Source organism: Leeia speluncae, from assembly GCF_020564625.1.
GTDB lineage: Bacteria > Pseudomonadota > Gammaproteobacteria > Burkholderiales > Leeiaceae > Leeia > Leeia speluncae.
The window spans coordinates 1-41,103 of sequence record NZ_JAJBZT010000016.1; the positions used below are offsets into that span (position 1 = coordinate 1).

Genomic DNA, 41,103 nt, shown 5'->3' on the forward strand with positions numbered 1-41,103 from the left:
GGAACGTCCTAGATCAAACTCGAGTGGGTTCGATAATGGTAGCTCTACCGGACGACCAATCCACCAGTTGCGGCCAGAGGCGGCGCTGAGTGCATCTTGTCCATAACGGTCATCTGCGAGGATACCTACTTTGCCTGCTAAACCCAGTTCGGCTTCGACTTCGCCAACCGCTTGCACAAACAGTTGTTTCAGTTTTGGTAGACGGCTAATGTCTGCACCGGTCTTCTGTACGACATCGAAGAATTGGTTACGGTGGTCAAATGCGAAAACTAAGACTTCGTCACGGCTAACACGCGGGACAGTCACGCGATGTAGACGGTTTAAGGTCGCGTCTTCTGCGGGTTTGGCGGGTTGATTCTTTAAGAAGTAATCCAGTTCCACCGGTGTTGGCATCGCTGGTGCACAACCATGACGACTGACCACTAGCGCGCCACATCCGTTAGCGTAACGGCAGCAGGCATCATAGTCTTCACCACGAATCCAGCCAGAGAGGAAACCAGAGATAAATGCATCCCCTGCGCCGAGTACGTTTAGCACTTCGACTTGCACGCCTTTAATGGTAAAGGCATCGTCGATCTTGGCTGGAATCGCTCCTTCGATCACACAACAACCGAGTGGACCACGCTTTACCACTAGTACAGCGGTTGGGTTCAGTTGGCGGATGGTGTTAAGAGACGTAATAACGTCCTCTGAACCACCGGCAATATTGATCTCTTCTTCGGTACCAACAATCAGGTCAAAGTACGGCAAGATGCCTTGCAAGTGTTTGCTGACTTGGTCGTTGGCGATAAAACGGGTTTCGCCATCACCTTTGCCGGTTAAGCCCCACAACACTGGACGATAGTCGATGTCGATTACCGTACGGACGTTGCTATTGCGAGCTGCTTTAAGGGCTTTGACGGACGCTGCATGTACCGTTGGGGTAGAGAAATGCGTACCGGTAATGAGTAGCGCTTTGCTCTTGGCGATAAACGCTTCGTCGATATCCGCTTCGGTCAGTGCCATGTCGGCACAGTGATCCCGATAGAACAGCAAAGGGAAGGTGTCGCGGTCTTTCAGACCTAGCATCACCAATCCGGTGAGATGTTCTGAATCCTTCTCTAGATGAGAGACATCGCAACCTTCTGCGCTAAGGGTATCAATCAGGAACTGACCCATTTGTTCGTCGCCCACCCGGGACAACATCGCTGACTTTAGACCCAGACGGGCGGTGCCAAAAGCGATGTTGCCGGAAGAGCCGCCCAGGTATTTGGCGAAACTTGCTGCGTCTTCCAGTGGCGAACCCACTTGGTGCGCGTACAAGTCTACCGCTACCCGGCCGATGCTGATCAGATCGAGTGTGCGATCTGCGGCAAATACGGTGTTATTCTTCATGGTGATTTTCTCTTATATCCCTAGGGCATCAATCAGATATGTACGCCGTCTAATTCGGCCATCATTTTCTGCATTTCTGCACCACCCGCCATCATGTCGAGTACTTCTTCCTTAGTGATGTTGTCTTTGGTGTAAGTACCCATCGACTGACCACGGTTTAGCAAGGTGAAGCTATCGCCAATTGGATAGGCGTGGTGAACGTTGTGGGTAATGAAAATCACGGAAATACCACGTTCACGTGCTTTGTGAATTAACTTCAATACGTTAAATGACTGTTTAACACCCAATGCTGCGGTTGGCTCATCTAGAATCAACACTCGTGCGCCGAAGTGAATTGCACGGGCAATCGCCAAACACTGCTTTTCACCACCAGACATGGTACCGATTGGCTGGTCTGCGTCGCGGATACGGATACCCATTTCACCTAGTTTTTCACGAGCGGTGTTTGCCATCAAATCGTGATCTAGTACTGGAAAGATGCCAAAACGCTTGATGATTGGCTCACGACCCATGTAGAAGTTACGTGCGACGCTCATCAATGGCACTAGTGCCAAATCTTGGTAAACCGTTGCAATCCCTTTATCTAGCGCCTGGCTAGGAGATTCAAAACGAACTGCCTTGCCATCTACTCGGTATTCACCCTTACTTGGCTTATGCACACCAGCCAAGGTTTTGATCAAGGTTGATTTACCTGCACCGTTATCACCTAATAAGCAGTGAACTTCACCCTGTTTCAGTTTTAGGTTCACGCCATTTAACGCAATCACGCTACCGAAAATTTTACTTACATTATCTAGTTCTAAGATGTATTCAGACATGATGCTTACCTCGATTCAGTTGCACGACGGCGTACGTAGTTATTGAAGATCACTGCGACTAGTAACATCAGACCAACAAACACGCGGAACCAATCCGAGTTGATGTCTGTGTAACCTAGACCAATCTGAACCACACCGAAAATTAGCGCACCGAAACACGCACCCAACACTGAACCATAACCACCAGTTAACAACGTACCGCCAATCACAGCTGCAATCGTTGCTTCAAACTCTTTCTGTAAACCACGGTCAGCGGCTGCTGAACCAATATCACATACTTGCAACACAGCAAACAAGCAAGCACATAGCGCAGTTAACACGAATAGAATAATTTTAACTTTCTTGACTGGCACACCAACGTTCTTGGCTGCATTCGCATCGCCACCAACCGCCTGAATCCAGTTACCAGCACGTGTTTTTGCTAGTACGTAAGCGGCGATTAAACCAATCACTGCCCACCAAATAATCACTTTAGGAATGCCATTCACTAGCGGTACACCTGGTTCAGATACGTCGATCCAACCTTTGTTACCCATCCAGACAAAGAAGTCATGACCAACCACACCTTGGAATAAGGCGCTAACAAGCGGATCTTTGGCTGCTGCATCACCCACACCAGACACGATGGTTTGGTTAGTGAACATCACCGCTAGTGCTAGTGTCAGACCACGCAAGATGAACAAGAATGCCAAGGTCACAATAAAGGAAGGCAGTCTGGTTTTAATCACTAAATAACCATTTAGCCAACCTACCGCGCCACTAACAACAAAGGCAAAGATGACGGAAGCCCAAACTGGCCAGCCGAAATACAGAGGAGGAATTGCAACCATCATGCCAGCGAAACCGATCATCGAACCAATCGACAAATCGAACTCACCAGCAATCATTAATAGACATGCACCAACGGAGATAATCCCCAAGTAAGCTGCCACTTGGCCCCAGTTAATCACACCGTCTAGGTTGAACATGCCAGAACCACCAGCAGAAATACCAAATACGCTGAAAACCAACAACGCACCGGCTGCTGAGGCAAACCATGGCTTATTCATTAATTTTTTGAATGGCGTTAATTCTTTAACGCGCTCATCTTTGGCTGGTGTTGGCACCGCCTGTGATGCTGAGTTATCCATCTTGGATGTCTCCTTCATTTCCTTCTTTCCTCTTTCGAGATTTAGGTAGTTTTGTTGTTTACTACCTTCTGAATATGCTGCTGTTAGCACTAGTTCTAACAGCAGTTTTTATAAATTTTTACTGACAACATCCCGTCGTCAGACACACCACCCCTTTCAGGGTGGCGTGCTTCACTTAAAACAATTTAAAGCGATGTTTGAAACAACTTCAGATTAACGGTACTGACCAGCGTACTTTTCAACTTTGGCGATGTTATCTTTTGTAACAAAGCCTGGGCCAGAACCGATATGACGAGGACCGTAAGCTGGTGCTAGACCGTACTCAGCTAAACGATATTGGAACTTCTTGTCTGCTTTTAGCGCTGCCTGAACTTTTGCAAGATCAGTCGTTTTGTCGCGCTTCATAATTGCCATCACAGCGATAGGGATATAACCCTGTAGGTATGGCTGTTGGTCAATCGCGAATTGGATACCACCTTGTTTGATGCCTTTACCGATTTCAGCAGACAAGTCAAAAGTAGCGAACCATAATTTGCCGAATTTACCCATTTTTTGTAGGGCTTTGATCGTTGGCTCAGCTGAAGTTGGGCCAAGTGTCAAAACAGCCTGTGTATCTGGGTTGTTACGCAAGTAAGCAGATACTTTACTTTCGATGGTGGTTGGATCATCACCAGAGTCGATGGTAGATTTTTTGTAATCTGCGCCAATTGCATCTGCGAAACCACGGCAACGCTCGAATGATGCTGGGTTAGTTGCATAGTGGTTTACGCAAAGGAATGACTTAATGCCAGACGCTTTTGCTTTTTCACCAGCACCCTTACCTGCTTCGTATTCTGGCTGACCGACGTGCATGATTGCACCTAGTTGCTCAGACTGTGCTGCAGTACCAGAGTTAATAGTGATCAATGGGATTTTTTTAGCAGTTACTTTACCCATTGAACCTTTAAGTGCGTTGAAGTCAGCAATAGAAGCAACAACACCGTCGTAGTTTTTCGCTGCAGATTGCTCAATTAAACGAGCCATGTCTGCCAAGTCACCGTTAGGTGGGTTGCGGTAATCTACTTGTACACCAAAATCTTGACCAGCTTCTTTAATTGCGTTCTTGATGGTATTCCACCAAGCATCAGAATCCGGCGCATGGCTAACTAATACAAATTTAGCCCCTGCTGCTTGCGCTCCTAAAGACATCACCATTAAAGCACCAGCAACACCACGCACCAGCTTCTTCTTGAATACAGATTGCATGTCATCCTCCTTTGGTTTGTATGTGGCGGGTCAGAGCCCACCTTTTTTGCTAACGAAGATTATTTGTTATTTCCAAACAATCCTAACCTGTCAGCTTGAGTTGAAGCATAAGCGAAAAGAATTTTTTTTGCAAACATTTTTCTTTTAGAATTTTTTTTCGGAATTTTTTTTCCATTTTTAGAAAAAGCTGCTTATAATCCACCTTACTGATGCACATACAGTAGTTAGCAACCTAAAAACAATTGCTATCTAAAACTAAAAATAGAAAATGCATTCTCAAAACATAAAAATGAATAGCGTTTTCAGAGGGAGGCCCACATGTCTGATGTTTCTGCTGCAGAGCAGTTGATGAGTAGGATTGCCAATGAGTTTGATACGCTCAGTAAGCAATTGAAGGTCATCGCAAAATATATAGAACAAAACAGGCAAGAACTCGTACTTGCAAAAATTAGCGATATTGCGAATGCCTGTGATGTACAACCATCAGCGATTGTTCGTTTTTCACAGCGCTTTGGTTTTACCGGTTTTTCTGAAATGCAGGCAGTTTTTAGAACAGATTTTGCAGCTAGCCAAAAATCTGTCCCTGCAACTAATTACCGGCAAAGGATTCGTCAATTAATTGCGACCCAACCTCAAGAACTTGGGGTGGGCGACATGACCAGAGAATTTGTGGCCGCCTGCCAAGCAGGTTTAGATGATCTATCAAGCGGCTTAAACGACAAAGAGCTGGAAAAGGCAGTTGAATTACTCGCCAAGGCAGAAAATATTTATGTACTAGGGGTAAGAAGAAATTTCTCTATCGCAAGCTACATTGCCTATGCCCTTCAGCACACCAATAAGCGGGTGCATTTAATTAATGGTTTAGGCGGCATGTATAGAGAACAAATTCGCTCAATCCGTGAGGGCGATGTGCTTATTGCCATTAGTTTTACCCCGTATGCAAAAGAAACTCGTTATTGCGTGCGTGCTGCACACCAACACAAAGCGAAAGCACTAGTCATTACCGATAGCCAGCTAAGCCCCTTGTCTCGTTATGCACATGCACTCTTAACCGTTAAGGAAGGTACAGCGTTTGCCTTCCGATCACTCACCAGCACCATCTGTCTATGCCAAGCATTATTTATTGCATTGGCTTACCGGTTGGAACTGGATATTGAAGAAACCAAGGATGTTGGAGGATACGATGATTGAAGTTGCACTGTTTGGCGCCGGTAGAATCGGTAAAATTCACGCCGCAAACCTGGTCAAGCAACCTGGTGTTAAGTTGAAGTATGTTGTTGATGTCCACGCCCCTAGCGCAGAAGCCCTAGCCGCTGAGCATGGCGCAACAGTAACAAGCGTAGAAGCCGCTTTTGCAGATCCATCGATTGGTGCGGTTGTGATTGGCTCTTCAACCGATACACACGCAGATTTAATTTTGCGTGCCGCACAAGCCGGCAAACATATTTTTTGCGAAAAACCAGTGGATCTAGATGTTGCACGTGCAAAAGCTTGCGCAGAAGCAGTAGCTAAAGCAGGTGTCACTGCACTGATTGGTTTCCAACGCCGTTACGACCCAACTTTTGCAGCAGTAAAAGCTCGTATCGAATCAGGCGAAATTGGCACGCCAGAAGTATTGGTAGTGACTAGCCGTGATCCTGGCGCACCGCCAGTCAATTACATTAAGAGCTCTGGTGGCATCTTTAAAGACATGCTAATCCATGACTTTGATATCTTCCGTTGGATTTTGGATGACGAAGCCGTCAGCGTTTACGCACAAGGCTCTTGCCTAGTTGATCCAGCGATTGCTGAAGCCGGTGATGTGGATACCACTGCCGTTACCATCCGCACAAAATCTGGCCGTTTATGCCAGATTAACACTAGCCGCCGTGCAGCATATGGTTACGACCAACGCTTTGAAGTAATGGGCAGCAAAGGTATGTTGCAAGCGGGTAATCACCGCCCTACCGAAGTAACTGCTTACACCGCTGAAAAAGTCACTTCAGATCTTCCTGAACACTTCTTCCTAGAGCGTTATCGCAATGCATATGCGATTGAAATGGCGCATTTTGTAGAAGCAATCACCAACGGTACACCAGTAAAAACAACCGTTGCAGATGGTTTGAAAGCGCTAGAACTAGCAGAAGCGGCAACCCTTTCTTGGAAAGAAGGCCGCATCGTTAATCTGTAATTCAGAAAAACGATAGAAAACAAAGGCCTCTTTGAAAGAGGCCTTTGTTAAATAAAGAGGAAGATCATGAAAACATCAGTCAACATTGGTATTGTTGGTTTAGGCCGTTTAGGCAAACGCCATGCAGAAAATTTAGCTAGCCGTGTACCAGGCGCTAAATTAGTTGCCGCTGTAAGCCCTGTACCCTCAGAACGTGAATGGGCACAAACAAATCTTGGCTTAACCAGCATTTATGATTCATTAGAAGCATTGCTGAGCCACCCAGACCTAGATGCAGTTTGGTTAGTTACCCCGACATCCTTACATGCAGAACAAATTGAAATCGTGCTAAAAGCTGGTAAGCACGTTTTCTGCGAAAAACCATTATCGTTAGATTTAAACACTTGCGATCGTGTACTGTCATTAGCGCAAGATCATCCAAACCAAGTCGCGATGATCGGCTTTATGCGCCGCTTTGATGCGGGTTATGCTGCAGCTAAATCTCGCCTTAGCGAAGGGAAATTAGGTACGCTATACCGTATTCATTGCGAATCCCATGACCCAATCGATCCAGATGGTTTCTTTGTGAAATTCGCCCCAACTTCTGGCGGCATTTTCTTAGATTGTTGCATTCACGATATCGACTTAGTCCGTTGGATGGTTGATGGCAGCAAGCCAGTACGTGTATTTGCAAATGGCACTCGTACCCAATACCCAGGCTTAGCCGCGTGTAATGATGTAGATACCGCAAATGCAACCGTTGAGTTTGAAAATGGCGTTTTAGCAAGCTTCTTTGTTTCTCGTACCTCTTACCGTGGCTACGAAGCAACGATGGATCTAACCGGTACAGAGGGTGCATTACGCGTAGGTCGCAACCTTCAAGCCGTTCCATTGATTGAAGAAAACAATCAGCAACAACACGTTAGTGGTTTACCTGATTTCTTTGCCCGTTTTAACGATGCGTTCTTAATTGAAGCAAAAGCTTTTGTTGATACGATTTTGACTGGCAAGAAATCGCCATTGACACTAGAAGATGCACGTGAAGCGGCAAAAATTGCAATTGCCATGCGTGATGCCTTGGAAAGTGGGCAAGTCATCAACTTGAACTGATGACTGAATTGTTTTGACTCTCTTACTGACAAGGATGGGCTAGCCCCATCCTTTTTTTTGGCATTTAGTCGCTAATATCAGGTCACCAATCATGAATAGCTAACCAAGCTACAGATATTTTCACAAAAAAATCTACATTTACCCTAGCCATTATACCAATCAGTTGCCACAATCTGACCATTCGATCAGTCAAATGGAGATTGCAGCATGCTTGCTCGGAAAGCCGGTTTATCATTCACCATTAGCACCCTCCTCTGCAGCCCTCTCATTAGCCAAGCCAGCCCGCTGCCTAATCAGACATATCACCTGACCATCCTTCATACCAATGATAATCATGGCCGATTCTGGCGAAACAATGATGGCGAATACGGCATGGCTGCGCGCAAAACGGTGATTGACCAAATCCGTGCAGAAGTAAAAGCTGCGGGTGGATATTCTCTATTACTTGATGGGGGCGATGTAAACACCGGTGTTCCAGAATCTGACATGCAAGATGCGGAACCTGATTTTAAAGGGATGAATCTACTTGGCTACGATGCCATGGCAGTGGGCAACCACGAGTTTGATAAATCCCCAACCGTCTTAGCCAAACAAAGAAAATGGGCAAAGTTTCCCATGTTATCTGCCAATATTTTAAGAAATGGTAAACCCTTCTTTAAGCCCTACCAAATTTTTAGCTTTGGCAAACTGAAAGTCGCTGTTGTTGGGTTTACCACAGACGATACGGTCAAACTAAGTAATCCTGAAAACACGGCTGGGCTAACCTTTAAAAAACCAGCAGACATCGCCAAACAACTGATTCCACAGCTACGTAAAAAAGCAGATATTGTCATCGCCGCTACCCATATGGGGCATTACACCAATGGAAATCATGGCATCAATGCAGAAGGCGATGTGGAAATGGCGCGCCAAGTCACTGGCTTAGATCTAATTGTTGGGGGGCATAGCCAAAACCCGGTATGCATGCTTTCTGAAACAGAACGTAACGATGCCTACATTCCTGGAACCGCTTGTGCGCCAGACAAACAAAATGGCGCATGGATTGTGCAAGCACATGAATGGGGCAAATACGTTGGACGTGCAGATTTTGAATACCGTAATGGTGTATTTAGTTTAGTGAAATACCAACTCATCCCCATTAACTTAAAGAAAACAGTAAAAGGAGATGATGGAAAAGACCAGAAAGTACTCTATACAGAAGCGATTCCAGAAAATGCAGATTTACTCGCATTTCTGACACCCTATCAAGAAAAAGGCCAAGCAGCACTCTCAGAAGAAGTCGCAATGAGCGATGGTAAGCTAATAGGTGATCGTGCGGTCGTACGCAGCACCCCCACCAATCTTGGTAATATGATTGCAACGGCAATGAAAGAGAAAGCCAAAGCAGACTTTGCCCTAATGAATGCAGGCGGTATTCGTGATTCCATCTCTGCAGGCAAAATTACCTACAAAGATATTCTGAAAGTCCAACCGTTTGGTAATACCTTGGTGTATATCGATCTATCTGGCAAAGAGGCGTTAGACTATCTGAAAGCAGCAGCAAAAATGACCGCTGGCTCCGGTGCATTTCCTCAGTTAGCAGGCGTTAGCCTACAGATGAAGCAAGGCGAATTGGTAGAAGCGAAGATCAATGGTCAAGTAATTGATCCCAACAAAACCTATCGGCTAGCATTAAATAACTTTACTGCTGCTGGCGGTGATGGTTATCCAAAACTTAATCAGCACCCTGGCTATGTGAACACTGGTTTTGTTGATGCAGATGTATTAAAGCAATTCTTGGCAGCAAGAAAACAGATTACCATTGCAGAGTTTGAGGCTAGCAATCCAATTAGCAACGAGTAATTCACACACGATACTATGTGGTCTGACGGGGTAATAATTGCCCTGTCAGACTGACAGACTGCTGCGGTTTTCTACCTTTTATCATCTCGACCAACTCTACAACCATCTCTTCTAATGGTTGGGCATAGCTAGTGATGTCATAAGCGGCCAGTGCGGCAATTTCAGTGCCATCAAATCCGGTTACCGCCATTTGTTCTGGTACTCGCAAGTGAAACTCATCCCTTAGTACATCCATCGCCCCAATTGCAAGCACATCATTCTCGCAAATCAACACATCAGGCCAACTCTCTCTTGGCAATATCATCAAATGCTGTTTAATGACTTCTTTTGCCGAGTTGACTGAGTAATCTGTAGACTGGATTCGATGAACCGTTGTTTGGCAGGTTGACGCCCAATACGACTGAACAAATTGATAACGACCCAGCCCTGTCGATACTACATCTGGCCCGGAAAGATACAAGGGATGCCGATACCCTTTTTGCTGTAAATGCTCACAAATAGCCTGCATCGCACTTATTGGATCACAATCAACATAGGGAACATCATCAAGCTTAGATTGGCGAGCAAACACAAATAATGGCGGTGCACCGGCAGCAGTTTTTCTATTTTGGATCATTTCTGGACGAAATCCCGTCCCTACCAAGACCATCGCATCTACTTGGCGCTGTGCTGCATTTAACATGGCAGCCAGGTGATCAAACTCATCATTGATATTAATTAATACGGATGCCATGCCTTCTAATTGCAATTTTTTGGTCAATGCTTCAAGCGCTGGTAATTTGTGTGGATTAGCAAAATCGTCAACCAAAATTGCAATTAAGTTGGTCTGGTTAGTAGCCAAACTTCTTGCGAGTAAATTAGGTGCATAACCTAACTTTGCTGCTTCAATTAAGATTTTCTCCCGGCTACGCTCAGAAATAGATGCCCCTGGGGTAAATGCCCGGATCACTGTCCATTTCGAAACACCAGCAGCTTTCGCTACATCTGCAGCAGTCGGTTTTGACATGTAATTTCCAAAAAAATAGCAAACAATTAGTAACGACAATCACTTATTCTGCATTTACTGCTCGCAATCGTTACTATCAACATCAATTTCACCTCATGATTATCGGCTACTCTACTTACCATTTGCAACCGGTAGCATTTCATTTTACTCTGCAATCTACCGCTAATTGGTTACGAACCAACCCTCAAATGCTACCGGTAGCAAATTAATCATGATTAACAAATGGCAAGTCTGGAGACACAAATGAACCACCAAAGTTTTTGCCCATTTAATCTTGCGGTTTCTTCAGAGATGGTTTTTCTCAAGCTCCCCGTTTTAGAGCGGGTAAAGCGTATACATGAAGCCGGTTTTTGCGTAGAAATCTGGGATTGGACCAAACACGACATCAAAGCACTCGCCGCCACTGGCGCCACCTTTACTTCAATGACAGGCTATGTCACCGGCACGTTAAGCGACGATGATGGCGCGGAAGAACTACTTAAAACAGCCAAGCAATCTATCCCTGTAGCAAAAGAGCTTGGTATTCCTAGTTTAAATTTGCATGGGACAGGGTTAGATAACAAAGGTTTACCTGTAAAGCCGATCACAAATGTCACGGGAGCAATGTGGATTAAGGCGTATGACACACTACACCGATTAGCAGATCTAGGAGCAAAAGAAGGTGTAACCTTTGTGCTAGAAAACCTCAACACGGCAGTTGATCATCCCGGTGTGCCATTTGCAAAAGCTGAAGATTGTTTAGCCTTAGTCTCTGCAGTAAACAAGCCAAGTATGAAAATGATGCTTGATCTCTACCATGCGCAGATTGGTGAAGGAAATCTAATCGACTTGCTTATTCGAGCCTTACCTCATATAGGGGAAATTCAGGTTGCCGATGTTCCAGGTCGATGCGAACCCGGAACTGGCGAAATCAATTATCCAGTCATTGCAGAAGCACTTTATACAATGGGATACAAAGGGACGATAGGAATGGAAGGTTGGGCATCTGGAGATGACGAACTTGCGCTAAAACGGTTTAAACAAGCATTTACCCTACAACGCTAGCAGAATGAACCCAGAAAAAAGCCTACTGCATGTTATATACAGTAGGCTTTTTCGGCTTCCTAAACAACAGCTTAGCTATTTAATGCCTTCGTCACAATTTCATACACATCCGAAGATAAACCCGGGTGTGCAGCAACGCGTGACAAGGCTGCCTTCATCAAACCTTGTCTTGCTGAATCGTACTTCTTCCAACGATTAAACGCACTGGCCACACGAGAGGCAACTTGCGGGTTGATATCATTTAGCGCAATTACCTGATCCGCGATAAATGCATAGCCTTCACCACTTGCTGCATGGAAGTGAACAGGATTAGCAGCAGAGAAGCTCCGGATTAGCGAATACACCTTGTTCGGGTTGGTTAGCGTGAACGCTGGGTGGGTCAACAATGAGCGTACTTTTTCCAATGTATTTGGTTTGCAACTAGTCGATTGCAACGCAAACCACTTATCCATCACCAACGGATAACCTTTATAACGCTCATAGAATACCGCCAAGGCTTCTTCCGCTAGCGGATGATCATACTGTACCAATACAGCCAATGAGGCTTGCTGGTCGGTCATGTTATCTGCTGTATCAAATTGCGTTTTTGCTAGTTGTAGCCCTGCTTCACCCAATGTTTCCACTAAATAAGCTAAGCACACATTTCGTAGGGCACGCTTGGCAGAAGCCTCTCCGTTCCAAACGTATTTAGTTTGCGTCAATTCTTGATAACGCTCAGATAGTAGCGGTTGCAACTCTGCAGCTAAAGCACGGCGTACAAACTGTCTTGCTTGGTGAATCGCATCTGGATTTGCAACGTCCATTACTTCTGCTAACCACGTTTCAGATGGTAAGGTTAGAATTTGCGCAGCCAAGGCAGGGTCTAGTTCACGATCTGCCAACACTTTACCAAATGCATTGACTAAGGCAGCGTCTAGTACCAACGGTTGCCCTGCGGCAATTGAATCCACCAACCCTAACAGTACCTTTTCCGCCAATTGCTGACCAGCATCCCAACGGTTGAACGCATCTACATCATTCGCTAACAAGAAAGCTAGTTCAGATGGCTGATACGCATATTGCAACTTCACTGGTGCGGAATAACCACGTAGTAACGATGGAATCGGTTTAGCTGCTAATCCGGTAAACACAAAAGATTGGCTTGCTTCAGTGATGGATAACACTAGTTCATCCGTTGCCTCAGATGAACTTCCTTTCAACTGAAGTGGTAATACTTGGCCTGCCGCATCCAATAAACCCATTTTCACAGGGATATGGAAGGGTTGTTTTTCTGTTTGTCCAGGGGTTGCAGGGCAAGTTTGGGTGAAGGTTAGTGTATATTCCCCAGCAGTCGCATTATATGCATCGTTCACTTGCAATACTGGTGTACCCGCTTGGCTATACCAGTGTTTAAATTGGCTAAGATCCACTCCATTTGCATCTTGCATGGCAGCGACAAAATCTTCGGTCGTCACCGCTTGGCCATCATGGCGATGGAAGTACAAGTCCATCCCTTTTTGAAAGCCTTCTTCCCCTAGCAAGGTGTGCTGCATGCGGATCACTTCCGCACCTTTTTCATACACAGTCACGGTATAGAAGTTATTAATTTCAATATAGCTATCCGGGCGAATCGGATGCGCCATTGGGCCCGCATCTTCAGGAAACTGATGGGTACGCAAGGTACGCACTTGATCAATTCGCTCGACGGCACGAGACCCTAAATCCATACTGAATTCTTGATCACGGAATACGGTCAGCCCCTCTTTTAGGCTTAATTGGAACCAATCGCGGCAAGTAACTCGGTTGCCTGTCCAGTTATGGAAATACTCGTGTCCGATCACAGACTCAATACCAGCAAAATCCACGTCAGTAGCGGTTTCTTGCTTCGCCAACACATATTTCGTATTGAAGATGTTGAGGCCTTTGTTTTCCATAGCGCCCATGGTGAAATCGCTCACCGCAACGATCATATAAATATCGAGATCGTATTCCAAACCAAAGCGCTCCTCATCCCAGCGCATTGCATTTTTGAGCGATTGCATCGCGTGTGGACACTGGTCTAAATTGCCTGCTTCAACCCATATTTGTAAGGTAACCGCACGACCAGAACGGGTAACAAAACGATCTTCCAGCTTCACTAATCGACCAGCAACTAATGCAAATAGATAAGCAGGCTTACGGAATGGATCTACCCATTTCACCCAATGACGACCTTTACCAGAATCGCCCTGCCCCACTTGGTTACCATTCGATAACAACACCGGGTATAGCTGTTTATCTGCAATGATGGTGGTAGAAAAACGCGCCATCACATCTGGGCGATCTAGGTAATACATAATCCGGCGAAAGCCTTCTGCTTCGCACTGGGTATAGTAGTTATGGCCAGACTTATACAAACCTGATAACGCCGTATTCTTATGCGGCTCGATTCGAGTTTCTAGGTCCAAGAAAAATGACTCTGGGACATCATGGATGGTGAGGTGATCAGCAGAGCTTTCTACTTTATCTTCTGGCCAAGTATCTCCATCAATCTTGACAGACACCAATGTCAGTCCATCCCCCACTAACTGTAACGCACCTTGTTTGTCGGCACTTACAGAGTTACGAGACATCATCATACGAGCAGATACGATAGTATGGTCGTCTTGAAGATCAAACTTTAGATCCACACGGTCGATCAAAAATGGAGATGGCAGATAATCTTTTAAATAAATGGTTTTTGGTGCTTCGTTATGTCTCATGCTTTGCACTCTACTCTATGGTGTATTGATCGGCACAACTCATCTGATTGCACCGAGTTCAGTTCGTTCATTTTGCAAACAACCAAGCTTTTCTGTCTGCGTGTTCTTCTTGATTTACTTTTAACCCGACCGTGTCAGCCGCTGGGCAGCGCAATTGCAAGTTAAATGTTTTTAATTTTTCTTTTCTAAATGCGTGGATAGTCACAGGCTTATCTAATGGTAATCTTGTGAGTACATTTTCTAGCTGGCTATGAACCGCTTTCACCCCATCAATAGCAATCATTATATCGCCAACATGGAACCCTGCCGCTTCGCCTGCCCCACCATTTACAACACCTTGCACTTTAATCCCTAATGCATCTGCCCCAAGGCGCATGCCAATTGCGGGAAGAGGTTTCTTCACCGCATCTACCCACTTACCACCTTTATCTGCCAGACTTTCAACCGGACGCAACTGAGTAGTAAGGCCCATAAAAGCCAAACCATCTAATAATGGCGTGATTAAGTCGCTTGGTGTGCGCAAATGGGTATCAAAGAAAGATTGATAAGCGTCACCAATCACGTCTAATGCGATCGACTCCCACTCAGACTCTTGCAAACCCTTGCCGGACTCATCAAAAAATTTACCTACCCGATGCCAAAGCGCCAGCATGATATCGTCTAAAGACTTACCCTCTTGTCGCAAAGTTAAGTCTAATAAACATGCGAACAACCCACCTTTAACATAGTAGCTAGCCAGTGCATTTGGACTGTTTTCATCTTGGCGATAATACTTAATCCAAGCATCAAAACTCGCATCCTCTAACGACTGCTTACGCGCACCAGGGCTACGTAAAGTGGCCGTCATGTTCTTGGCGAGCGTTTCTATATATAGCTGTTCAGAAATAACACCAGATCTAGCCAACATTAAATCATCGTAATAACTGGTGATCCCCTCAAACGCCCACAATAATCTTGAATAAGCTTCATTAGCCAAATCATAAGGGGCATAAGCAGCTGGTTTTAGGCGTTTTACATTCCAATTGTGGAAATATTCGTGACTAATCAAACCTAGTAATTGCTGGTATCCTGCATTCGGTTGCTCTTCAGCGTCAAAGGCAGGCATATCCCCTCTGCTAGCAATCAAGGCTGTCGAGTTACGATGCTCTAATCCACCATATCCATCATGGGTTAAATACAATAAAAACAGATATCGTGAATACGGTGCGCGTGGAGAGTCTTTAGCATCAGCAAAGAAACGAATCTGGGTTTCACAAATCTTTTTTGTATCTTGAATAAGCCGATTAGCATCCCCGTAATGCCCACCACTAATCACCATATAGTGCGGGGTGCCGCAAGCATCAAAACTCAGAATGTCTAATTGACCACATTCAATGGGGCAATCCACTAGCTGATCATAGTTTTTAGCCGCTAAGGTTGCAAAGCTCCACTCTGCTGCCTGATTATCTAAATAATCCAAGCCAGTTGCTAATTGCCAGTTCTCAAAAAACGAGGTGTGATCTGGTGTAACGGTTAATGCAATCGGTTGATCCTCTTGCCCGACAACCGCCAAACAGACCGCCGCCGGGTTGATAAATGCACGATCACGGTCAAAATACGCAGTCCGCACAGATTCATCAAACGCGTACACTTGGTATCGAATGGTTAAAGCACCAGCAACTGGCGCGACTTGCCAAGTCGATTTCTCTAGCTTTTGAATATCGACTAACTCACCTGCAGCATTGACCGCCTCAATAGAAACAATTTGCCGAGAAAATTCACGTATCAAATAAGATCCAGGTATCCAAGTCGGCAAAAACAACTGTTGCCCAGTAGGATTTGGCTCATTCACCACTAATTCCACATCGAGTAAATGGGCATCTGGCTGACGAAGGAAGATCTTATAATTGATAGCTAAACTCATGCATACTTCCTGAATAAAGAAGGCCGAAAACCAAATTTTAACGCAATGACAAAATCAGTGCAGTATTACTGCAGCAAGACTATCTTGCCTTGATACCCAAACCACCTGTATCAAACACCATTACTCATAAAAAAACCCGCCTTCTTACGAAGACGGGCTTTCAATCACGACAGTTCTTTTTCAGGGAGTAAAAAACTGACGCGCAATAAAGTCAGCCAACAAGCGTCCTGACTCGGTTAACCATAATGTACGCTGACGCTTTTCCATCATTCCCGCATGAATCAACGGTTGAAGGCGTTTTAATTCATTTGCAAAATAGACATCAAACTGAATGAAATAGGCCAATTCAAAGGTCAAGAAATCTAAGTAGCCTAAACAAAGCAACTGCTCTACAACGGCGCGTCTGACTAACATATCTAGCGGCAATTTGCGCGCGGTCACCAAAGGTAGCTTTTCTTCAGCTAGAAAATCGACGTATTTGCCTTCGTCTGCATTAAACGATTGCACCGTTCCAATCACAGATGCTGTACTTGGCCCAACCACCACCCAATCAGTGGTAGCAGTTTCCCAGTTGCCCGCAGAATTCAAAATTAAACGACTAATACGCTGGGCACCCAACCAAGGATCACCCTGTTTCACAAACCAACCGCCAGCTAAGTGACCATAGCCTTTGTCTTCTAAGAGCTGAATCACATGATATAGCGTATCTTTTTGCTGACCCAATTTACTAGAAGCCAAGGTCGTTGTTTGAGGTAGGCGTAAACAAATTCTATCTGGCGCCAAATCCATTAAACTTTTGACATACTCAGCGGCCGGTATACCAACAGCATCACCCGCACCAATCAGTACATCTACCGCTAAGTGGCTAACGGCCTGACTTTTCAATCGCCAAAGTGCAGATAACTGACTGGCATGAAAATAAATATCTAAAGGATTAATTGCCTGCAAATAAACATTTGAATATTCAGGAATAAATGCCGGCAATACGTTATTTTCACCTTGCAAACGCAATTTAAAATTAACCGTTCCACCTGTTTCAATTGCACCTTTTCCAACCTTACCCCACCAATTTTGGATAATTTCATCTACAGAAAGTCCATTTAATGGTAATTGTAATGTTGCAGAATTAATTCTCTTACCTTCATAATTGCACAAGCGAATTTCCCATTCACTTGCAATCGCTTTTGAAAGCTGAGTTTCATCACTCACTTTGTCAGGCCAGATTTCTGTCAAGCTAACTGGTAACGACATCCGGCCAACGACAGGTTTCTGCCAAGCGCGATGCAAAGCAGCATCGTTTAATCTTGGCTGACGATATTGTTTAGTGGTAGGAAAGACCGCAATATCTTCTAGCATCAGCGATAGCGGATGATTCCAAGCTCTCGGTACCACTACCGATGGGAATTCTACGTTACTGCAATCGTACTGATCGAGTTTTAAAGGGGTCATGGCATGTGTCTAATGTAATCATGTTATGGCTCAACTATGCCGTTTTACAAAACGCCTCGTCTTGATTTTCATCAAGTTCGCGATATGCCTCTTTGCTAGAGAACGCTCTTCATGCGGTAAAATTTGTTCTATATCAATAGATTGTCGACACCCAATGATTCTTAACATGGATTAACACACTTATTTTCCAATAAAACTTTATTACGAAAACAAATGTGATTAATCAGAAAAAACAATACACAATTACCTTTCATTTTTAATTACCGTTAACGGCGAAACAACAGAAATCACGCAAAACCACTATTTTCTTTGTTAAACCCTCATCGTAATTCATAAATTAGGGTAAAATGCATTCACAGTTTATTTGGCAGCCAACGCAATGACTACTTCAAGCACAATCTCTATTCAAGAAGTTTCTTTAAAGCACCTACGGGTTGCTTGCTCTAGTTGTAGCCTGAAAGAACTTTGCCTTCCCCTAGGTTTATCTGGCGAAGAAATGACCCAGCTAGACTCGCTCATCAGCCAACGCATGCGCATCAAAAAAGGTGAGCATCTGTACAGTGCTGGTGATCCAATGGCTTCTTTATATGCAGTTCGTCTTGGATTCTTTAAGATGAGCGTGGTTTCTGAAGATGGCAGAGAACAAGTAACCGGCTTCCAAATGGCTGGCGAACTACTCGGCATGGATGCCATTAGTAACGATACACATACTTGTAGCGCCATCGCGCTAGAAGACAGTGAAGTTTGCGAAATTCCATTTGCGGAACTAGAGCAATTAAGCCGTTCTATTCCATCTTTGCAGCACAACTTCTACAAAGTCCTATCGCGTGAGATCGTCCGTGATCACGGTGTGATGATGCTGCTTGGCAATATGAAAGCAGAAGAACGTCTTGCTGCGTTCTTAATCAATCTATCTCAACGCTTTGCCTTACGTGGTTACTCTTCTAAAAACTTTATTTTGAGAATGACCCGTGAAGAAATTGGCAGCTACCTTGGTTTAAAATTAGAAACCATTAGCCGTAGCTTCTCCAAGTTCCAAGACCAAGGTTTTATCCGTGTCTCTAATAAAGAAGTGGAAATCCTTGATCTAGAAGCCTTGAAAGCCCTACTTGCTGGATGCCCAGAGAAGTAAAACCGTTCATTCAATCACTTCGTTAGTGGTATGCCACTAACGAAGTGATCTCTCCTCAGCATCTCTCGTTTAATTTGGTAACTAATAAATTCTTCTCGGTTACCCGTCTATCTAGTATTCTTCTCTTCAAGCCAAATAATTAGGATCGACTCCATGCTTAGATTGAGTTTGGAAGCATTGCAGGTACTAGATGCAATTGACAGGGAAGGTAGTTTTTCTGCAGCAGCAGAAGCACTTCACCGAGTACCCTCTGCCATTACCTATATTGTACAAAAACTCGAACAAGACTTAGGCGTTCAGATTTTTGATCGCAGTGGACACCGAGCCAAGTTAACGCAAGCAGGTATCGAATTACTGATTGAAGGTAGACACCTTCTAAAAGCCGCAACGGCTTTAGAGTCCCGCATCAAACGAGCTGCATCTGGTTGGGAAACAGAGCTCACTATTGCCCTAGACACAGTAGTTCCAACGCCTGTTATTTTCCCCTTGCTCGAGCAATTTTATCAGCAAGTAAATGGCACAAAGATTCGGCTAACGCACGAAGTATTTGGTGGTTCTTGGGATGCGCTCGTCGAAGGCCGTGCACAGCTTGTCATCGGCGCCCCCGGAGAATCCCCATCAGAAAATGATCTTGCATGTCACCAAATTGGGCAAATTGATTTTATTTTTTGCGTAGCCCCCACACATGCGCTTGCCAAAGTACCAGAACCATTATTAGCGAGTGACATTATGTGGCACCGCTCCGTTGCCGTGGCAGATAGTTCAAGGCAATTAGCCCCGCGCTCTTCAGGCATTCTCCCTGGCCAAGAAACCTTGCTCGTACCTGATATGCGCACCAAGCTAACGGCTCAATTAGCAGGCATCGCCTGTGGCTACTTGCCAAGAACACTAGCAGAACCCTACTTACAAAGCGGGCGGCTCATTCGCAAAGAAATTAATGAAAAACGAGCGAATGCCCATTTTAATTTAGCGTGGAAAAGCAAAGAAGAAGGCAAAGCACTTCAGTGGTGGATTGAGCAACTATCTACACCCTATTGGTGTAATAAAATTATGGAAAGCTGCGCGCTACTCAATCAGCCGTATTAAACAGCGGCAACCTTATTGTACCGACAATGGCAGTATAATTCTTGCTTCACAGCCGCTCTGATCATGGCGGTTTTGAAGCGCAATTTCACCGCCGTGTAGTTCCACCATATTTTTCACAATGGCTAGCCCTAAGCCTGTTCCTTCATGCCTTGTGGTAAAGAATGGCGTAAAAACTTTATCAGCAATATCTGTAGAAATGCCCGGCCCTTGATCGATCACTTTGATTTGCAATGATCCAGCCTGTAACTGCACAATCACTAGAATCTCACCGCCAGCAGGCGTAAATGATAGTGCGTTTTCTAATAAGTTCAGCAAGGCACCCTGAAGTCCTTTTTTATGCCCCATGACCGCAGCTTGTAAGCCAGCATCGCCAGTTAAACGAATCGCTACTTGCTTTTCTTCTGCCACCGGCAAAATAGATTGAATCGCTTCACCAACCCATTCATGAATGTGAAAAGCAGTTTTCTCCCCGGCATCACCTCGCACAAAAGAGAGCATGTCGGCAATTAGACCCTCCAGGTAAATGAGTCTGCTTTTGGCTTTATCGGCAAACTTTAAGCGCTGCACATCTGGTAGAACCGGCTTATTTAGATGCCCGACATATAAAAGTGCGGTGGCTAATGGTGTTCGAAGCTGGTGGGCAAGTCCTGCAGCCATTTCGCCCATTGCAGCCAGTTTCTTATGCTGAGCAAGTTGTTGCTGCAATCTAAAATGGGAAGACAAATCAGTTAGAAGAATTAATGAACCACGTGCTTCAGGTAATGGCGTATGTTGAATAGATAGTCTTGCACGCCCAGAACTCATCCCTGCGTTTTTTTGCAATTCATACTCACCGGGAATATTGGTTGGCACCAACATCGTCTTTTCAAGTGATTGCCAAGTTTTACCTGGTAAGTCTGGCTGCAAAAACTGCTCAGCGGCCCAATTTGCGGCAGTAATTACCCCATGCGCATCTAGTTCAAGCACACCAGCGGGTAGCACCGCTAACAATAAGGCAACCCGCTGAGCTAGTGTTTCTTTCTCTCTTAATTGTGCTTGTAAGGCCGCATTACTTGCAGCCAACTCGCTAGACAAATGCACCACCTGCGCTTGCAAGCTATTAAACTGCTCTGACAATTGCTGAGACGCCAAATTGAACTGCTGAAATGCTTCCTGCAGCTCTTTTGGCGATAACTGACTAGCATCAGTCATAGAGAGTTGACTTTCATTGTGTCAAATACAAAGCGATAGCAAACCACTAAAGCAGGAAGATTAAGCCAAATCAGCCCATTTAAGCACTGCCAATACTTCATGCTCTTCTAGCTCAGTCCATGTGCCACGCTTTAGTCTTGGAGGTAATGCTAGCGGGCCAAAGCGCACACGCATTAAGCGACTAACCGTAAGTTCAAAGTGCTCAAACATACGACGCACTTCACGGTTTCTACCTTCTTTTAGAATGACACGATACCAGTGGTTAAAACCTTCTCCGCCTTGATCAACTAATTTATCAAAGTGCGCAGGTCCATCTTCTAGTTCAATCCCTTTGGTTAAGGCTCGTGCTTGTTCATCAGTCAGAGAACCCATGATACGCACCGCATATTCACGTTCCACTTCAAAGCGTGGGTGAGTTAAGCGGTTAGCTAAGTCACCAGAGGTAGTGAATAAAAGTAGGCCACTTGTATTAAAATCTAGTCGACCAACCACCGTCCAATAGCTACCTTGCACACGTGGTAAACGATCAAACACGGTTGTGCGACCTTGAGGATCATCACGCGTTACCAACTCGCCTTCTTGCTTGTGATACATCAAGATACGTGGCAAGCGGTTTTGTACGCGTAAACGGATTGGCTTGCCATCCACACGCACTAAATCATTTGGGGTTACTTTTGTACCAGGTGTTGCTGCTTCACCATTCACAGTCACACGACCAGATTCAATCAGCGCATCCATCTCACGGCGAGAACCTACCCCACTTTGAGCAAGTAGTTTTTGCAAACGCTGAGGCTCTTCACTTACCTCAAACTTAACTTTTGGCGTATTGCGGTCACGGTCTTCACGCTTGACCAAAGTAACACGTCTAGCTTTTCCTGACGGGGCAGTCTTACCCGCGCCAACCGGCCTTGCACCAACTGGAAGTTTTTTTCCTAAGATTTCAATATCAGGTGCTTTTGGTGGTCGCTTTCCTGTACTACTTGCAGTTGTTCTTGGCTTTTCTGCCGAACTACTATTGCTGCCAAATACTTCATTGTCACGTTTTGACTTATTGTTAGTCCGCGTCTCTGTTGGACGTTTTCTTTGCTGTCCAAACTCCCCTTCTTTACCGCCAAATGATTGCGGTGATTGTTGGCGCTGCTGAGACCTAGACCCTACTCGGGACACAGGCTGACGCGCACCGGAAGACGAATTTCTTTTAGACATTTGGCAAACTTTCCTGACTTAATACTTGAACGAGCTCCGTTAATGGCGGTAACTCATTCAAACTTCTTAAATTCAGGTCATCCAAGAACTTTTTAGTAGTTGCTAACAATGCAGGACGACCTGGTACATCTCTATGCCCTACGGTTTCTATCCAACCGCGAGCCATCAAAGTATGTATGATACTACCGGATACCCCTACTCCGCGAATTTCTTCTATCTCACTACGTGTAACTGGTTGCCGATACACAATAATGGCAAGAGTTTCTAAGGTCGCGCGCGAGTATTTTGCGGGCGTTTCTCTGTTTAAGCGATTTAACCAAGGCTGAAACTCCGCTTTAGTTTTAAAACGCCAGCCTGATGCCAATTGCACTAACTCGACAGATCTGCCCGCCCAATCTTGCTGTAACTGGATAAGCAAGACTCTAATCTGCTCATTCGTCCACTCGTCGCCTAGTAGCTTTTTCATTTCCCCAAAAGACAACGGCTCTACCGCTGTGAGTAGAGCCGCTTCCAGAACGAGAGTTAATTGATCTGGTGTTTGTTCTGTCATTATGAAGAACGGCGACGCATAAAGACAAAACCAATAATCAACACAAGCAATACACCCACACCAATTGCAATTAATTTAATTGGGAATGCGCTTGATTCGACTACGTAGCTTGTTTTACCTGCAGGCAAACCAAGTAAGTCTAGTTTAATCGGATCAGAACCAGATGCAGACTGACCATCCACCATTTTGATGGATCCTGGCATTTTCAGTTCCATTTCCATGACCATGCCCATTGCTTTCATTTGCTGAGCTTCTGGGCCATTTGGTAACGCTTTTGGTGCATTACCAGGGCCGGCTTTACCGCCCTTACCTGCAATTTCATTAAATAGCGCAACTGCATCTACTTTCACAGTAGAACCATCAACAGTCACACCATTTGCATTTTCTTTTGCTAATTTACCGCTTAGCTCTACTTTGTTTGGCGACAAATCTTTACAAGTGATGTCTGACGACAACTCTTTTTGCATTTCTGCACAATTCATTTCTTTAGGTGTCTTTGGATCTGCACCACCCATACCCTTCATCATTTCCATCATTTTGCTGAAATCGTATGAAGTTGCGTACTCAACCGAACCATCACCAGCCACTGTCGCCTTGGTTTTCACCTCAACGCAACCAGTCAACCCCACGGCAAGTAAACCAGCAGCAGCTAGACGAAGAACCTTTGATGAAAAAAATGTTTGCATGAATAAATCCCTGAAATAAATGATATTGTTTGCTGCTATTTCGATGCTAAATGAATCTCGACAAAACCCTAACATCATACACGATGAAATGCAATTAGCATTCAATATTGTAAATATATGTTAAGAATTTTTTAGGCATTGATTAGCAGCATCAATCTACGAGACTCAAGGTGGATTGGGGGCAACTACATAAATAGTGCCATTCGGTTCTGTCTGAATCATTCTCACTAAGCCTTCTTTCGCTAGCTCTAATATCGCAATGAAATTTAGCACCAATTGCATCTTATTCTTCACGTCTTCAAAGAATTGATCAAAATCTAATGGGCCTGTTTGTCGCTTAAGCAGCTTTAGAATATGGGCCATTTGATGACGAATAGAAACCACCTCTGGCGCAACATGATGATGCGTCTGCAATTTATTTCTTTTTAGAATACGCTGCCAAGCTTCTATTAATTGAGCGACATCGACTTCTGGTGGCAAGATTTCATGCGAGCTATCAACTAACACCTGTGCCCATTCAAAAGCATCACCAGCGATTGGCAACTGATCAATCACGAGTGCGGCCGCTTTCATTTGCTCATACACCAACAAACGTTCGACTAAGGCGGCACGCGGGTCAATGTACTCATCTTGATCATCTAAGGATGGCGGAACCGGCAGTAATAACCGAGACTTAATCTCGATTAACATAGCAGCCATTAATAAATACTCACTCGCCAACTCAAACCGATGGTTTTCCATCATCGCAACATACGCCATGTATTGCTCAGTTAATTGCGCCATTGGAATATTTAATACATCTAGGTTTTGCTTGCGAATGAGATAAAGCAGCAAATCTAACGGGCCTTCAAATGTTTCTAAAAAGACTTGTAGGGCATCTGGTGGGATATATAGGTCGGCAGGGAATTCGCGTACAGCCTCTCCATTCACTTGCGCAATGGGAGGTTCAGGTAAATCAATCTGAGGTAAGGTAAGATCACTTTGCTTCATGCGAAAGTCTGCTGCAAATGACAAGAAAAAACCGCCAAACCTAGATCAATTAACACTTGATGAAAGTTGGCGGCTTTTTGATATTGCATCAGCTAAATTCCCGTCACTTAACTAGTGAAGTGAGAATACTTGCAAGTAAATAGTTGCTTAACGGTAGGCTAACCCCATTGCTTCACGCACATCTTTCATGGTTTCGCGCGCAACTTCACGTGCCTTCTCGCAACCTTCTGCAATAATATTACGCACCAAGGTCGGATCATCCATATACATTTGTGCACGTTCTTGCATTGGTTTTTGTTCGGCCAGCACACCTTCAATGACAGGTTGTTTGCATTCAATACAGCCAATGCCTGCGCTAGTACAGCCCGCTTTCACCCATGTTTTAACATCGTCAGAACTATAAACTTCATGTAGTTTCCAAACAGGGCATTTGTCTGGGTTACCCGCATCGGTACGGCGTACACGCGCAGGATCAGTTGGCATTTGCTTCACTTTTTTCGCGACAGAATCGGCATCTTCACGAAGCGTAATCGTATTTTGGTAGCTCTTAGACATTTTCTGCCCATCAAGCCCTGGCATACGAGACGCTTCTGTTAACAATGGCTGAGACTCTGGCAGAATCATCTTGCCTCCGCCTTCAAGGTAACCATATAGACGCTCACGGTCACCAATACTCAGGTTTTGAGCGTCTTCCAATAACGCACGGCCAGCTTCTAGCGCTTCCGCATCGCCATCTTGCTGGTAACGGGTACGTAATTCGTCGTACAACTTACCCTTTTTGCCACCCAGCTTTTTGATTGCTGCTTCTGCCTTCTCTTGGTAGCCAGGTTCTTTACCATACAGGTGGTTAAAACGACGAGCAATTTCACGAGTGAACTCAATATGAGGAACCTGATCTTCCCCTACTGGCACCATATTGCCACGGTAAACCAAAATGTCCGCACTCTGCAGTAATGGATAGCCCAAGAAACCATAGGTATTTAAATCTTTGTGAGATAATTTTTCCATTTGGTCTTTGTAGGTTGGCATACGCTCCAACCAACCATTTGGGGTAATCATTGATAGCAGCAAATGAAGTTCTGCATGCTCTGGCACTCGGCTTTGGATAAAAACGGTCGCCTGAGAAGGATCAACACCCGCAGCTAGCCAGTCAATGACCATATCCCAAACACTATTCTCAATAATCTGTACGTTATCGTAGTTTGTGGTCAAGGCGTGCCAATCTGCCACCATAAAGAAGCACTCGTGCTCACTTTGAAGTTTGACCCAGTTTTTCAATACGCCATGATAGTGCCCAAGATGAAGACTACCTGTCGGGCGCATTCCCGATAGTACGCGATCAGCGAACATGTTTTTTTATCCCTGTTTAACGGCAAAAATGCTTTTAAAAACTTACTTTATTATTGGGGTAACTTCCCCAGTTTTCTGCTACTTCAGACTAAATAATCAGATGCTGCAATGCACCTACCACACTGTAGATAGGCCCTAAGACGAAATTCAACATCCCTGTTGCCATTAGGGCAATCAGAATGAAAAAACCAAAACGCTCGATGCTGCCGAACTTTACATCCCACGGATAAGGCAGCAAAGAAGTGACAATTCGTCCGCCATCTAGTGGTGGCAATGGAATTAAGTTAAAAGCGGCCAAGATCGTATTGAATAACACACCCATTGTCGCCATTGCACGTAATGGCTCGGTGTAATCACCCAAGTCTGAATAAATGGTTAATTTAATGAATAGCAACCAAGCTAGCATCATTAAAATATTTGCGAGAGGTCCGGCTGCGGCTACGAGCAGCATGTCTCGACGAATATTTTTAAAATTGCGGGTATTGACTGGCACAGGCTTTGCCCAGCCAAATAAGAATCCACCAGGCAAGATAATACAGACTAGCGGTAGAATAATCGTGCCGACTAAATCAATGTGCTTAAGTGGGTTTGCAGTAATACGCCCCATCATATAGGCCGTACGATCCCCTAATTTATATGCAACCCAACCATGTGCTGCTTCATGCAGCGTAATGGCTAATATAATTGGTAATGCATATAAGGTAATTGCGCGAATAAAATCCTGATCCATATCCACCTAACGCTTTATTCTTCTGAGAGACCTAATTTAGCTAACTCACCTTTACCAGCTCGGACTAGTTCTGGTGCACCTTGGGACAAATCCACGACCGTGGTTGGCTCCATACCGCAAAAGCCGCCATCAATCACTAAATCCACTTGATGTTCTAACAATGAACGAATCTCATATGGATCATACGGTGGTAATTCTTCCCCTGGCAGTAGGAGTGTGACAGATAGAATCGGTTCCCCCAACTCTTCTAGTAGCGCCAACGTAACCGGGTGTTCTGGTACACGCAATCCAATGGTGCTTTTCTTCGGATGCATAAGGCGCTTCGGCACTTCCTTAGTTGCCTCGAGAATAATGGTATAGCTACCCGGCAAAACTGACTTCAACAAACGATATTGCTGATTATCTACTTTTGCATAGGTGGCAATGGCAGATAGATCTGGGCACACCAAAGTAAAATGGTGTTTTTCATCAATCTGTCTAATCCTGCGGATTTTTTCTAACGCTTCTTTATCCCCAATCATACAGCCTAGGGCATAACAAGAATCTGTTGGGTATACAACCACCCCACCATTTTTAATTATTTCAACGGCTTGCTTAATAAGGCGGGCTTGTGGGTTTTCTGGATGAATCTGGAAAAACTGTGACATGAGATTTTTTCGTTCCGGTTGGCCGGTGCCTGATAATCCAGTCATTTCAATGAAATAACTAGATTTCGAAGTCATTAAAACAGTAAGTGTACCAAATCTTAACTATTGCCAATAGCATCACACGCTGGTGATTCGGGCAAAGAAATGCCTAACTTTTCCCAAATTGGCTTGCAATAACTAGGTAATGGCGGATACGTCCCTAAATCACCATAATGCCCTGTTCCGTGAAAATCAGACCCGACAGATGCCCATAAACCAAAATCATCGGCAATACGGGCAAATCTCGCCACTAGATCAGGTGTGTGGTTTCCAGTCGCCACTTCTACGCCATCGCCACCAAAGCGGGTAAAAATTTCGACGAGTTCTAGCATTTGCTTTTTACCCATCTCGTACCGGCCTGGGTGGGCAATCACCGCTAAGCCACCTGCTGCATGAATCCAATCAATGGATTCTTGTAACGTTGCCCATAGGTGTGGCACATAACCAGGTTTTCCAGGAACTAAAAATTTTTTAAACACCGCTTGTAAATTTCTTGCATGGCCGTTTTCTACTAAAAAGCGCGCAAAATGTGCTCTACCAATCATTTCAGGATTATCGGCGTAAGGTAAAGCACCTTCGAAAGCACCTTGAATACCGGCTTTGGCTAGGCCTGCTGCCATCATTTTTGCGCGCTCTGTTCTACCACTACGAATGCGCGCCAGCCCTTCTTGCAGGACATTGTTTTTAGGATCAACCCCTAAGCCAACAATGTGCAGCGTATGCTTTCCCCAGTTAACCGAGATTTCAACACCGTTCACTAGCACCATACCGAGACGCGCGGCGGTTTCTTGCGCCTCGGTTAACCCGCCCACTTCATCATGGTCTGTTAAAGCTAATGCACGAATACCTCTTTCAAAGGCGCGCTCCACCACAGCTGCTGGGGTTAATAAGCCATCAGATACATTCGAGTGGCAGTGAAAATCATAAATATTCATATTAAATTAATCCGATCCAATGCAGGATGGGGCCTGTTAACCATGCGGTAAGGGCACCATTTACCCCCATCGCTAACCCTGCATATGCGCCTCTTTCTAGATTTTCTTGCAAAGCTTTTGCCGTTGCAAAACCATGTGAGGCAGTCCCCATCGCTAGGCCAGTACCTTGATCTTCATCTAACCCTAAACTTTTAAAAAATGGTCTCGCAGCCAATGCACCAAAAGTACCGGTTAACAGCACCATGGCTGCAGCTAAAGAACCAGAACCACCGAGTTGTTCTGCTAATGCCATCGCAATCGGGGTTGTAGATGACTTTGGCACCATCGACATTAATGTTTCTCTAGATAAACCTAACCATTGCCCCAAATATACAACCGATAAAATTGCCACCACACTACCCGCAAAAATACTACCAATGACTGGCAACCAATATTTTTTTAAATGGGTAATTTGTGCATATAAAGGCATGGCCAATGCCACCGTTGCTGGCCCTAACAAAAAGCTAAGATACTTGGTTCCCTCAAAGTAATCTTCGTACTTTGTTTGCGTAACACTCAAAATAGTGACTAAAACTGCGACGGAAATAATGATGGGGTAACTCCACATTACCCGATTCATTTTTAAATGAAACTGCATCGCAAATACGTACACAATCAAGGTGATGGTCGTGCTGATTAAATAAGGTGATAAGTTAGGAATCCATTGATAGATGCCACTAGTCATGATGATTTCCTGTTGATGCAGTATTAGCCTTCACGACTTTTTTTGAGAGATACCGGTAAGTTAGCAAGGTTGCCAACATCGTTAATAAGGTACTCACAATCAGTACAATGACAATCCGGATGCCTTCAGATTTTAACCGGTCACCATGCGCCATGATTCCGACACCAGCAGGCACGAAAAGCAGCGCCATATTCTGTAACAAGCCATTCACCGTCCCCGCGACTTCTTTGTCTGGACCGTCAACAGAGACTAGCCAAATAAACATATACAACATGCCGACCACTGGGCCTGGCACAGGAATATGTAATAGCCGAACAGTAACTTCGCCTAGTAGTTGCATTAGCAGCAACACTGCCATTGCTTTAGGCATGACAACCTCGCAATATATCTAGCATGCGTCTAGGATCATTGACGTGTACTTTATCCCAGACTAAGAAAGAATAAGTAGAAAATTCGCGTCGACATCATTTTTTGTCAATGCATATACTGTATTGTAACAGTTAGCGCGGATGTAAAAAGATGAATAGCCAATCAAATTTGCGCATTGCATCATGCCACGTAAAATCGGCAATATGATAAAGTGATATTTGCTTAGCCTTGAGATGCAATAAACCGCCCTCCCAATCATTAACTTTTTTGATAGTGACGCTGTATGGACATTACTCCAATCCTAAAACTGATGGCACAAAAGAAAGCCTCTGACGTATTTTTCTCGGCGGGGACGACTGCGCAAATTAAAATCGAGGGGGTGGTTTATCCGATCAACCAGCAAGTATTAAATGGTGATCAGATTAAACGTATTGCCTACCGCTTGATGGATGCAGAGCGCATTAGTCGATTTGAGCACGATTGGGAAATGAACTTTGGTTATTACCTAGAAGAAGTGGGTAATTTCCGGGTTAACGTTTTTAAACAACGTGGCGATGTTGCAATTGTTATTCGTTACATCAAGGAAAAAGCGAGCTCCATTGAAGAGTTAAGCTTGCCAGCGGTTCTTTCAGAATTGGTAATGGGTAAATTGGGGCTAGTTTTAGTGGTTGGCTCTACAGGCAGTGGAAAATCCACGACCCTATCAGCCATGCTTGAGCATAGAAATGAATCTGCGAGCGGTCATATTTTGACTGTTGAAGACCCAATCGAATACGTCTTTCATCATAAAAAATCGATTGTTAACCAACGAGAAGTGGGGATTGATACCCACAGTTATCATGATGCATTGAAAAATGCCATGCGCGAAGCACCTAATGTCTTGATGTTAGGTGAGATCCGCGATAAAGACACCATGCAACACGCCTTAACGTATGCGCAAGCTGGCCATTTAATTCTCAGTACCTTACACGCGAACAACAGTTATCACGTGCTTAACCGCATTATTAACTTCTTCCCTCATGAAGCACGGGCTAGCTTATTACTTGATTTATCTGTCTCCCTTAAAGCCGTCATTTCGCAACGCTTAGTCAAAGGGGTGGATGGCAAATTAGTACCAGCAGTAGAAGTGCTACTCAATTCTCCTCGCACCGCCGAATTAATTCGTACCGGACAAATTGACCTGATTAAAGAGGCAATGGAAAACTCGGTTACTGAAGGCTCGCAAACCTTTGAGCAATCACTCTTTAGATTGTTTAAAGAAGGCAAGATCACCTTGGAAGAAGCGTTAAGTAATGCGGATAGCCCAACCAACTTGTCTTGGAAGATTAATAACGATGAGCATGCGCATACCCGCTTAGAAGAAAAGCAGTTAATTGAAGAAGCTGAACGCTCCATGAAGAAGCAAAAAGAGGAAGAGGAGTCGATTAGCTTTGATTTTGAACTAAACGGCTAATTACTCCCCCTCTATACAGCCTAGTAGGTTTTTACCGATGAAAAATCGTAAAAACCGACCCTTACATCTCGATCAAATGCGTTACAATTCTTCGCAATTGTAAATAACTCTCTTTTGTAGCTTTATGGTTGTTCGTTTCCAAGCTTAACAACCATAAAGCACGCCTATTTTTAGCAGGAACAACTTCATGTCTATCACGATTTACGGCATTCCTAATTGCAATACCGTGAAAAAAGCGCGCGTTTGGTTAACAGATCATCAGGTTGATGCAACCTTTCATGATTTTAAGAAACAAGGTGTCACAGAAGAAATGCTGGCGAAATGGCTAACGCATTTCCCTTGGGAAAAACTAGTGAACCGCGCAGGAACGACATGGAGACAACTCACTGATGAGCAAAAAGCGGCTGTAAACGACAATGCTAGCGCGATTGCGTTGATGCTTGAAAAACCAAGCGTCATTAAACGTCCGGTGATTGTTGAAGATAATATCGCCCTGCTAGGCTTTGATGAAGCCGCTTACAGCAAAACCTTTCTCTAATCATATTTGAGAGTAAGAATAAGTGACCAAAATGAATCCTACCCAGTTATTGACCGAACAACTCATTGCTTGCCATTCTGTAACCCCTGTTGATGGCGGCTGCCAAGATTTAATGATTGAACGTTTAGAAGCCATTGGCTTTGTGATTGAACGTTTACATAGTAATGGCGTAGATAATTTCTGGGCTAGAAGAGGGACTGAAGGCCCTATCCTTTGCTTTGCAGGCCATACCGATGTTGTACCTACAGGCCCGTTAACCGATTGGCACACCGACCCATTTGTGCCGACAATCAGAGATGGCCATTTGTTTGGCCGTGGCGCAGCCGATATGAAGGCTTCTCTTGCGGGATTTGTCACTGCAATTGAAAAGTTTGTTGCTGAATGTCCAAACCACAAAGGTTCTATCGCGTTACTGATTACTTCTGACGAAGAAGGTGTGGCGACAGATGGAACGGTGAAAATCGTCGATATGCTAGAAGCACGTGGTGAGCGGATCGACTATTGTATTGTGGGTGAACCAACTTCTTCTAAAGTTTGCGGTGACACGATTAAAAATGGTCGTCGTGGTTCGATGTCTGGCCAGTTAATTGTGAAAGGTGTGCAGGGCCATATTGCCTACCCTCACCTAGCAAAAAACCCGATTCATTTGATTGCCCCTGCCTTGGCTGAATTAGCAACTACCGAGTGGGATAAGGGGAATGATTACTTCCCGCCAACCAGCTGGCAGTCTTCAAATATTAAAGGTGGTACAGGGGCAACGAATGTGATCCCAGGCACGGTTGAGCTTCTCTTTAATTTCCGCTTTTCAACCGAGCAAACTGTCGCAGGTCTTCAAAAGCGTGTTCACGATATTTTAGATAAGCACGAACTGACTTATGATCTGGAATGGAGTATTTCTGGGCAGCCATTCTTTACTGCACCAGGCGAATTATCAGAAGCACTCACAGCGGCCATTGTAGCGGAAACACAAATTACACCAGAGTTATCTACCACAGGTGGAACGTCGGATGGACGCTTCATCGCCCGGATTTGTAAGCAAGTGGTAGAATTTGGGCCAATTAATGCGACCATTCATAAAATTAATGAATGTGTGGCAGTGGAAGATATCCCTAAATTATCTAATATTTACCATGGTACTTTACAGCGTTTACTGGGCGCATAAGCCAACTTACCGCATAGCTTGAATCAATAGAAAGACTTCACCAATATTATGTACACAGAAGCAAGCCAATCTTTAAAATCTGTTCGTGATCTTATTCGCTTTGCGGTTAGCCGTTTTCAAGAAGCGAATTTGGTATTTGGTCATGGATCGAATAATGCTTATGACGAAGCTTGCTATCTAGTGCTTCATTCGCTGCACCTGCCGATTCATGACATTGCCCCTTTTGCAGATGCCAATTTATTGCCAAGTGAAATTGCGCGGGTCTTGTCTGTGATTCAAACTCGGGTAGAAACCAGAAAACCAGCCGCTTATTTAACCAATGAAGCATGGTTAGGGGATTTCCGTTTTTATGTAGATGAGCGTGTGATTGTGCCACGTTCATTTATCGCGGAATTATTAAGAGACCAATTAGCGCCTTGGATTCAAGTGCCGGAAGAAGTGGTTTCTGTACTAGATATGTGCACTGGATCTGGTTGCTTAGCGATTGTTGCTGCTGAAGTATTCCCGAATGCAGATGTTGATGCAGTAGATTTGTCATCTGACGCCTTAGATGTTGCTGAACGTAACGTGACGGACTACCAACTAGACAATCGCGTGCAGCTAATTCAATCCGACCTTTTCTCAAATCTTGAGCCGAAGCAATACGACATTATTATTAGCAACCCACCCTATGTGAATGCAGAATCGGTAGATGCTCTTCCTCCAGAGTATTTACATGAACCAGAATTGGCACTTGGTAGTGGTGAAGATGGATTAGATGCCACTCGTGTGATTTTGATGAACGCGAGCCAATTCTTGATTCCTGGTGGCTTGTTAATTGTTGAAATTGGCTTTAACAGAGAAGAGTTGGAAGTCAGTTATCCAGAACTGCCATTCCAATGGTTAGATACCGCTAGTGGTGATCAGTTTGTCTTTATGCTGACCAGAGAAGATCTGATTGATGCGGGGTATTGAGTATTCGGCGAGAAGTAACTGCCTTATCAATAAAAAGCCTCTGCGTTTCAGAGGCTTTTTAGTTCGTGATAACAATCTGATTGTTTTAGCGCTTTATCAACTCAAGTTGACCATTGCTGCGTTTCATTTCGACACGGTTTAAGAAACTCATCCCCAGCAACACAATTGGCATGTTAGATTCATTGACACTTCCTTCAACCTGATAGAGAGTGATGTTTCCTACACGCACTGTATCGAATTTAACCATCCAAGCGCGAATAGACCCATTCGCTGTACCAAATACGGCCTGGGGCGCATTTTGATATTTGATTCCCATTTGTTCTGCTTGAGAACGACCAATCGAAATGACAGTTGCTCCCGTATCTACGACTGCTTCAACAGGTCTTCCATTGATGGCAATTGTCGTTACGAAATGGCCATTCGAATCAGCAGTCAGCGTGGTTTTTTGTCCGCTACTTGCGTTTGTATCGCTTGAAAACCCTGCATCGCCCAATCGGATAGTTGAACGTTTTCCATCAATCTCAATGACAGCGCTATCGCCACTCGCCGAAACGACTTTGACACCATTGTAGCTTTGCCCAATTCGAATAGACTTTGGCCCTACTCCATCGATTTTAAACACGCCCATATTAGGCATGACGCCAATCAGTTGAACATTTTGAGCAGAAGCAACACCAGCTAGCCCGAACGCTAGCAAAAATTGACTTACACGGTGCAGTAATTTAACAATCTTCAAGCTATTCACCTTGAATGGGTAATGGATACAGAATTAAATCATGCCAACCGCATGGTTGTCATGTTGATGATACGATTTTAGTATAAATGAAAGTGAATAATGGCAAATCTCTCTCTTAACCCCAAAAAACTGATGCGATCGAAATGGACTGCAGTCACCCCGCAGAACAAAGAAAAGCACTTTTTGGTGATCGAGGTAATTACGCCAGAAGACGGTAGCCCTATTCGTCAAATTGTCTTAGAGGCAATTTTAACGAAAAGGACTTGGACGATGGATTGGGAGCAATTAGAAGATACAAGCAGGTGGATTCAAGGTTGGCGCTAATACTAGCGCCAACCTGATTAAATTTGACTAGTTGGCAAGGGTTGTAGTTTTCTTAAGTGGATGGCAATAGATGTTGAAACCATTAAGATTAGAAATAAAAAGCCGGCAACCGCAGTCCAATGACCAAGCCCCCACATTAAGCCAGAAGTCGTACCTAACATACTAGAGCCTAAATAGTAGAAGAATAGGTATAAGGCGGATGCCAAGGCGCGCGCCCTAGGAACACGGCGGCCAACCCAACTACTTGCAACGGAATGCGCCCCAAAGAAGCCAAAGGTAAATACACCCACACCGATCATCACGATCCAGAGGCTATTGGCCAAGGTAAACAATAACCCAACCACCATCAGTAGCGGCATAATCCAAAGCACATTTCGCCGTCCAATTTTATCAGCCCATTTTCCAGACCAAGTGGACCCCACCATACCTAATAGGTATAAGGTAAACACGAGTCCGATTTGGCTATGAGAAAGCCCAAAAGGTGCTGCGCTTAAACGATATGCAAGGTAATTGTACAAACTAACAAAACACCCCATTAGCGTAAAAGAAACCGCAAATAACCAGCGTAGTCCTCTGTCTGAAAAATGCAGTTTTAGATCACTAACAAACATTTCTACATTAAGCGGCGTGGATTTAAAGTGTCTGGATGGTGGCAAAAATTTCCAGAAGAAAAAAGCAGAAACTAGACCAATTGCCCCTAATGTACCAACGGCAAACTGCCAGCTATACATTCCCGCTAATGCGGAAGACAAAAACCGAGCACTCATTCCACCTAAAGCACTTCCCGCAATGTATAAGCCCATGGACTGCCCTAATGACTGAGGTTCGATTTCTTCACTTAAATACGCCATGGCAGCCGCAGGTAAGCCAGACATCGCCACCCCAAGCAAGGTGCGCAATATCAAGAGTTGGCCAAATGATTGGGCAAATGCACTTAGCACGGTCAAAATGGCGGCGAGTGCTAACGCTAAATTCATTAAGGGTTTTCTACCAAACCGGTCGGCCGCTAGACTCGCAGGAATAAGAGAAATTGCCAATGCGCCAGTGGAAGCCGAGACCACCCCACTCGCTTGTGCGGGGGACAATTGAAACACATCAGAAAACACCAACATTAATGGCTGAAAGCCATAGAGCAATGCAAACGTGGATAAGCCACCAAAGAACATCGCACCATTTGCACGACGAAAGGCAGAGGTTCCAGCTTGCAATTTCATTGGGGCAAGATTTTCAATTGGATTTGTTTTCATCATTCCAGCTGGCAAAGCAGCGGCGGCGGCAGGCATTTCTATATTCCTTTTATCAGATAGCGTACAAGCTGACTAGCGTACATTGACTGTAACTAAAGCTAGTTGTGCGCTGTTGTAACATCCATCTTATGCTCGCCTTTTTTAGTCGTCCAATATATATTTAATCTGTTTTTAATATTTTTAAAATATATATGGAACTACGTCATTTACGTTACTTTGTTGCGGTAGCCGAAGAATTGCACTTTAGCCGTGCAGCAGAAAAATTACATATTGGCCAACCGCCTCTTAGCCAACAAATTCAAGCGCTTGAACAAGAAATTGGCACACCGCTATTTGAGCGTAGTAAACGGCACGTAGCCTTAACGGCAGCTGGAAAACGCTTTTATGAACACGCGAAGCAGATCCTTGCAACAGTGGAATCTGCTGCGTTAGAAGCCAAGCGAATTGGGATTGGGGAAGAAGGTGAGCTCAGAATTGGTTTCACCTCGTCTTTACCGTTTAGCAATTTATTACCTAGAGCAATTCAAGCTTATCGTCTGAAATATCCAAAAGTACGATTATCGCTACGAGAGATGTTTACTTTAGACCAATATCAGGCACTTCAAAATGATGTATTAGATATTGGTTTTGTGCGTTTTACGGGCCTAGATGCGCCTGAAGGTATTTTGCTAAAAGAAATTGGTAGAGACCCGCTTCAGCTTGTGGTACATGACTCCCACCCGCTGGCAGCCCAAGCGAAGATCAAAGTGGAAATGCTAAAAGAAGAGCCTTTTGTTTGCTACCCACTTGGCACCGGTTCTGGACTACGAAATTTGATTAGGCGCCTTTGCCATCAAGCGGGTTTCGAACCTCACATCAGCCAAGAAGCAAGAGAAGCAACCACACAGATTGGTTTGGTTGCAGCAGGAATTGGCATATCCATGCTGCCGTCGCCATTAGCATTGGTGCAAATTCCTCATGTGAAATTCCTACCAATTGATGAAGAGGACGCTTACATTGCAATGGGGCTAGCAACCATTGCACGTGCAAATAATGCCTTGGTTACTAATTTCTTAAAAACACTACAATCTCTTGATGAATGAAAATGGAAGGGATCAAAATCCAAATTGCGCTCTAAATATTGCCCCAAGATGTTGAAGACCTTGAGATGCTAAGGAGGACTCAGCAACAGAGATAGATAGTTTTCCTCGCCATTCTTGTTGAGTTAAGGAGCCAGGAATTGTCCCTTCCGATCGAAAAGTCACTTTATAAAGCGGCACATCTGAATATAGCTGCCCGCCTTTTTCTCTTAGTAAAAGATCGCCCCCATGTTGAGAGGCTAGTAGAACTTCACTAATGGCATGCACGGGTTCTGCAGAGATAGATTCCAAATTTAAAGGAATAGTTACGAGCGGATCTGCTTCTAAAAATAACGAGCCGGTTGCCCCTTTTTGGATTAAGTTTCTTTGCTCTTCATTTAAATACGTCACGGCTTGAAAGTGATCGTGATTGGCAACTAAAGCAATCGTCTCTCCATCTTGTAGCCACTCTCCTGATTTAAGATCAGGATTTAGCCACTGAAAACTCCCTTTAAAGGTTGCTTTCTTTTGAAGCTGATCACCTAAGGAGTTTTGTAGTTGTTTCTCTGCCTGAGCTGTCACTAATTGGGCAGTTAGCACTTGCAGTAACTTCCGCTGTTCATCATTAAACACAGATGAGGCAAGGGCAGACTGCATCCATTGAATTTTTGCATCAATATTTGCACTAAAATATTCACTCTCTGGTGAGGCAAAAGCGATCATTAGCTGATTTGCTTTGACGGATTGGCCATTTTTTAAAGACGATTGAACTAAGTAACTATGCCTTGGCGCATAGATGATTTCGTATTGACTAGGCCTTAACATGGCCGCCGTTTTTAGGTGTGTATCATAAGGAATAAAACAACCGATCAGCACAATCAACACAATAGCAAAGGTGCGCTTCACATGTTTGCCTTGGCTAAATACCGCCCAATTTTCGTGCCAATATTTTAACTCAGACCAAAATGGACGAATCACAAACCAAATGATTTCGACTAAAAATAGGAAGATGCCTAATGCCTTGATGAAAAAGCTATAGACAAGTAAGGCAATCCCTAAGAAAATCACTAGCCGGTAAATCCATGTTACCCAAGCAAATGCGATTAAAAAGCGCTGACGCTTTTTCTCAAAATACTCGGGAACCGGTAATTCAACACCGAATAGCTTTTGTCTTAAATGCCATCTTGCCATAGCAAACGCACGAGCATGTAAGTTGGGAATATCCAGAAAATCCGATAATAAAAAGTAGCCATCAAAACGCATGAATGGGCTAGCGTTAATCAATAAAGTGGCAATCCATGTCGTACTAGCTAATAAAAAGGTAATCGACGATAACGTACCTTCTGGTACCAATAGCCAAGTGATCGCCGCCCAAACCGCAATCACTAGCTCTGTCACAATCCCGGCACTGGCCACAATTAGCCGCTGCTTTCGGTTTGCTAATCGCCAAACATCATTCGTATCGGTATAGGCAACGGGAAGTAGTACTAAAAAAGCAATGCCCATTGTGGGAATCCGGCATCCCATTCGCTTTGCTGCGATTGCATGGCCTAACTCATGCATCAACTTTAATAGGAAAAGCGTGATGCCGTAGGCTAATAGACCATGCCAAGAAAACGTATCTAGCATGGTGGCAAAAAAGCGGTCCCAAGATTGAATAATGCCGAGTAACGCTGCAATTAATCCAAAAACAGTCACGCCTAGGAAGGTTTTAGAAAATAAGAAATCACTTTTCGAGGCTAACCAGGTAATCCAAGCATCTGGTTTAACGAGCGGCACGCGAAAAAAAAGATAATGGTGCAACAACCATTGCCCTACTCCCCCGCGCATTTTCTTTAACACTCCACTCATTTTGGCGGCTTGGCCAACGTCGGGAATCAGTAATTCATTAGCAGCTAGAAACGTAATGACCTGCTCAAACGCTTCTGCATCAATCTTTAGCGTGGTTGACCGATGAATGTCTTTAATAATTTCAAGCGGATCCCCCATTGACCAACGGCTGACTACTTCAAATGTCAGCCAATCTAATCGATAAAATTGGTTTTTGGTGGGGTCATACAAGGTATAGTGCGGGCTGCCATCGGTAAAATGGGCATCTGGCACCAACTCTAACTCTTGTCGTAGCGATGGGAGCATATTACAAGCCCAACGTCTGACGAATAACCGCTAGCGGTTTTCTAGCCGCCCAGTAGACAAATGGCACCCAAGTCGTGGATATCTTGGCGGTCCCTTTTAGACCTAAATGACCAGTTTCTTCAGGCGATAGTGTTGCACGAATACGATAGGCGTAATTTCCCTCTGGACGTGAGGTTGCATCAAACGACATATACCGAACTGTTGCTGCAACAGAAGAAAATGGTGATGCGGCTGGATAAAAAGTTACATGGTCCCCGGCCTGAATTGGAATTGCATCTGAAACGGATAACCAACTTTCAATCTCTAAATGATTTAGGTTTGCGAGCCTGAGTACACGTTCCCCCGTTTGAACAGGTTTACCAAGCCACTCTGCTGCATTATCAAACACAGCCACGCCGTTACTAGGCGCTTTGATGATTGAGCGAGATAAAAGCGATTGCAAGTATGCCAATTCCGCTTGTTTTTGCTCGACTTTTCCGGCAAGAGAAGAAATATCCGTGTTGGTTTTTCCCTCCACCAAAGATTCTGCTGCCTTTTGACGATACTCGGCCTCTGTTGTACGCAATTCACTTTCGGCAATGTCTAAACGACCAGTTAGGGCGGTTTGATCCATTTCAAACAATGGATCCCCCTTTTTAACCGACTGATTCGGTTTCACCAGAAATTGGCCAAATACACCATCTAAAGGCACACGAATGACGGTAGGTTCAGCGGCGACAATTTCAGACTGAGCCAACACACTCATTCTTACAGGGAAAAAAGTCGCGGCAACCAGCAATACCGCCAAAATAAACTTTGGTCGATGGTGAAGTGGTTTTTGCTTCCATTTTGGATCTTGTAACCAATGGAGTAATCCCAACGCATGTTTTTTCTTACGTTGAAATTTGCCCCAAGCAAATGTCCAAATTTGCATCCACTCTTGCATGATGGTGCAGCTACTTTGCGTCCAGCTCATATCCGCCGCAATAAGTAGCCCGGTTGCTTGCTCTGGGTCATCCGCTGGTTGACCAATAGGCAACCACATCACAAAATTAGGCAACCACTCTAACCAATCTGCAGCCGCCTCTTCATTTAATTCATCAGCCGTTAAAATCTTAGCACTAGCGTAAGTTGCATTTAAATACCGGCACAATCGATCCATCGATTGAACATAAGGGGCATTTTTTTCAGGTTGGATCACGCCAGATAAGGCAATTACGCCTTGTTTTGCCCCCCAAAAAACCGATTGGCGATACGGCAATAGCTGTTTTGAATCATTGACGAGTAGGAAAGCGAGTTCGTCTGCTGACTTCGCCTGACGTGCTCGACCGCCTAACGTCAGCAGGTCGAGCAACGGATTGGTTGAATTGACTTCAGACAAACATTAAGCCCTTATTTTAATAGGAGATGCGCTTTGCAAACGGCTAATTGGGCTTCCTTGTTTGGCCTGCAAAACTTGCTCGTTAAAAGATAACTTATTAGTAGCTATCTTCCCTACTCTAATTTTGAACACGGTTGATGCTGTTCTGCCATCATTATCTCTTGCAGTGACGACAATTTCGATGATCGAATCTACATCTGCCGGCGGAGTTCCTTGGAAGCGCCCGGATGTTGCATCAAAATGTAGCCAAGTAGGTAATGCTTTGCCATCAGATAGCTGTGCGGTTAGTTTAACAACGGCATCTTCTTGGGTATGAACAAATGCGTCTGCTGGCAATTTAAAATCCACATCTGCATTTTTTTCATAAATCTGATCTTGAACACCGTTATATACCATCAAGTTCACTTCATCGGCCTTAATCACCGGGATTCTAAACGCTCCCACGCCCACCTGGGTCAGATTGTCTTCTATTGATGAACGCTGATTGAAACTTTGTACCACGCTCAAATCTGGCAAGGTAGAGACAGGCGCCGTATTCTCGAAGTTTGTATCTACGCTAGCCGCAATAATATTAGAGAACGGTGCATCTGTAGTTGTTTCCTGCGTTGGGCTTGTGGTTGTATCATTTGATGCAGGTGGCGTTTCCGTTGTTGCGGGTGGCGTAGTTTGAGGCTCAACCACAGGCGAAGTTGGAACAATTGGCTGTGTAT

37 protein-coding genes are annotated in these 41,103 nt (G+C 44.5%); 13 read left to right on the forward strand and 24 right to left on the reverse strand.

Going from position 1 to position 41,103, the window contains the following annotated elements; translation table 11 throughout:
• The 4 genes from LIN78_RS17435 to LIN78_RS17450 form a co-directional block, all read right to left on the reverse strand.
• Nucleotides 1-1,374, reverse strand: a 1,374-nt coding sequence (locus LIN78_RS17435) for a bifunctional 5-dehydro-2-deoxygluconokinase/5-dehydro-2-deoxyphosphogluconate aldolase (RefSeq protein WP_227182165.1), incomplete at its 3' end; no start/stop codon positions are given.
• A 32-nt stretch (nt 1,375-1,406) separates the two neighbouring features.
• Complete coding sequence (locus tag LIN78_RS17440; protein ID WP_227182166.1) at nt 1,407-2,192, reverse strand: ATP-binding cassette domain-containing protein; 786 nt, start codon at nt 2,190-2,192, stop codon at nt 1,407-1,409.
• 5 nt (nt 2,193-2,197) lie between these two features.
• Nucleotides 2,198-3,322, reverse strand: a complete 1,125-nt coding sequence (locus LIN78_RS17445; protein WP_227182167.1) for an ABC transporter permease — start codon at nt 3,320-3,322, stop codon at nt 2,198-2,200.
• A gap of 213 nt (nt 3,323-3,535) precedes the next feature.
• On the reverse strand, nt 3,536-4,567 hold the full coding sequence (locus LIN78_RS17450; RefSeq protein WP_227182168.1) for a sugar ABC transporter substrate-binding protein: 1,032 nt from the start codon (nt 4,565-4,567) through the stop codon (nt 3,536-3,538).
• A 318-nt stretch (nt 4,568-4,885) separates the two neighbouring features.
• Here LIN78_RS17450 and LIN78_RS17455 point away from each other — a divergent pair, with 318 nt between their 5' ends.
• The 4 genes from LIN78_RS17455 (at nt 4,886) to ushA (ending at nt 9,668) form a co-directional block, all read left to right on the forward strand.
• Nucleotides 4,886-5,758, forward strand: a complete 873-nt coding sequence (locus LIN78_RS17455) for a MurR/RpiR family transcriptional regulator (RefSeq protein ID WP_227182169.1) — start codon at nt 4,886-4,888, stop codon at nt 5,756-5,758.
• On the forward strand, nt 5,751-6,737 hold the full coding sequence (iolG, locus tag LIN78_RS17460; protein ID WP_227182170.1) for an inositol 2-dehydrogenase: 987 nt from the start codon (nt 5,751-5,753) through the stop codon (nt 6,735-6,737). Before LIN78_RS17455 ends, iolG begins: the two co-directional genes overlap by 8 nt.
• Before the next feature lie 66 nt (nt 6,738-6,803).
• Nucleotides 6,804-7,826 (forward strand): Gfo/Idh/MocA family oxidoreductase, encoded by a 1,023-nt coding sequence (locus LIN78_RS17465; protein ID WP_227182171.1) that lies wholly within the window; start codon nt 6,804-6,806, stop codon nt 7,824-7,826.
• Between the two features lie 207 nt (nt 7,827-8,033).
• Nucleotides 8,034-9,668: a bifunctional UDP-sugar hydrolase/5'-nucleotidase UshA gene (gene ushA / locus LIN78_RS17470; protein ID WP_264474664.1), complete on the forward strand. Its 1,635-nt coding sequence runs from the start codon at nt 8,034-8,036 to the stop codon at nt 9,666-9,668.
• Between the two features lie 13 nt (nt 9,669-9,681).
• Here the strand turns inward: ushA and LIN78_RS17475 are convergent, their stop codons facing one another.
• Nucleotides 9,682-10,674: a LacI family DNA-binding transcriptional regulator gene (locus LIN78_RS17475; RefSeq protein ID WP_227182172.1), complete on the reverse strand. Its 993-nt coding sequence runs from the start codon at nt 10,672-10,674 to the stop codon at nt 9,682-9,684.
• A 243-nt stretch (nt 10,675-10,917) separates the two neighbouring features.
• Here LIN78_RS17475 and LIN78_RS17480 point away from each other — a divergent pair, with 243 nt between their 5' ends.
• On the forward strand, nt 10,918-11,718 hold the full coding sequence (locus LIN78_RS17480; protein ID WP_227182173.1) for a TIM barrel protein: 801 nt from the start codon (nt 10,918-10,920) through the stop codon (nt 11,716-11,718).
• 71 nt (nt 11,719-11,789) lie between these two features.
• On the opposite strand, the gene pepN is transcribed toward LIN78_RS17480, so the two are convergent.
• The 3 genes from pepN to LIN78_RS17495 form a co-directional block, all read right to left on the reverse strand.
• A complete protein-coding gene (gene pepN, locus LIN78_RS17485; protein WP_227182174.1) occupies nt 11,790-14,438 on the reverse strand; it encodes an aminopeptidase N in 2,649 nt (882 codons plus the stop codon).
• Nucleotides 14,439-14,505: 67 nt separating this feature from the next.
• A complete protein-coding gene (locus LIN78_RS17490) occupies nt 14,506-16,341 on the reverse strand; it encodes a M61 family metallopeptidase (protein WP_227182175.1) in 1,836 nt (611 codons plus the stop codon).
• A 180-nt stretch (nt 16,342-16,521) separates the two neighbouring features.
• On the reverse strand, nt 16,522-17,790 hold the full coding sequence (locus LIN78_RS17495; RefSeq protein ID WP_227182176.1) for a hypothetical protein: 1,269 nt from the start codon (nt 17,788-17,790) through the stop codon (nt 16,522-16,524).
• 379 nt (nt 17,791-18,169) lie between these two features.
• On the opposite strand from LIN78_RS17495, the gene fnr reads away from it, so the two are divergent.
• Nucleotides 18,170-18,922, forward strand: a complete 753-nt coding sequence (gene fnr, locus LIN78_RS17500; protein WP_227182177.1) for a fumarate/nitrate reduction transcriptional regulator Fnr — start codon at nt 18,170-18,172, stop codon at nt 18,920-18,922.
• 153 nt (nt 18,923-19,075) lie between these two features.
• Nucleotides 19,076-20,008 (forward strand): LysR family transcriptional regulator, encoded by a 933-nt coding sequence (locus LIN78_RS17505; protein WP_227182178.1) that lies wholly within the window; start codon nt 19,076-19,078, stop codon nt 20,006-20,008.
• 12 nt (nt 20,009-20,020) lie between these two features.
• On the opposite strand, the gene LIN78_RS17510 is transcribed toward LIN78_RS17505, so the two are convergent.
• The 11 genes from LIN78_RS17510 to LIN78_RS17560 all read right to left on the reverse strand — a co-directional run bounded on the left by LIN78_RS17510 (nt 20,021) and on the right by LIN78_RS17560 (nt 29,426).
• Complete coding sequence (locus LIN78_RS17510) at nt 20,021-21,199, reverse strand: sensor histidine kinase (protein ID WP_227182179.1); 1,179 nt, start codon at nt 21,197-21,199, stop codon at nt 20,021-20,023.
• Between the two features lie 60 nt (nt 21,200-21,259).
• On the reverse strand, nt 21,260-22,405 hold the full coding sequence (gene rluB, locus LIN78_RS17515) for a 23S rRNA pseudouridine(2605) synthase RluB (protein WP_227182180.1): 1,146 nt from the start codon (nt 22,403-22,405) through the stop codon (nt 21,260-21,262).
• On the reverse strand, nt 22,398-22,955 hold the full coding sequence (gene scpB / locus LIN78_RS17520; protein ID WP_227182181.1) for an SMC-Scp complex subunit ScpB: 558 nt from the start codon (nt 22,953-22,955) through the stop codon (nt 22,398-22,400). The genes rluB and scpB overlap by 8 nt, the downstream gene beginning before the upstream one ends.
• Nucleotides 22,955-23,641, reverse strand: coding sequence for a hypothetical protein (locus LIN78_RS17525; protein ID WP_227182182.1), 687 nt, complete (start codon nt 23,639-23,641; stop codon nt 22,955-22,957). Before LIN78_RS17525 ends, scpB begins: the two co-directional genes overlap by 1 nt.
• Before the next feature lie 165 nt (nt 23,642-23,806).
• The gene (locus LIN78_RS17530; RefSeq protein WP_227182183.1) at nt 23,807-24,631 is read right to left on the reverse strand and encodes a segregation and condensation protein A; all 825 of its coding nucleotides are present in this window, start codon (nt 24,629-24,631) and stop codon (nt 23,807-23,809) included.
• 147 nt (nt 24,632-24,778) lie between these two features.
• Nucleotides 24,779-25,981 (reverse strand): tryptophan--tRNA ligase, encoded by a 1,203-nt coding sequence (locus LIN78_RS17535; RefSeq protein ID WP_227182184.1) that lies wholly within the window; start codon nt 25,979-25,981, stop codon nt 24,779-24,781.
• 88 nt (nt 25,982-26,069) lie between these two features.
• On the reverse strand, nt 26,070-26,711 hold the full coding sequence (locus LIN78_RS17540) for a site-2 protease family protein (RefSeq protein WP_227182185.1): 642 nt from the start codon (nt 26,709-26,711) through the stop codon (nt 26,070-26,072).
• A gap of 14 nt (nt 26,712-26,725) precedes the next feature.
• A complete protein-coding gene (locus tag LIN78_RS17545; RefSeq protein ID WP_227182186.1) occupies nt 26,726-27,358 on the reverse strand; it encodes an L-threonylcarbamoyladenylate synthase in 633 nt (210 codons plus the stop codon).
• Nucleotides 27,359-27,456: 98 nt separating this feature from the next.
• On the reverse strand, nt 27,457-28,332 hold the full coding sequence (locus tag LIN78_RS17550) for a 3',5'-nucleoside bisphosphate phosphatase (RefSeq protein WP_227182187.1): 876 nt from the start codon (nt 28,330-28,332) through the stop codon (nt 27,457-27,459).
• Between the two features lies 1 nt (nt 28,333).
• Nucleotides 28,334-29,056, reverse strand: a complete 723-nt coding sequence (locus tag LIN78_RS17555) for an LrgB family protein (RefSeq protein WP_227182188.1) — start codon at nt 29,054-29,056, stop codon at nt 28,334-28,336.
• The gene (locus LIN78_RS17560; RefSeq protein ID WP_227182189.1) at nt 29,049-29,426 is read right to left on the reverse strand and encodes a CidA/LrgA family protein; all 378 of its coding nucleotides are present in this window, start codon (nt 29,424-29,426) and stop codon (nt 29,049-29,051) included. The genes LIN78_RS17555 and LIN78_RS17560 overlap by 8 nt, the downstream gene beginning before the upstream one ends.
• Nucleotides 29,427-29,708: 282 nt before the next feature.
• Here LIN78_RS17560 and LIN78_RS17565 point away from each other — a divergent pair, with 282 nt between their 5' ends.
• The 4 genes from LIN78_RS17565 (at nt 29,709) to prmB (ending at nt 33,532) form a co-directional block, all read left to right on the forward strand.
• Nucleotides 29,709-30,878: a PilT/PilU family type 4a pilus ATPase gene (locus LIN78_RS17565; RefSeq protein WP_227182190.1), complete on the forward strand. Its 1,170-nt coding sequence runs from the start codon at nt 29,709-29,711 to the stop codon at nt 30,876-30,878.
• A gap of 187 nt (nt 30,879-31,065) precedes the next feature.
• The gene (locus LIN78_RS17570; protein ID WP_227182191.1) at nt 31,066-31,416 is read left to right on the forward strand and encodes an ArsC family reductase; all 351 of its coding nucleotides are present in this window, start codon (nt 31,066-31,068) and stop codon (nt 31,414-31,416) included.
• Between the two features lie 31 nt (nt 31,417-31,447).
• Nucleotides 31,448-32,578, forward strand: a complete 1,131-nt coding sequence (gene dapE / locus LIN78_RS17575; RefSeq protein ID WP_227182192.1) for a succinyl-diaminopimelate desuccinylase — start codon at nt 31,448-31,450, stop codon at nt 32,576-32,578.
• Between the two features lie 48 nt (nt 32,579-32,626).
• Nucleotides 32,627-33,532 carry a 50S ribosomal protein L3 N(5)-glutamine methyltransferase gene (gene prmB / locus LIN78_RS17580; protein ID WP_227182193.1) on the forward strand — a complete coding sequence of 302 codons (906 nt, stop codon included), beginning with the start codon at nt 32,627-32,629 and terminating at the stop codon, nt 33,530-33,532.
• A gap of 85 nt (nt 33,533-33,617) precedes the next feature.
• On the opposite strand, the gene LIN78_RS17585 is transcribed toward prmB, so the two are convergent.
• Nucleotides 33,618-34,268 carry a retropepsin-like aspartic protease family protein gene (locus LIN78_RS17585; RefSeq protein ID WP_227182194.1) on the reverse strand — a complete coding sequence of 217 codons (651 nt, stop codon included), beginning with the start codon at nt 34,266-34,268 and terminating at the stop codon, nt 33,618-33,620.
• Between the two features lie 99 nt (nt 34,269-34,367).
• Here LIN78_RS17585 and LIN78_RS17590 point away from each other — a divergent pair, with 99 nt between their 5' ends.
• Nucleotides 34,368-34,592 carry a TIGR02450 family Trp-rich protein gene (locus LIN78_RS17590; RefSeq protein ID WP_227182195.1) on the forward strand — a complete coding sequence of 75 codons (225 nt, stop codon included), beginning with the start codon at nt 34,368-34,370 and terminating at the stop codon, nt 34,590-34,592.
• Nucleotides 34,593-34,609: 17 nt separating this feature from the next.
• Here LIN78_RS17590 and LIN78_RS17595 read toward each other — a convergent pair whose 3' ends face one another.
• Nucleotides 34,610-35,875, reverse strand: a complete 1,266-nt coding sequence (locus LIN78_RS17595) for an MFS transporter (protein ID WP_227182196.1) — start codon at nt 35,873-35,875, stop codon at nt 34,610-34,612.
• A gap of 155 nt (nt 35,876-36,030) precedes the next feature.
• On the opposite strand from LIN78_RS17595, the gene LIN78_RS17600 reads away from it, so the two are divergent.
• A complete protein-coding gene (locus LIN78_RS17600) occupies nt 36,031-36,921 on the forward strand; it encodes a LysR substrate-binding domain-containing protein (RefSeq protein ID WP_227182197.1) in 891 nt (296 codons plus the stop codon).
• 12 nt (nt 36,922-36,933) lie between these two features.
• Here LIN78_RS17600 and LIN78_RS17605 read toward each other — a convergent pair whose 3' ends face one another.
• The 3 genes from LIN78_RS17605 to LIN78_RS17615 all read right to left on the reverse strand — a co-directional run.
• The gene (locus LIN78_RS17605) at nt 36,934-39,033 is read right to left on the reverse strand and encodes a site-2 protease family protein (RefSeq protein WP_227182198.1); all 2,100 of its coding nucleotides are present in this window, start codon (nt 39,031-39,033) and stop codon (nt 36,934-36,936) included.
• A gap of 1 nt (nt 39,034) precedes the next feature.
• The gene (locus LIN78_RS17610) at nt 39,035-40,393 is read right to left on the reverse strand and encodes an HlyD family secretion protein (RefSeq protein WP_227182199.1); all 1,359 of its coding nucleotides are present in this window, start codon (nt 40,391-40,393) and stop codon (nt 39,035-39,037) included.
• 3 nt (nt 40,394-40,396) lie between these two features.
• Nucleotides 40,397-41,103: putative Ig domain-containing protein (locus LIN78_RS17615; RefSeq protein WP_227182200.1), on the reverse strand; the 707-nt coding region annotated here is incomplete at its 5' end.

Excerpts from the sequence above, each read along its gene's own strand:
- LIN78_RS17440 (WP_227182166.1), bottom strand. The coding sequence starts at position 2,192 with ATGTCTGAATACATCTTAGAACTAGATAATGTAAGTAAAATTTTCGGT.
- LIN78_RS17445 (WP_227182167.1), bottom strand. The coding sequence starts at position 3,322 with ATGGATAACTCAGCATCACAGGCGGTGCCAACACCAGCCAAAGATGAG.
- LIN78_RS17450 (WP_227182168.1), bottom strand. The coding sequence starts at position 4,567 with ATGCAATCTGTATTCAAGAAGAAGCTGGTGCGTGGTGTTGCTGGTGCT.
- LIN78_RS17455 (WP_227182169.1), top strand. The coding sequence starts at position 4,886 with ATGTCTGATGTTTCTGCTGCAGAGCAGTTGATGAGTAGGATTGCCAAT.
- iolG (WP_227182170.1), top strand. The coding sequence starts at position 5,751 with ATGATTGAAGTTGCACTGTTTGGCGCCGGTAGAATCGGTAAAATTCAC.
- LIN78_RS17465 (WP_227182171.1), top strand. The coding sequence starts at position 6,804 with ATGAAAACATCAGTCAACATTGGTATTGTTGGTTTAGGCCGTTTAGGC.
- ushA (WP_264474664.1), top strand. The coding sequence starts at position 8,034 with ATGCTTGCTCGGAAAGCCGGTTTATCATTCACCATTAGCACCCTCCTC.
- LIN78_RS17475 (WP_227182172.1), bottom strand. The coding sequence starts at position 10,674 with ATGTCAAAACCGACTGCTGCAGATGTAGCGAAAGCTGCTGGTGTTTCG.
- LIN78_RS17480 (WP_227182173.1), top strand. The coding sequence starts at position 10,918 with ATGAACCACCAAAGTTTTTGCCCATTTAATCTTGCGGTTTCTTCAGAG.
- pepN (WP_227182174.1), bottom strand. The coding sequence starts at position 14,438 with ATGAGACATAACGAAGCACCAAAAACCATTTATTTAAAAGATTATCTG.
- LIN78_RS17490 (WP_227182175.1), bottom strand. The coding sequence starts at position 16,341 with ATGAGTTTAGCTATCAATTATAAGATCTTCCTTCGTCAGCCAGATGCC.
- LIN78_RS17495 (WP_227182176.1), bottom strand. The coding sequence starts at position 17,790 with ATGACCCCTTTAAAACTCGATCAGTACGATTGCAGTAACGTAGAATTC.
- fnr (WP_227182177.1), top strand. The coding sequence starts at position 18,170 with ATGACTACTTCAAGCACAATCTCTATTCAAGAAGTTTCTTTAAAGCAC.
- LIN78_RS17505 (WP_227182178.1), top strand. The coding sequence starts at position 19,076 with ATGCTTAGATTGAGTTTGGAAGCATTGCAGGTACTAGATGCAATTGAC.
- LIN78_RS17510 (WP_227182179.1), bottom strand. The coding sequence starts at position 21,199 with ATGACTGATGCTAGTCAGTTATCGCCAAAAGAGCTGCAGGAAGCATTT.
- rluB (WP_227182180.1), bottom strand. The coding sequence starts at position 22,405 with ATGTCTAAAAGAAATTCGTCTTCCGGTGCGCGTCAGCCTGTGTCCCGA.
- scpB (WP_227182181.1), bottom strand. The coding sequence starts at position 22,955 with ATGACAGAACAAACACCAGATCAATTAACTCTCGTTCTGGAAGCGGCT.
- LIN78_RS17525 (WP_227182182.1), bottom strand. The coding sequence starts at position 23,641 with ATGCAAACATTTTTTTCATCAAAGGTTCTTCGTCTAGCTGCTGCTGGT.
- LIN78_RS17530 (WP_227182183.1), bottom strand. The coding sequence starts at position 24,631 with ATGAAGCAAAGTGATCTTACCTTACCTCAGATTGATTTACCTGAACCT.
- LIN78_RS17535 (WP_227182184.1), bottom strand. The coding sequence starts at position 25,981 with ATGTTCGCTGATCGCGTACTATCGGGAATGCGCCCGACAGGTAGTCTT.
- LIN78_RS17540 (WP_227182185.1), bottom strand. The coding sequence starts at position 26,711 with ATGGATCAGGATTTTATTCGCGCAATTACCTTATATGCATTACCAATT.
- LIN78_RS17545 (WP_227182186.1), bottom strand. The coding sequence starts at position 27,358 with ATGTCACAGTTTTTCCAGATTCATCCAGAAAACCCACAAGCCCGCCTT.
- LIN78_RS17550 (WP_227182187.1), bottom strand. The coding sequence starts at position 28,332 with ATGAATATTTATGATTTTCACTGCCACTCGAATGTATCTGATGGCTTA.
- LIN78_RS17555 (WP_227182188.1), bottom strand. The coding sequence starts at position 29,056 with ATGACTAGTGGCATCTATCAATGGATTCCTAACTTATCACCTTATTTA.
- LIN78_RS17560 (WP_227182189.1), bottom strand. The coding sequence starts at position 29,426 with ATGCCTAAAGCAATGGCAGTGTTGCTGCTAATGCAACTACTAGGCGAA.
- LIN78_RS17565 (WP_227182190.1), top strand. The coding sequence starts at position 29,709 with ATGGACATTACTCCAATCCTAAAACTGATGGCACAAAAGAAAGCCTCT.
- LIN78_RS17570 (WP_227182191.1), top strand. The coding sequence starts at position 31,066 with ATGTCTATCACGATTTACGGCATTCCTAATTGCAATACCGTGAAAAAA.
- dapE (WP_227182192.1), top strand. The coding sequence starts at position 31,448 with ATGAATCCTACCCAGTTATTGACCGAACAACTCATTGCTTGCCATTCT.
- prmB (WP_227182193.1), top strand. The coding sequence starts at position 32,627 with ATGTACACAGAAGCAAGCCAATCTTTAAAATCTGTTCGTGATCTTATT.
- LIN78_RS17590 (WP_227182195.1), top strand. The coding sequence starts at position 34,368 with ATGGCAAATCTCTCTCTTAACCCCAAAAAACTGATGCGATCGAAATGG.
- LIN78_RS17595 (WP_227182196.1), bottom strand. The coding sequence starts at position 35,875 with ATGCCTGCCGCCGCCGCTGCTTTGCCAGCTGGAATGATGAAAACAAAT.
- LIN78_RS17600 (WP_227182197.1), top strand. The coding sequence starts at position 36,031 with ATGGAACTACGTCATTTACGTTACTTTGTTGCGGTAGCCGAAGAATTG.
- LIN78_RS17605 (WP_227182198.1), bottom strand. The coding sequence starts at position 39,033 with ATGCTCCCATCGCTACGACAAGAGTTAGAGTTGGTGCCAGATGCCCAT.